The 57,671-nt window shown below is 35.6% G+C and carries 54 protein-coding genes, 1 tRNA gene and 1 pseudogene (1 of these 56 running past the window's edge); 31 read left to right on the plus strand and 25 right to left on the minus strand.

Going from position 1 to position 57,671, the window contains the following annotated elements; genetic code table 11:
- The 6 genes and pseudogenes from ACU1LP_RS01185 to ACU1LP_RS01210 form a co-directional block, all read right to left on the minus strand.
- Nucleotides 1-98 (minus strand): annotated as a pseudogene (locus ACU1LP_RS01185) (Asd/ArgC dimerization domain-containing protein); the annotation flags it as partial.
- A 471-nt stretch (nucleotides 99-569) separates the two neighbouring features.
- Entirely contained in the window at nucleotides 570-2,093 is a 1,524-nt protein-coding gene (locus ACU1LP_RS01190) for a sulfatase (protein ID WP_445735324.1), read from the minus strand.
- A 337-nt stretch (nucleotides 2,094-2,430) separates the two neighbouring features.
- Nucleotides 2,431-3,537: a glycoside hydrolase family 88/105 protein gene (locus ACU1LP_RS01195; protein WP_445735325.1), complete on the minus strand. Its 1,107-nt coding sequence runs from the start codon at nucleotides 3,535-3,537 to the stop codon at nucleotides 2,431-2,433.
- 126 nt (nucleotides 3,538-3,663) lie between these two features.
- Nucleotides 3,664-5,166: a RagB/SusD family nutrient uptake outer membrane protein gene (locus ACU1LP_RS01200; protein WP_445735326.1), complete on the minus strand. Its 1,503-nt coding sequence runs from the start codon at nucleotides 5,164-5,166 to the stop codon at nucleotides 3,664-3,666.
- A 24-nt stretch (nucleotides 5,167-5,190) separates the two neighbouring features.
- Nucleotides 5,191-8,511, minus strand: coding sequence for a SusC/RagA family TonB-linked outer membrane protein (locus ACU1LP_RS01205; protein ID WP_445735327.1), 3,321 nt, complete (start codon nucleotides 8,509-8,511; stop codon nucleotides 5,191-5,193).
- 150 nt (nucleotides 8,512-8,661) lie between these two features.
- On the minus strand, nucleotides 8,662-9,825 hold the full coding sequence (locus ACU1LP_RS01210) for a FecR family protein (protein ID WP_445732806.1): 1,164 nt from the start codon (nucleotides 9,823-9,825) through the stop codon (nucleotides 8,662-8,664).
- Between the two features lie 113 nt (nucleotides 9,826-9,938).
- On the opposite strand from ACU1LP_RS01210, the gene ACU1LP_RS01215 reads away from it, so the two are divergent.
- Nucleotides 9,939-10,550, plus strand: coding sequence for an RNA polymerase sigma factor (locus ACU1LP_RS01215; RefSeq protein WP_445732805.1), 612 nt, complete (start codon nucleotides 9,939-9,941; stop codon nucleotides 10,548-10,550).
- A 218-nt stretch (nucleotides 10,551-10,768) separates the two neighbouring features.
- Here the strand turns inward: ACU1LP_RS01215 and ACU1LP_RS01220 are convergent, their stop codons facing one another.
- The 4 genes from ACU1LP_RS01220 to ACU1LP_RS01235 form a co-directional block, all read right to left on the minus strand.
- Nucleotides 10,769-11,758 (minus strand): aspartate-semialdehyde dehydrogenase, encoded by a 990-nt coding sequence (locus tag ACU1LP_RS01220; protein WP_445734218.1) that lies wholly within the window; start codon nucleotides 11,756-11,758, stop codon nucleotides 10,769-10,771.
- 143 nt (nucleotides 11,759-11,901) lie between these two features.
- Entirely contained in the window at nucleotides 11,902-12,303 is a 402-nt protein-coding gene (gene mscL / locus ACU1LP_RS01225; RefSeq protein ID WP_445732803.1) for a large conductance mechanosensitive channel protein MscL, read from the minus strand.
- A gap of 73 nt (nucleotides 12,304-12,376) precedes the next feature.
- A complete protein-coding gene (gene alr / locus ACU1LP_RS01230) occupies nucleotides 12,377-13,501 on the minus strand; it encodes an alanine racemase (protein ID WP_445734217.1) in 1,125 nt (374 codons plus the stop codon).
- Nucleotides 13,494-14,141: a thymidine kinase gene (locus tag ACU1LP_RS01235; RefSeq protein ID WP_445734216.1), complete on the minus strand. Its 648-nt coding sequence runs from the start codon at nucleotides 14,139-14,141 to the stop codon at nucleotides 13,494-13,496. Before ACU1LP_RS01235 ends, alr begins: the two co-directional genes overlap by 8 nt.
- 280 nt (nucleotides 14,142-14,421) lie before the next feature.
- Here ACU1LP_RS01235 and ACU1LP_RS01240 point away from each other — a divergent pair, with 280 nt between their 5' ends.
- The 4 genes from ACU1LP_RS01240 (at nucleotide 14,422) to ACU1LP_RS01255 (ending at nucleotide 17,526) form a co-directional block, all read left to right on the plus strand.
- Nucleotides 14,422-15,168, plus strand: a complete 747-nt coding sequence (locus tag ACU1LP_RS01240) for a hypothetical protein (protein WP_445734215.1) — start codon at nucleotides 14,422-14,424, stop codon at nucleotides 15,166-15,168.
- Nucleotides 15,165-15,836, plus strand: a complete 672-nt coding sequence (gene rsmI, locus ACU1LP_RS01245) for a 16S rRNA (cytidine(1402)-2'-O)-methyltransferase (protein WP_445732202.1) — start codon at nucleotides 15,165-15,167, stop codon at nucleotides 15,834-15,836. Before ACU1LP_RS01240 ends, rsmI begins: the two co-directional genes overlap by 4 nt.
- Nucleotides 15,837-15,961: 125 nt before the next feature.
- Nucleotides 15,962-17,158 (plus strand): ATP-binding protein, encoded by a 1,197-nt coding sequence (locus ACU1LP_RS01250; protein ID WP_445735328.1) that lies wholly within the window; start codon nucleotides 15,962-15,964, stop codon nucleotides 17,156-17,158.
- Between the two features lie 23 nt (nucleotides 17,159-17,181).
- A complete protein-coding gene (locus ACU1LP_RS01255) occupies nucleotides 17,182-17,526 on the plus strand; it encodes a HopJ type III effector protein (RefSeq protein WP_445735329.1) in 345 nt (114 codons plus the stop codon).
- Between the two features lie 129 nt (nucleotides 17,527-17,655).
- On the opposite strand, the gene ACU1LP_RS01260 is transcribed toward ACU1LP_RS01255, so the two are convergent.
- Nucleotides 17,656-18,246: a carboxymuconolactone decarboxylase family protein gene (locus ACU1LP_RS01260; RefSeq protein ID WP_445735330.1), complete on the minus strand. Its 591-nt coding sequence runs from the start codon at nucleotides 18,244-18,246 to the stop codon at nucleotides 17,656-17,658.
- A gap of 68 nt (nucleotides 18,247-18,314) precedes the next feature.
- On the opposite strand from ACU1LP_RS01260, the gene ACU1LP_RS01265 reads away from it, so the two are divergent.
- From ACU1LP_RS01265 to ACU1LP_RS01285, 5 genes are all read left to right on the plus strand, one after another.
- On the plus strand, nucleotides 18,315-19,325 hold the full coding sequence (locus ACU1LP_RS01265) for a dipeptide epimerase (RefSeq protein ID WP_445735331.1): 1,011 nt from the start codon (nucleotides 18,315-18,317) through the stop codon (nucleotides 19,323-19,325).
- Nucleotides 19,326-19,331: 6 nt separating this feature from the next.
- Complete coding sequence (locus ACU1LP_RS01270; protein ID WP_445732197.1) at nucleotides 19,332-20,360, plus strand: aminotransferase class I/II-fold pyridoxal phosphate-dependent enzyme; 1,029 nt, start codon at nucleotides 19,332-19,334, stop codon at nucleotides 20,358-20,360.
- A gap of 72 nt (nucleotides 20,361-20,432) precedes the next feature.
- Entirely contained in the window at nucleotides 20,433-20,855 is a 423-nt protein-coding gene (locus ACU1LP_RS01275) for an OsmC family protein (RefSeq protein ID WP_445732196.1), read from the plus strand.
- Nucleotides 20,856-20,928: 73 nt separating this feature from the next.
- Nucleotides 20,929-22,617, plus strand: a complete 1,689-nt coding sequence (recJ, locus tag ACU1LP_RS01280) for a single-stranded-DNA-specific exonuclease RecJ (protein ID WP_445735332.1) — start codon at nucleotides 20,929-20,931, stop codon at nucleotides 22,615-22,617.
- Between the two features lie 547 nt (nucleotides 22,618-23,164).
- Nucleotides 23,165-24,430 (plus strand): MFS transporter, encoded by a 1,266-nt coding sequence (locus ACU1LP_RS01285; protein WP_445735333.1) that lies wholly within the window; start codon nucleotides 23,165-23,167, stop codon nucleotides 24,428-24,430.
- 267 nt (nucleotides 24,431-24,697) lie between these two features.
- Here ACU1LP_RS01285 and ACU1LP_RS01290 read toward each other — a convergent pair whose 3' ends face one another.
- Together ACU1LP_RS01290 and ACU1LP_RS01295 are read right to left on the minus strand one after the other, a co-directional pair.
- Entirely contained in the window at nucleotides 24,698-25,450 is a 753-nt protein-coding gene (locus ACU1LP_RS01290) for a UDP-2,3-diacylglucosamine diphosphatase (protein WP_445735334.1), read from the minus strand.
- A 145-nt stretch (nucleotides 25,451-25,595) separates the two neighbouring features.
- Nucleotides 25,596-26,048, minus strand: coding sequence for a 6-pyruvoyl trahydropterin synthase family protein (locus ACU1LP_RS01295; RefSeq protein ID WP_445735335.1), 453 nt, complete (start codon nucleotides 26,046-26,048; stop codon nucleotides 25,596-25,598).
- Nucleotides 26,049-26,164: 116 nt separating this feature from the next.
- Here ACU1LP_RS01295 and ACU1LP_RS01300 point away from each other — a divergent pair, with 116 nt between their 5' ends.
- On the plus strand, nucleotides 26,165-26,806 hold the full coding sequence (locus ACU1LP_RS01300) for a 2OG-Fe(II) oxygenase (protein ID WP_445732402.1): 642 nt from the start codon (nucleotides 26,165-26,167) through the stop codon (nucleotides 26,804-26,806).
- A 100-nt stretch (nucleotides 26,807-26,906) separates the two neighbouring features.
- On the opposite strand, the gene ACU1LP_RS01305 is transcribed toward ACU1LP_RS01300, so the two are convergent.
- A complete protein-coding gene (locus tag ACU1LP_RS01305; RefSeq protein ID WP_445732401.1) occupies nucleotides 26,907-27,080 on the minus strand; it encodes a hypothetical protein in 174 nt (57 codons plus the stop codon).
- Between the two features lie 207 nt (nucleotides 27,081-27,287).
- Nucleotides 27,288-27,788: a GNAT family N-acetyltransferase gene (locus tag ACU1LP_RS01310; RefSeq protein WP_445735336.1), complete on the minus strand. Its 501-nt coding sequence runs from the start codon at nucleotides 27,786-27,788 to the stop codon at nucleotides 27,288-27,290.
- A 159-nt stretch (nucleotides 27,789-27,947) separates the two neighbouring features.
- Between ACU1LP_RS01310 and ACU1LP_RS01315 the strand changes: the two genes are divergently transcribed.
- The 20 genes from ACU1LP_RS01315 (at nucleotide 27,948) to ACU1LP_RS01410 (ending at nucleotide 46,977) form a co-directional block, all read left to right on the plus strand.
- Complete coding sequence (locus tag ACU1LP_RS01315; protein WP_445732399.1) at nucleotides 27,948-28,742, plus strand: universal stress protein; 795 nt, start codon at nucleotides 27,948-27,950, stop codon at nucleotides 28,740-28,742.
- A gap of 6 nt (nucleotides 28,743-28,748) precedes the next feature.
- A tRNA-Ala gene (locus ACU1LP_RS01320) sits at nucleotides 28,749-28,822 on the plus strand.
- 793 nt (nucleotides 28,823-29,615) lie between these two features.
- Nucleotides 29,616-30,116, plus strand: coding sequence for a c-type cytochrome (locus tag ACU1LP_RS01325; protein ID WP_445735337.1), 501 nt, complete (start codon nucleotides 29,616-29,618; stop codon nucleotides 30,114-30,116).
- 7 nt (nucleotides 30,117-30,123) lie between these two features.
- Entirely contained in the window at nucleotides 30,124-30,693 is a 570-nt protein-coding gene (locus ACU1LP_RS01330; RefSeq protein ID WP_445735338.1) for a fasciclin domain-containing protein, read from the plus strand.
- 21 nt (nucleotides 30,694-30,714) lie between these two features.
- A complete protein-coding gene (nosZ, locus tag ACU1LP_RS01335; RefSeq protein ID WP_445735339.1) occupies nucleotides 30,715-32,682 on the plus strand; it encodes a Sec-dependent nitrous-oxide reductase in 1,968 nt (655 codons plus the stop codon).
- A 112-nt stretch (nucleotides 32,683-32,794) separates the two neighbouring features.
- The gene (locus ACU1LP_RS01340; protein WP_445735340.1) at nucleotides 32,795-33,403 is read left to right on the plus strand and encodes a hypothetical protein; all 609 of its coding nucleotides are present in this window, start codon (nucleotides 32,795-32,797) and stop codon (nucleotides 33,401-33,403) included.
- A gap of 40 nt (nucleotides 33,404-33,443) precedes the next feature.
- Nucleotides 33,444-33,890 carry a nitrous oxide reductase accessory protein NosL gene (locus ACU1LP_RS01345; protein ID WP_445735341.1) on the plus strand — a complete coding sequence of 149 codons (447 nt, stop codon included), beginning with the start codon at nucleotides 33,444-33,446 and terminating at the stop codon, nucleotides 33,888-33,890.
- 32 nt (nucleotides 33,891-33,922) lie between these two features.
- A complete protein-coding gene (locus ACU1LP_RS01350; protein ID WP_445735431.1) occupies nucleotides 33,923-35,128 on the plus strand; it encodes a nitrous oxide reductase family maturation protein NosD in 1,206 nt (401 codons plus the stop codon).
- Entirely contained in the window at nucleotides 35,122-35,829 is a 708-nt protein-coding gene (locus tag ACU1LP_RS01355) for an ABC transporter ATP-binding protein (protein WP_445735342.1), read from the plus strand. Before ACU1LP_RS01350 ends, ACU1LP_RS01355 begins: the two co-directional genes overlap by 7 nt.
- Nucleotides 35,822-36,604: an ABC transporter permease gene (locus tag ACU1LP_RS01360; RefSeq protein ID WP_445735343.1), complete on the plus strand. Its 783-nt coding sequence runs from the start codon at nucleotides 35,822-35,824 to the stop codon at nucleotides 36,602-36,604. Before ACU1LP_RS01355 ends, ACU1LP_RS01360 begins: the two co-directional genes overlap by 8 nt.
- Before the next feature lie 810 nt (nucleotides 36,605-37,414).
- Complete coding sequence (gene nirK, locus ACU1LP_RS01365; RefSeq protein WP_445735344.1) at nucleotides 37,415-38,887, plus strand: copper-containing nitrite reductase; 1,473 nt, start codon at nucleotides 37,415-37,417, stop codon at nucleotides 38,885-38,887.
- A gap of 20 nt (nucleotides 38,888-38,907) precedes the next feature.
- Nucleotides 38,908-39,678 carry a formylglycine-generating enzyme family protein gene (locus tag ACU1LP_RS01370; RefSeq protein WP_445735345.1) on the plus strand — a complete coding sequence of 257 codons (771 nt, stop codon included), beginning with the start codon at nucleotides 38,908-38,910 and terminating at the stop codon, nucleotides 39,676-39,678.
- Nucleotides 39,675-40,397 carry an SCO family protein gene (locus ACU1LP_RS01375; protein ID WP_445735346.1) on the plus strand — a complete coding sequence of 241 codons (723 nt, stop codon included), beginning with the start codon at nucleotides 39,675-39,677 and terminating at the stop codon, nucleotides 40,395-40,397. The genes ACU1LP_RS01370 and ACU1LP_RS01375 overlap by 4 nt, the downstream gene beginning before the upstream one ends.
- Nucleotides 40,398-40,421: 24 nt before the next feature.
- Nucleotides 40,422-40,856, plus strand: a complete 435-nt coding sequence (locus ACU1LP_RS01380; RefSeq protein WP_445735347.1) for a c-type cytochrome — start codon at nucleotides 40,422-40,424, stop codon at nucleotides 40,854-40,856.
- A gap of 108 nt (nucleotides 40,857-40,964) precedes the next feature.
- Nucleotides 40,965-42,308 (plus strand): cbb3-type cytochrome c oxidase subunit I, encoded by a 1,344-nt coding sequence (locus ACU1LP_RS01385; RefSeq protein ID WP_445735348.1) that lies wholly within the window; start codon nucleotides 40,965-40,967, stop codon nucleotides 42,306-42,308.
- Between the two features lie 215 nt (nucleotides 42,309-42,523).
- Nucleotides 42,524-43,297, plus strand: coding sequence for a CbbQ/NirQ/NorQ/GpvN family protein (locus ACU1LP_RS01390; protein WP_445735349.1), 774 nt, complete (start codon nucleotides 42,524-42,526; stop codon nucleotides 43,295-43,297).
- Between the two features lie 80 nt (nucleotides 43,298-43,377).
- Nucleotides 43,378-45,153: a nitric oxide reductase activation protein NorD gene (locus ACU1LP_RS01395; RefSeq protein ID WP_445735350.1), complete on the plus strand. Its 1,776-nt coding sequence runs from the start codon at nucleotides 43,378-43,380 to the stop codon at nucleotides 45,151-45,153.
- Nucleotides 45,154-45,181: 28 nt separating this feature from the next.
- Nucleotides 45,182-46,156, plus strand: coding sequence for a DUF438 domain-containing protein (locus ACU1LP_RS01400; protein ID WP_445732844.1), 975 nt, complete (start codon nucleotides 45,182-45,184; stop codon nucleotides 46,154-46,156).
- Nucleotides 46,128-46,739: a cytochrome c oxidase subunit 3 gene (locus ACU1LP_RS01405; protein ID WP_445735351.1), complete on the plus strand. Its 612-nt coding sequence runs from the start codon at nucleotides 46,128-46,130 to the stop codon at nucleotides 46,737-46,739. The genes ACU1LP_RS01400 and ACU1LP_RS01405 overlap by 29 nt, the downstream gene beginning before the upstream one ends.
- 1 nt (nucleotide 46,740) lies before the next feature.
- Nucleotides 46,741-46,977 (plus strand): cytochrome C oxidase subunit IV family protein, encoded by a 237-nt coding sequence (locus tag ACU1LP_RS01410; protein ID WP_445735352.1) that lies wholly within the window; start codon nucleotides 46,741-46,743, stop codon nucleotides 46,975-46,977.
- Nucleotides 46,978-47,208: 231 nt separating this feature from the next.
- Here the strand turns inward: ACU1LP_RS01410 and ACU1LP_RS01415 are convergent, their stop codons facing one another.
- The 10 genes from ACU1LP_RS01415 to porZ form a co-directional block, all read right to left on the minus strand.
- Nucleotides 47,209-47,670 carry a hemerythrin domain-containing protein gene (locus ACU1LP_RS01415; RefSeq protein WP_445735353.1) on the minus strand — a complete coding sequence of 154 codons (462 nt, stop codon included), beginning with the start codon at nucleotides 47,668-47,670 and terminating at the stop codon, nucleotides 47,209-47,211.
- 72 nt (nucleotides 47,671-47,742) lie between these two features.
- Nucleotides 47,743-48,960 (minus strand): hypothetical protein, encoded by a 1,218-nt coding sequence (locus tag ACU1LP_RS01420; RefSeq protein ID WP_445735354.1) that lies wholly within the window; start codon nucleotides 48,958-48,960, stop codon nucleotides 47,743-47,745.
- Between the two features lie 99 nt (nucleotides 48,961-49,059).
- The gene (gene ric / locus ACU1LP_RS01425; RefSeq protein ID WP_445735355.1) at nucleotides 49,060-49,791 is read right to left on the minus strand and encodes an iron-sulfur cluster repair di-iron protein; all 732 of its coding nucleotides are present in this window, start codon (nucleotides 49,789-49,791) and stop codon (nucleotides 49,060-49,062) included.
- A gap of 51 nt (nucleotides 49,792-49,842) precedes the next feature.
- Nucleotides 49,843-50,277, minus strand: a complete 435-nt coding sequence (locus ACU1LP_RS01430) for an RrF2 family transcriptional regulator (RefSeq protein ID WP_445735356.1) — start codon at nucleotides 50,275-50,277, stop codon at nucleotides 49,843-49,845.
- Nucleotides 50,278-50,423: 146 nt separating this feature from the next.
- Nucleotides 50,424-50,747, minus strand: coding sequence for an SUF system Fe-S cluster assembly protein (locus ACU1LP_RS01435; RefSeq protein WP_445735357.1), 324 nt, complete (start codon nucleotides 50,745-50,747; stop codon nucleotides 50,424-50,426).
- A gap of 82 nt (nucleotides 50,748-50,829) precedes the next feature.
- On the minus strand, nucleotides 50,830-51,252 hold the full coding sequence (locus ACU1LP_RS01440; RefSeq protein WP_445735432.1) for a SufE family protein: 423 nt from the start codon (nucleotides 51,250-51,252) through the stop codon (nucleotides 50,830-50,832).
- 40 nt (nucleotides 51,253-51,292) lie between these two features.
- The gene (locus tag ACU1LP_RS01445; protein WP_445735358.1) at nucleotides 51,293-52,066 is read right to left on the minus strand and encodes an META domain-containing protein; all 774 of its coding nucleotides are present in this window, start codon (nucleotides 52,064-52,066) and stop codon (nucleotides 51,293-51,295) included.
- Nucleotides 52,067-52,246: 180 nt separating this feature from the next.
- Nucleotides 52,247-54,658, minus strand: a complete 2,412-nt coding sequence (locus ACU1LP_RS01450; protein WP_445734315.1) for a TonB-dependent receptor — start codon at nucleotides 54,656-54,658, stop codon at nucleotides 52,247-52,249.
- Between the two features lie 3 nt (nucleotides 54,659-54,661).
- Complete coding sequence (recO, locus tag ACU1LP_RS01455; RefSeq protein ID WP_445734316.1) at nucleotides 54,662-55,381, minus strand: DNA repair protein RecO; 720 nt, start codon at nucleotides 55,379-55,381, stop codon at nucleotides 54,662-54,664.
- Nucleotides 55,381-57,671: the 3' portion of a type IX secretion system anionic LPS delivery protein PorZ gene (gene porZ / locus ACU1LP_RS01460; RefSeq protein ID WP_445734317.1), read on the minus strand. The gene runs 58 nt beyond the window's last position; the window shows 2,291 of its 2,349 coding nt (coding positions 59-2,349); the start codon falls outside the window, past its right edge — the gene reads right to left on this strand; its stop codon occupies nucleotides 55,381-55,383. Before porZ ends, recO begins: the two co-directional genes overlap by 1 nt.

Raw genomic sequence — 57,671 nt, forward strand, 5'->3', positions numbered from 1 at the left:
AAGTTATCGGCAACAATCCACATGTTTAACGTGTTTGGTTGCGATTCGTCCCTGCGTAATCTGCCCACAAAAACCTCGTCTTTATCGTGTGCATAAATATTTTTTTGTGAAATAACCCTCCTGAATTGTGTTATTTACAAACTATTTAAGAGTTTTCTTGACTTAATTTATTAAAATTCTTGTCACAAAGAATTTATATTAAGCCATAAATTTCCTAAAAACCAGTAAGCAGACTAACTGTTAATGCACCAAAATATATTATATTATTTTTAATTATTTGGAAGCGAACGGGTAATTACTTATATGACTTTAGGAAAAATCGAACTAAATTAACGTGAATAACGGATAAGAAAATTAAGATTGAATTTTTCTTTTTCCCCTCCCCTAAAGGGTGGAAAAATTCCTGAAATGTATAAAATGTATCACCCTTTAGGGTTGGGGAAGGGACATTTTCGGCTCAATAGGGTTATCCATTATTCACGTTAAATTATAAAATTTGAATAAAAAAAACACGGGCCAATTAACCCGTGTTAAAAAATCAACTTATTTTATAACTACTTATTATGTGATTAGTAACCAGTATTTTGAGTAATCTTTGGAGGGTTTTCATCTGAAGCACTTGTTCTCGCTTTTTGTTCTACAAAATACGGCTGAAAGGTATACGAAGAATTTGGATCCCATTTGGCGTTCGTTTTGGGTAAATATTTTTTTAAACGCTCTATTTCTTGCCTATATTCTGGATTTTCGGCTTGATTGGTAAACTCGTTCGGATCGTATTTGTGGTCATAAAACTCTTCGCCCCCATCCTCATATTGAATGTATCGGAAATAATCCGATTTTACTGAATGATTGTTCATTCCAAATGTTGTAATTGCGAAAGAAGGTTTTTTTTCCTTTCCTAGTATTGTTGGAACTAAACTTTTGCCCTCATTTCTTTCATAGGCAGGAAGCCCGCATAACTCTAAAAGGGTTGGATAAATGGAAAGCATTTCAACTGATTTGTCGATGACTTTCCCTTTAGGAAGCTGTGGTGCGACGAATAAGAGTGGTGCATTGGTCGCTGCATTCCATAATGCATGTTTGGCAAATGTGCCTTTTTCCCCTAGTCGATACCCATGATCGGACCATAATACAATAACGGTATTAGCTGCGTATTCACTTTCGTCAAGGGCATCTATCAATCGGCCTATTTCATAATCCACAAAACTGATACATGCCAAATATGCCTGAATGATTTTAGGCCATTCTCCACTTTCAATTGCCCATTCGGTAGAGGGCATCATGGGCAGATCATTTATTTGCAGCGCAATTGGAGGAACGTCATTCAGATCATCTGCTCTATAAGGAAACGTTTTTATGCTGTCCAAGGGATGCATGTCGAACCATTTTTGCGGTACATACCAAGGTACGTGAACCCGTAAAAAACCAACGCCCATAAAAAAGGGTTTGTCATATTTTCTTTCCAAACGATCCATGACCCAGTCTACGGATTCATGGTCGGGCATTAGCGAATCGGAATTGGGAAAAGCTCCCCAATCGGTACCTGTTCTACCATATTTTTTTCTATCCGCCTTGCCGTAACCATCCCAAACAAAACGTTCAGGGGGGTAAGGTCCAAAACCCTTTACCCTACCACCGGACTCATCGAAAACACCATCGGGTGCGTGTTCATGAAACAATTTACCAATGCCCATGGTATGGTATCCATTTTTCTTAAAGTATTCCGGTAGCATAACTATTTCTTTGGTAGCTGGGTTTTTCGAGCGAATTTTGTTGTCGTTAATCATACCATAAATCCCTGTTGTAGATGGGCGCAAACCAGTCATTAGGGATGCTCTTGAGGGACCGCACAATGGTGCCTGACAATGCGCATCTGAAAATATAACCCCTCTAGCGGCCAATCTATCGATATTAGGGGTCTTCGTATTTGAATATCTATCCAAAACCCCTAACATGTTGTTCAGGTCATCCACAGCAATAAACAACACATTGGGATGTTCTTTTTTTTCGGGTTCAACCAGTTTGTTTTTCTCTCGACAGTTGCAAAGTATAATTGAAACTAAAATGAGAACTAAATAATTATTTTTTTTCATTTTACTTTTATTTCAAATCTTATTATATGCCTTAAAATCAAAGAATTTGATTTAACAATTTTTTAAACTTTATAAAATTGTAACGGTTTAATGATGGGATGTTTTGGGTACAACCCACAATGTATAAAGTTTTGAAGGCAGTCTTTTCGCATCATTTAATTATAGCTTAATAAGGGGTTAAAGCTTCTCTTATTAATAGTTTAGTCAATTGGATCGTGTTATAAAATTTGTAAACAATTAAAAATCAACAATTTATTCGTTAACAAAGCCAACTTAATTGATGCTCTCATTAATAAGTGATTAATGATTTTGTTAATACTAACTTCCAAAGTCTCTTTTACTTGCCACCAAGCATTTTGTAAATTTCAGAACCTGCGCTCAAAAAAGCACCTGTGCCATAAACTTCAGTTTTATCGGCCCAAGCCTTGCCAGGTGCTGCACCGATGGGCTGGACATAACCCAACATGCCCTCTGTGGTAACATGACCAACCAAGGTATTCCACCCCTTTTGTACCGTGAGGGCATATGTTGCCTTGTCTAATATCCCTTGGTTTATTCCCCATGCTAAGCCGTAAACATAAAATGCGGTACCACTATTTTCGGGCGTAGGGTAAAAGTTTTGACCCAATAAACTCATGGCCCAGTGGCCTTCAGGAGTTTGGATTTTGTGCAGTTTACTGGCCATTTTTTTGTAGATGTTCAGGAAATATCTGTATTCCTTACTATTCTCATCCAACTCGTTCATTATATTAACGAGTCCGGCAAATACCCAACCATTACCTCTTGACCAAAATATTTTGGTACCGTTGTCTAGTTTACCTATATAGCTTTCATCCCTGTAATATAGGTTTTCTTTTTTATCAAACAAGAAATCAGTTGTTGCTTTAAATTCTGTCATCATAAAATCCAAGTATTTTTTTTCTCCTGTTATATTGTAAAGTTTTGCCCAAACTGGAGGTGACATGAAAAGGGCATCGCACCAATTCCAGCGGTCTTGGTGATAAGGAGTCTTCCAATTTAAGGTGGTTTGGGCAGGATGGAGTATAATAAAATTGAACTGCTCTTTTGTTGGTTCTATCATTTCCATGTCCAAATACTTTCGATACAGCTCAACATATAATTGGCCTACGGTATGGTCATCTGCATGATATTTTCTTCGATGTAATTGCCATTGGTGCTTTTCTCCAATTTCTTCCAACCATTCATAATATTTGTCATCATCTGCCACGGCAGCCCATTTTACCATGCCCACATACAAGGCTCCATTGGTCCAGTCCAGTGGGTGGTGTGGTTGGTCACGTTCGCTATAAATATCTTGGTAATGCTCTATTTGCCAGTCTGCAACTTGGTTCATAACGTTTTTTACCTCTTGTTTATGTATTTTTTGCCCTAGCAAAAGATGACTTGATAAAATTGAAATTAATAGTGATAGGAGTGCTTTCATAATTTTATTGAGTATTTTCAAATCTTATTAGATTGGTTCCTATTTTAACCCAGGATAATTTTAGAAACAAACATTCAGAAAATAATTCTCAAGTTTTTTGCTTCAAATAAATTCTTTAGGGTTTAATCAGTACCCTGTGTTTTGAGTAATTTTTGGAGGGTTTACATCTATTTGAGGAATTGGAAACAGATAATCTCTATTTACATCCACATTATAAGATTCCAAAGACTCTGGTCTGGTAAAAGCTTCGTTAAGAATCCCCCATCGCTTAATATCATACCATCTTTTAAACTCAAAGGCAAATTCCAGTCTACGTTCTTCTCTTAATAATTGTATAAAATCCGCATTACTAATGCCACTTAATACATCCACAGGAAAACTTGTGGTTTTCGCACCATTGAACCTAGCTCTTTGGCGAATTTGATTTACATAGCCTATGGCTTCAGGAGTTGCTCCATCTGTTTCTGCAATGGCCTCTGCTGCAATCAACAGTACATCGGCGTATCGATATAAATTGTAGTGGTGGTCGCTAGATCTATCATCGCCACCATCTTGGGGGCCTGGAAATCTAAAAAATTTTGCTATATGAGGTCTTGGAACACGGAAGGTAGAATTAACTAAAGCAATTTTATTACCTTTAAATACTACTGAATCTTCGAAACTTACCTTACGTCTGTAATCCCTGCTATCCCAAGTGGTATAAACTTTCAAAGATGGAACAGCCACAGAAAGACTTCTTGGTGCAAAATCCCTAATTCTTGTCAAGTTAACCATACCATCTTTTGGATTATATTCTCCATCGTTTAAATTATTCTTTAAATCGATTGTTAAGATGGATTCCTTTATATTTCCTGCTACATTAGCGTTAAATAAATTCTGATAATTATTTTCTAATGCATAATCAAAAACTGCTTTATTGGTAATAATGTATCTAGCTTCGTCCGCTGCATCGTCAAATCTTTTTAGAGTTAGGTAAACATCTGCAAGAACTGTGGATGCACTCCCTTTTGTACCTATATTTCTAACATTTGACACGTTTCGGTTGGGTAGGTTTTCTTTTGCGAATAACAAATCATTGATAATATTAGTATAAATTTCATTAACTGGAGTTCTTGTAGCATTATTTAGAGTATTAACACTTTCTACAGGACCACCTAGATAAGGCACATCTCCAAAACTACGCACTAAGTGGTAATATGCGTAAGCGCGAATAAATCTGGCTTCTGCTTCTAATCTATTTTTAATAAAACTTTCTGCATTTATAGAGCGAGCACCTGCAATAGCTGTATTAGCAGCAGAAATGGATTGATAGAGTTTTACCCAACTATCTTCAATAATACCATTGTTGGCATCCATTGTAAAATTGTTGGTTGTTACTCTGTCCGCTAATGTATTACCGTCTCCAATATCAACCATATCCCCACGCAGCATTAATGCAAGAAAAAATGATTTTTCCATATTAGTTGTTACAAATTCGGCATAAGCCCCATATACAGCTGCTTGTACATCTGAAGGGGTTTGAAAAAAACCTTCAGGGGATAATAGCCCTTTTGGCTCTTCTTCTAAGTCACAACCAACGGTGCTTCCAATTAATATGAGTAGCATGATTTTTAATATATATGTTTTCATTTTATGAGTATTTAAAATTTTTAATTAGAAACTTAAATTTAATCCTAGGGTATAAGAAATAGCACTTGGATAACTTCCGTAATCTAATCCTAAGTTTGTATTGCTTGAACGAAACGCAACTTCAGGATCTACACCGGAATAATTAGTAAAGGTTAACAAGTTCTGACCACTAATATAAATTTTGGTAGCTCCAATATGTAACTTTTCCAATAAACTTGAAGGAAGATCGTACCCTAGCGATACGTTTTTTAAACGAAAATAGGAACCATCTTCAACAAATCTTGTAGATGTTCTAGGAACACGACCTGTGGTAGCTTTTGGAATGTTGGTAACTGTATTGGTAGGTGTCCATCTATTCAAAGCATCAGTCGTAGCATTGTTGTTCCCAGTAAGTCTATCTAATTCTGCTCTTCCTAAATTTAACACATCACCGCCTAAAGCACCTTGAAAAAAAATATTAAGACTGATGCCTTTATATGAAAAATCATTGTTAAAACCAATATCGAATTTTGGATTTGGGTCACCAATTATTTCTCTATCCAATGTATTTAAAACGCCATCACCGTTTAAATCGGCATATTTTTCACCTCCAGGCGTTGTCTCGAAAGTACCACCTGGAATAAAAGTATCTCCTACCTGATAAACGCCTTCATAAACATATCCGTAAAAGGACCCTACAGGGTGACCTTCACTTAAAATAGAGTTATCTACTGATCCTGTTAAACTTGGGGCACTTGAAATTATAATGTCTTCACCATTTGGTAGTGATAGAATTTTATTTTTGTTGCTCGAAATATTAAATATAGTAGACCACTTAAAGTCATTAATTAAATTTTTGGATTGAATTTGAAATTCATAACCTTTATTTTCAATCTTGCCTAGATTTTCCAGTCTTGTTTGAAATCCTGAAAAGGAAGGAATAGGTACACTAAATAATAAATCGCTGGTTTGTTTGTTATAATAATCTGCGGATAAACTAATTCTACCTTTTAAAAGTTCTGCATCTATCCCAATGTTAAATTGTGCTGTTGTTTCCCAAGTTAAATCGCTGTTTGCAATAGCAGTTGGTCTTATAGAGCTAACAGAGGCATCATTTAAAACAAAGTAGGTAGGAGATATTCTCGAAAATGATTGATAAGGGCTAATGGCTTGGTTTCCGGTTAAACCATAACTCGATCTAAATTTCAAGTTGGATATTACACTGTTTTCCGGATAAAACTTTTCATTGCTTATATTCCATGAGAAAGCCCCAGATGGGAAAAAGGACCACTTGTTGCCTTCACTAAACTGGGAGGCGCCATCATATCTACCTGTGAATGTTAATAAATAGCGGTCATCGTGATTGTAATTTAATCGTGAATACCCTGATACTATTTCAGACGAAACTTTACCTGAGTCTGGAGCTAATAAGTTAGTGCCCGCTCCCAAATTCCAAAAGCCGAAAGCATCCGTTATAAACCCGGTGTTACCAGCTGAAAAAGTTTCAGTATCAAATTTTTGATAGGAATACCCATTAGTGAAATTAAAATTGTTTTTATCTCCTAAGTTAAATTTATAAGTAAGATATTGCTCTGTAAGGAAATTTGAATTTCTTCTATACGATAAATTTGCTTGACCATCAGTATTCTGACCTTGGTTAGAAATTTTGTTATAATATGCTGCAAAACGATTGTTTGTTAATATCACACCAAAAGTAGAAGTAAATAATAGGTTGTCAGTGATATCAAATTCGCTTTTCAAATTTAACTGAACGTTCTCATTTCTAGTGTTTTCATCTCTTCCATCTATAGAGGCTCTTGGGTTCTCAAAAGCAGCTATACCCACAGCGCTTATGGTATAATCGCCATTTTCATCAAGTATACCAACATTAGGTTCAAACCGTTGGGCACTAGTTATAACGCCTGAGTTAGTAGCTACACCGCTCGTTTGGGTAGGAACGCCATTTCTATTGGAGGATTGTATGATAGAATTTAAATTAACCCTTAAACGATCTGAAATTTTGGCATTTAAGTTTGACGTTAATGAAATGCGCTTATAACTGGATTTTTCAATAACTCCTGTTTGATCAAAATAAATTCCAGAAACATAAAATTTAACCTTTTCACTTCCACCGGATAATGAGAGTTGATGATTTTGGGTAAAGCCGAATCTAAAAATTAAATCTTGCCAATCTGTATCTGCTGTAATATTATTTAAATCATAAAAATCAGTACCTCTGGCTTCGTTGATATAAGCACTAAAATCTTGAGCGTTTAAAACATCTACTCGGCCTATTTCTTTTTGGAATGCGCCATAGGTATTGTAGCTTATTTTAACCTTGCCTTCTTTACCTGTTTTGGTAGTTACCAAAACAACACCGTTTGCCCCTCTAGAACCATAAATAGCAGTTGCAGAAGCGTCTTTTAAAACCTCTATGGACTGAATATCCTCAGCAGGGGGTAAAATACCACCAACTAAACCATCAACAACAAATAAAGGTGAACTACTTGCGTTAATAGAGTTTGAACCACGAATACTTATTTTAAAATCTCCACCTGGATCGCCATTGTTAGATTGCACTACAACGCCCGATGCCCTACCTTGTAAAGCTTGTACGCCATTAGTTGATGGATAGGCCACAAGTTGATCTTCTTTAACACTGGAAACGGCTCCTGTTAAATCACTTTTCTTTTGAGTACCGTATCCAACAACAATTACTTCGTCTAGTTTAGCAGAATCCTCTTGTAATGTTATTTTAATTGAGGTTTGACCATGTATAGATATTTCTTGATTTAAAAAACCTATATATGAAATAATTAAAATTGCATTTCCGTTATTTAAAGTCAAAGAAAAATTACCATCAAAATCAGATTGTGTACCGTTTGTAGTTCCCTTTTCTATAATATTTGCACCAGGCAAAGGTACGCCCGAAGCATCGGTAATGATTCCTGATATGGACGATTGAATTAATTCTTCTTTGACTAATTCCTTTCCATCCTTATCGCTAGCCTTCTTAAGTATTATTTGTTTATTAAACACTTCAAATTTTGTATCAGTATTTATAAAAAGGTTTGATAGAATATCTGAAATCCGCTTTTTATTAACTTTAATAGATATAACACGGTTTAAATCAATTTCATTCCGATTATATAAAAATTTGAATTCGGATAAAGATTCAATTTCACGAATAACATCATTCACTGTTACTTTATCCATATCTAAAGTTAATTTAGTAGCTTGAGAATAGGATGAACTAGCGCTTAGCTGAAATAAAGTACAGACAAAGAATAATAGCGTGAGTTTCATTTTAAGGTCTAATTTCAAAAAAGAAGTGTCAGCTTCCCATGAATTAATGATTTTTTTCATAATTTAGTTTTGTAATTGGTTTAATTTCATTTTAAATCACTTTTTTACTAAATCGGAAAATGTGTCCGCATTTTCCGGTTTTTTATTTAAAAAGCGAATAGTTTGCATTTTAATAAATTAGTTTTTCAATCATATAGGTTAGTTTATTGGTTAATAAATTAAGACTTCATTATTGATGATCTTATATTGTATGGCGTAACTTTTGCTAAAAGACTCGATTATTTCATTAATACTCTCTATATCAAAGGTGGCATCAAACAATTGATCATCTAATTCTTTATTACTATTTTTTATAATAACATTATATTGCCTTTCTAAAGTCTTTCTTATGTGTTTAAATGTGGCGTTTCTAAAAATTAATTTTCCTTCTATCCATGCAGTATAGATTCTAGTATCAACCTTATCTATTGATATTTCATTATTAGAAACATCCCATTCGGCTTTAAACCCAGATTTTAGTATTGTAGGATCCTTTTTACTTTTATTATTACCATAAATCTCTACTGAGCCCTCAACAAGAACTGTATTTATGCTAGCATTTTCTGAGTAAGACGAAACATTAAACTTTGTGCCAAGAACCTTTACATTCATGTAGTTTGCATTCACAACAAAAGGATGTTTTTCATCTTTGGTTACATCAAAATAAGCTTCTCCTGTTAAAAACACGTTTCTCGGTAAACCCGTAATAAATTTAATAGGGTATTTAATTGAAGTTCCTGCATTCAAATAAACATGTGTACCATCGGATAATACTAAATCAAACCTTTTCCCATAAGGTACATTTAACGTGTTGTAAACCAATTTATCTGGTGTCACTGCCTTTAAATAACTCAGTTCAGATTTTTTTTGGCTACCAATAATATTACCCTTTTTATCTTTTATTTGTTTTTCTTCGTTTAGGTTAATAACTTTTAAAGTTCCATCATCCATCTGTATAGTAATAGATTCTTCTTTTGAAGTTAATATCTCATTATTAGAAACTTTATCTTCACTTATATTTGTCTTCATTTGGTATAAATACCCAATGCCAAAAACTATAATCAATAATGCAGCATACTTAAATATTGACCGAACCTTATATTTATAAAATGGGTTTTTATCCTTTTTAATTTGTTGAGACAAATTCTTTTTTATCGCTTCTATATCTGGGTTATTCATCGCTAACCTTAATTTATAGTGGATTTTGATATATGACTCAAACAACCTTTCATTCTTCGAATTTAAAATCCATTTAGACAAGTAATCCAAGTCTTCTGAATTTGCCTCATTAGTGAGATATTTGACAATAAGAATTTCAATGTTTTTAGAATTCATTAATTTTATGTTATTTTATTGATAGACAAACCAAATTCACAATACCCTAATATTTTTATCATTTTTTTTTCATATTTGTATATATTAGTACTGATATTTATGACTTACTTAATATGAATACGAATTATTCAGACCAAAAAACATTAATTGAAACTTTAAAAAAAGGCGAAGAAAAGGCATTTGTTTATTTAGTAGATCATTATAGTCAGAGGTTATACGCTTATGCATTAACACTTACAAATGATCAAGTTATAGCACAGGATATTCTCCAAAACGTATTTTTGAAAACTTGGGAAAATAAACATAAAATAAATATTTCAACTTCTTTGACAAACTATTTATTCAGATCAATCTATAATGAGTTTATAAATCAATACAAGAAAAAAAGATCTACTATGATTCTTGAACAAAAGTATTTTAAAGTTTTAGACAAGGTTATAGAAATTCAAGATGACAATTCATTAGCAAAAATTATTGAAAGAGTAAATTCAGAGATTCATAAACTTCCTCCAAGATGTAAAGAAGTCTTTATTTTGAGCCGAAAAGAAGGTCTTACTAATATTGAGATTGCCGAATATAAAAAAATATCTATTAAATCTGTTGAGGCACATATTACTAAAGCCTTTTCTATATTACGAAAAACGCTTGGAAATAAAACAAACAGTATTTTGTTTTTATTGTTTGGTGTACAAAAAGATAAGTACATGGCAAAAATTGAAAAATAAATGTTATATAACTAATTGTCAGCAGTTTAATAATCTCATGTTCCAGACCTGTCAGCCCCGATAGCTATCGGGATTTAAAACCTGACAGATCTCAATTTCAGTGGGATTAGTACCATTTACAGAAGGTCAGTCTAATTTTTTGTCATGTAATGAAACAAAAAGTTAATTTTACTTCAGAATAAAAATAGCATTTATTTTTTTAATAAGAAAAAGCTGTCTTAAACTAAATTATTAGCAATTAAATATTCGCCAATTTGGATGGCATTCGTGGCTGCACCTTTGCGTAAGTTATCGGCAACAATCCACATGTTTAACGTGTTTGGTTGCGATTCGTCCCTGCGTAATCTGCCCACAAAAACCTCATCTTTATCGTGTGCGAACATGGGCATGGGGTAGCTGTTTGTAGCCGTGTTATCTTGTAAAACAACACCTGGGGTATCACTGATTATTTGTCTAACATCCGCCAAATCAAAATCGTTTTCAAACTGTACGTTTACCGCTTCGGAATGCCCTCCAGAAGTAGGAACACGCACAGCCGTAGCAGTTACCGAAAATGTTTTGTCGTTGAATATTTTTTGTGGCTCTCTAGCCAATTTCATCTCTTCTTTGGTGTAGCCGTTTTCTAAAAAAGTATCGCAATGTGGCAATACATTTCTACTGATAGGGTATGGGTATGCCATCTCGCCCTCAATACCTGCGATCTCGTTTTCCAATTGTTTAACCGCTTTTACACCTGTACCCGAAACCGATTGGTAAGTAGAAACCACCACACGCTTCATTTTATATTTTTTATGAAGTTGCGATAATGCCAACACCATTTGAATGGTGGAACAGTTTGGGTTGGCGATAATTTTATCGTCTTTGGTCAGTTCATGAGCATTGATTTCCGGAACAATTAATTTTTTAGTGGGATCCATTCTCCAAGCCGAAGAATTATCAACCACCGTAGTGCCAGCTTCAGCAAATTTAGGGGCCCATTGCAAAGAAGTATCTCCACCAGCAGAGAAAATGGCGATTTGTGGTTTTGCTGCCACAGCATCAGCTAAACCAATTACGGTATATTCCTTATTTTTAAAAGTCAGTTTTTTTCCAACGGAACGTTCAGATGCTACCAACAGCAATTCAGTTACAGGAAAATTACGTTCTGCAAGAACTTTTAGCATTACTTCGCCTACCATACCGGTGGCACCAACAACAGCTATCTTCATTTTAATTCAATTTAAGTTTCAATAAATTTTACGGGGCAAAACTAACCAATAATTCTATTTCAGAACCAAAAAAAAGCCCTCGTTTTACCAAAACGAGGGCTTTTTAACAACAAATAACACGTTGTTATATATTTAACACATTGTTATTTTTTAAGTAAATCCCTTATTTGAATAAGTAATTCTTCCTGGGTTGGACCCGCTGGTGCAGCAGGGGCTGCTTCTTCTTTTTTCTTAATTCTGTTGATTCCTTTAATAATCACGAACATGACGAAAGCTACAATTATAAAGTCAATCAAGCTCGTTAAAAAGCTTCCGTAAAGCACAGCGATTTCGCCGGTTACTTCGCCTGCATCATTAACAACGCCTGGTGTAATAACATATTTTAAATCGTTGAAATCGGATTTAAAAATCAACCCGATTAATGGCGATACAATTCCGGCAGTAAATGTAGTGACTACTTTGTTAAAAGCAGCGCCCATAACAAAAGCAACAGCAATATCCACAAGGTTGCCCTTCATTGCGAACTCCTTAAATTCTTTTAGCATAATTAATGGTTTTAATGGTTAAATAATTAAGACTACAATATAATAAAAAAGTCACATTTTAATTTTAAAATATTTAACCTTCAACAAAAATACGTTTTACCCGTTGTGAAATAGCTGTGATAAGCTCATAAGAAATGGTGCTGGCGGTTTCGGCTAAATTTTCGGCAGTGTTGGATGGCCCAAACACAATCACCTCGTCGCCTTCTTTACAATCAATGTTGGTAACATCTACCATAATCATATCCATGCACACATTTCCTAGAATATAAGCGCGTTGATTATTGATTATTACATACCCCTTCCCTTTGCCATACTGTCTTCCAATACCATCGGCATGACCAATGGGTAGGGTTGCCGATCTTAAAAAAGCATCTGCTGTAAACGCCCGATTATAACCTATGGATTCCCCTTTTTCAATAGAATGGATTTGGGAAATAATGGTTTTTAAAGTACCAATGGGTTTTAAATTTTTGTTGTCTTTTTCTGTCCCGATAGCTATCGGGATTCCAAAACCATACAGTCCAATTCCACTTCTAACCATATCAAAATGCGCTTCGGGGTAGTTTAAAATACCTGAGGTGTTGCAAAGATGAAGCAGTGGTTTATAGCCGATTTGCTGGGTAATATTTTTGGCAATGGCTTTGAATTTTTCAATTTGATTTAAAGTGAATGTTTTTTCGTTTAAATCTTCGCTGGCTGCTAAATGTGAAAAGACAGATTTTATTTTTACTGCTGAAGTTCCTTTTACTTTAGAAACAATAGCATCCACGTCATTTTCAGCAAAACCCAATCGGTTCAATCCTGTATTAAATTTAACGTGAATGGGGTATTCGCTTAGTTTTTCCGCGGAAGCGATCGCAATAAATTCATTTAAAATTTTAATATTGTACAAATTGGGCTCCAAACAATTTTGAATGAGCGCATTAAAATTTGCCGATTGTGGATGCAGTACTAAAATGGGTGTGGTTATGCCCGCTTTTCTAAGCTGTACCCCTTCGTGCACAAAAGCCACAGCAAAATAATCGGCTTGTAGATTTTGTAAATAATTGGCAATGGTGCAAGCATCACTTCCATAAGCAAAGGCTTTAACCACCGCCATAAACATGGTATCGTTATGTAGTCTCGATTTTAAATGTTCAAAATTATGTTTCAATGCATTTAAATCGATTTCAAGTACGGTTTCTTGGGCTTTAGGCATCTGGATTTTTTGGTTTTGGAATCACTTCTTCGGCATCGTTCACCTTCATATTTCTAACTTTATCGCGCGTCATGGCTTTGTAATAAGCGGCCCTACTTAAGGGTTCATATTCCTCAACTTCACCCAATAAAACCAAATTATCGCTTTTCCCTTTTCTATAACTATATTGTGCCAAATTGCCGGTTCTGGTACAAACCGCATGTACTTTGGTAACATATTCGGCAGTAGCCATTAAACTGGGCATGGGTCCAAAGGGGTTGCCTTTAAAATCCATATCCAAACCCGCCACAATAACCCGAACACCTTTGTTGGCCAAATCGTTGCAAACACGTACAATTTCATCATCAAAAAACTGTGCTTCATCAATACCGACCACATCACAACCATCGGCCAAAATAGGAATGTTGGCAGCGGCAGGTACGGGCGTAGAACGAATTTCGTTGGCATCGTGCGACACCACCATGTTGTCGTTATAGCGCACATCAATGGTCGGTTTAAAAATCTCTACTTTTTGCCGTGCAAACTGCGCACGTTTAAGCCTCCGGATCAATTCTTCGGTTTTTCCGGAAAACATAGAGCCACAGATAACTTCTATCCATCCAAATTGTTCTTTATGATTTACTGTATTTTCAAGAAACATTTTGTAATTTTAACATGGAACTTTTTTAGACTTTTATATTGAAGCGATCCCGATAGCTATCGGGAAGTTATTTTGTAGCTAGTTAAAGGCTTTTTTGAATTGCATAGCATTGCTACGAAATAAAAAAAAGACAAAAAATAGATGCAAAAGAGCAATTTTTAGCCAATAATAAAAGTTTAAAAAGAGTTCATTAAATAAAGCGATTGTTCGTTTGTATAAAGGTGGCGCAAATTTATTAAAAAACAAAAGCCTAAATAGCAATTATTTAAAATTTATAACAATGAAGAAGAAGTTAGAGTTGGAGTTGATGAGTATTGCACATAGAATTCTTAAATTAAAAGGGAAAGAAGATGTTGATAAAATGCATGCTGAAGTATCAGCGCTTTTTGAAAAATTGTCCGTTTTAAAATTTGCCCATGAAAATTTTGAAGGCGATGTGCCCATTATTGGTAGCGATGCATCGTTTTTTGGTATGTTGGACAATGCTTTTAACAATACCATTAGCGATACGATTGAAGTAGAAGATAAAATTTACATTAACCTGGATGCCATTGAAGACGATGGCATTATGGAACATGGCATTCAAACCATAAAGGATATGGTGGCACACATGCCCAATGGGCCTGAGGATATGGATGCGATAATGGAAGATGTTTTACCAAAACCGAAATACCAAAAAAATGACATGGACGATTTAATGGCCGGATTTAAAGATATGCCTGTTTTTGAGCCTGTTACCAAAGCATCGAACGGTATTTCCAACGAAAAAAAGTCGTTGAACGATAAACTGAATATTGGCGGATTGAATATTGGATTAAATGATAAAATAGCTTTTATCAAACATTTATTTGATGGTAAAAGTGAAGATTATGAACGCGTGATGTCGCAATTAAATACTTTCGATTCCTTCGCACACGCCCAAGGATTCCTTATGGATATTGTAAAACCAGACTATAACAATTGGGTGAACAAAGAGGAGTTTGAAGCACGCTTTCTTCTAATTTTAGAAAGAAGATTTAGTTTATGAGTAAACTTTACATGGTACCAACACCCATAGGAAATTTAAAAGACATAACTTTTAGGGCTGTTGAAGTTTTAAGGGAGGTCGATTTAATACTTGCCGAAGACACACGCACCTCGGGAAAACTGCTGAAACATTATGAAATTTCAACCCACATGCAGTCGCACCACATGCACAACGAGCATAAAACAGTTGAAAATTTAATACAAAAATTAAAAAGCGGCACCACCGTAGCATTGATTAGTGATGCGGGAACACCAGCTATTTCCGACCCCGGGTTTTTACTCACGCGTGCCTGTATTGAAAACAACATAGAAGTAGATTGCCTGCCCGGGGCCACCGCTTTTGTACCGGCTTTGGTAAACTCTGGTTTGCCTAACGATAAATTTGTTTTTGAAGGCTTTTTGCCCGTTAAAAAAGGACGGCAAACCCGTTTGCTGTCGCTTGCCGAAGAAACCCGGACCATCATTTTTTACGAAAGCCCCCATAAATTGTTGAAAACCCTCGCTCATTTTTGCGAGTATTTTGGAGAAAATAGAGAAGTTTCTGTATCTAGGGAATTGACTAAATTGTTTGAAGAAACCATACGTGGCACCGCCAAAGAAGTTTTGGAATACTACACGCATAAACCACCAAAAGGCGAAATAGTTGTTGTGGTTGGTGGGAAGAAATAAGCTTGTAACGTTTTCGTTTGTAAACAATAATTATAAATAACGTTTTTTGTTGTAAACAATTTTAAGTATTAATGTTTTTATTTATAAACAAAAATTTGTATTTTTGTTTTTGATAAATTACAATTATGGACGAATTATTTTCACTTCAAGAACAGTTATTAGAAACACTTTCTTCTAAAAAGCGTTATTTATTGAACGAAATAGATTGGTCTAATCGTTTAATAGGAATAAAAGGTGCAAGAGGTTCTGGTAAAACAACCCTTTTGTTGCAATACATAAAATTTAAACTGCCCAGGGAAAAAGAATCATTGTACGCAACGTTAGATGATTTGTATTTTTTAGAAAACAATTTGGTTTCTTTGGCCAAGGAATTTGTGTTGAGAGGTGGCACCAATTTGTTATTGGATGAAGTCCATAAATATCCTAATTGGTCTAGAGAGCTAAAGTTAGTTTACGATCAATTTCCCAATCTTCATATTATATTTACATCTTCTTCAATTTTAGAAATTTATAAAGGTGAATCCGATTTAAGCAGAAGAGCCGTTGTTTATAATTTAAAGGAATTATCTTTTAGGGAGTTTATTCAGTTTGAGCAAAACCACGATGCTATTCCAAAATATGAATTATTGGATTTGTTAAAGAACCATAAACAAATAGCAAAAGATTTAAAACCTTATGTTCAAAACCCAATAAAATATTTTGATGCGTATTTAAAATATGGTGCATATCCCTATTATTTGGAAAACAAGAACAGTTATGCTATAAAACTAAATCAGACCATAAACCTAATTTTAGAGGTCGATTTTAATGCTGTTGAAAACATAACTTTTGAAGATAGTAGAAAGATAAAGAAACTGTTAGTCGCTATTGCACAAAGTGCCCCTTTTATACCTAATGTAACCAAGTTGAGTGAGCGCTTGGGAATATCGAGGGTTTTTTTACTGAACGCTATTAAATTATTAAATAGAGCCGATCTAGTCATGGAATTGTATAAGCCAACAAAGGGTATTGGCGCGTTTACAAAACCACAAAAATTATATTTAAACAACCCCAATTTGGTTTATGCTTTAGGAAAACAGAATGCAGAGATTGGCACGTTAAGAGAAACGTTTTTTGCAAATCAAATGAAGCATCTTTATGAGATTCATTTGGCAGAACAAGGCGATTTTATTGTTGATAGAATCTACACTTTTGAAATAGGAGGCAAAGGAAAATCTTCAAAACAAATACAAGGGGTTGAAAATAGTTTTGTAGTAAGAGACGATATGGAAGTAGGAAGCCTTAATGTGATACCATTGTATTTGTTTGGTTTTTTATATTAAAAAGAATAAAAAAGCTAATGGTAATGGATATACAAACATTCATAAAAAAACTAAAAACCGAACCAAAAAGTATCGAGTTTTCAGAAACGATGGCTATTATAGAAGCTAACTACGAGTTTACACCAACCGCTTTTAAAAATGGTGATTTACAAAATAATGCAGGGGAGAATTCGGGGTCTTGTAAGTTATTTGCTTTCGCAAAATTACAAGGTTTTACAAAAGAAGAAACATTGGCGTGTTTTGGAAAATTCTATTTTGATGATGTACAAAAAGACCCAAATGGCAAAGGACATCAAAACATTAGAAATTTTATGAAAACGGGATTTGATGAGTTGGTTTTTGAAAAAGAACCGTTAAAACTTAAATAGATTCCATTAAACTGGCCCGAAAATTTTCAAACCAAATCTTAGTGGTTAATAAAAAAACGTTTAATTATTACGAGATTCCTGCCTTCTCAGGAATGACAAATCAAAAATCGTCTATCGTAATTCTTAAATCTAAAGGTGTTTCCCTTTCTCCCAACCATGTTTTCCTAAATACTGTTCGCCACTTTCAACCGCGCCATCTTCAATAGAGGTACCCATACTATCGTTCCAACGGTTTAAATATCCAAAAAGCGAAATAACTCCAAGCATTTCAACTATTTCACCTTCATCCCAATATTCATGTAAACGTTTTTTAATAGTTTCGTCCACACCATTTGGTATTTGAGAGGCGAGCAATGAAAAATCTAAAGCAGCGCGTTCAGCCTCACTAAATGCAGGATGTGTTTTGTATTCCCAAATATTATCCAATTTTTCTTGTTCAGCACCGTAGCGTTCGGCAGCACGTATGGCATGGGCTTGACAATATCTGCAACCCGTAGCGTTACTGCTTACCCAAGCAATCATGCGCTTTAAAGCCGACGTTACTCGACCTTCATTAGCCATCACCGCTTTGTTTAAATTAATAAAAGCTTTGGAAATAGCTGGTCTCCGTTGCATAGTTAAAACTGAATTTGGACAAAACCCCAGCGTTTCATTAAAGAATTCTGCTAGTTTTTTGGTTTCAGAATCATAGTCGGGAGATAATGGCGTAACTAAAGGCATAATTTTGATTTATCATTAAATTCAAAGATATAATTTTATTAACTTTCGTGAATTATTTAAAATAATTTATGGAGCTTAAACTCAGGTCGTTCAATTTAAAATTAAAACATACATTTTCAATTTCCAGAGAGTCCTACAACGTGCAACCCACATTGATTGTAGAACTAAAAGATGGCGATTTTTCAGGTTTTGGAGAAGCGACTTCCAACCCCTATTACAACATTACGGTTGAGAAAATGATGCAGGATTTAACAGTTTTGAAACCAATAATCGAAGCTACAAAAGATACTGCCCCAGAAGAATTTTGGAAACAAATGTACGCGCATTTAAAGCATAATATGTTCGCATTATGTGCTTTAGATTTGGCTTATAACGATTTGTTCGCCCGAAAACAAGGCAAAAAATTGTATGAACTTTGGAATTACGATATTTCAAGCAACCCGCTAACAAATTATACCATTGGCATTGATTCAATTGAAAAAATGGTGTCTAAAATGAATGAACTTCCTTGGCCAATTTATAAAATAAAATTAGGCACTAAGGAGGACATTAAAATAGTTGCCGAACTACGAAAGCATACCAATGCCATTTTTAGAATTGATGCCAATTGTGGATGGACGGTTGATGAAACAATAAAAAACTCCAAAATTTTAAGGGATTTAGGTGTTGAATTTTTAGAACAACCCTTAAAAGCTGATGATTGGGATGGGCATAAAGAAGTGTATCAAAAATCGGTATTGCCCGTTATAGCGGATGAAAGCTGTCAGGTAGAAGCCGATGTTGCCAAATGCTACAATCATTTTCATGGGGTTAATGTGAAGTTGGTAAAATGTGGCGGATTAACGGCAGCAAGACACATGTTGGTACACGCTAAAGAATTACGAATGAAAACCATGGTAGGTTGCATGACGGAATCGTCCGTTGGTATTTCGGCAATAGCCCATTTGTTACCGCTGTTGGATTATGTAGATATGGATGGTGCTTTATTATTATCTGAAGATATTGCAACAGGGGTTACTATTAAATACGGCATTACAACCTACAGCAGTTTAAACGGAACGGGCGTTGCTTTAATATAGTTTTCTATGATTATTGATGGGTTTCCAGACAGAGAAATTACAGTAAATGGTAAACCGTTTTTATACTTTGGCGGTACCTCGTATTTAGGATTGGCTACCAATCCTAATTTTCAAAACAATCTAATTTCAGGAATAAAAACATGGGGAACTGCTTACGGAAGCTCCAGAAATGCGAATGTTAAATTATCAATTTATAATAGAGCGGAACAACTATTTTCAGAATTGATTGGGGCGGAAGCATCTGTTACCTGTTCTTCCGGAACGCTAGCAGGTAAATTGGTTTTAGAATATTTGTATAAATCTGAAAACAGTTTTTACCACTACCCAAAAACGCATCCCGCCATTTTGCATTCCAATAGTTTGCCTGTTTTCATAGATGGAAGATTGCACCCAAACTTGCTAAACAATATTACTGAAAATATAGTCATTACTGCCGATGCTTTATTGGGTTTGGAAGTAGAACCAACAAGTTTCGAATTTTTAAACGGAATTTCATCAACAAAAAGAATCACCTTGGTGGTTGATGAATCGCATAGTTTAGGCATTGTTGGCAATTTTATGGAAGGTGTTTTCAGTTCCATTTCAAATGAAAATCTGTTCCAAAAAATCATGGTATCTTCGTTAGGGAAAGCGTTGGGAATATCGGGCGGCTTGGTGGCGGGTGATAACCATTTTATTGATGCACTAAAAAATGAACCAGATTTTATTTCTTCATCAAGCATCAGTCCAGCGTATTTGCAGGCGTTTATACTTTCTCAAGATGTGATTAAATTGCAACAAAAAAAACTTCAGGAGAATCTAAGGGTTTTGTTTGATGGTTTACAGTTGAATTCGGACTTTAAATTCAGTAAAAACTACCCAGTTATTTATTCTAAAAACGAAAAAACTTACAACTATTTACTTGAAAAAGAAATCGTTATAACAAATTTTAAATATCCAACCTATAAAACCGCCATGAATCGAATGGTCATTACGTCCAATCACACCAAAAACGATTTAGACACATTGAAGCAGGCATTGTTGGCATTTAACTAATCCCACTGAATGGTTTTTTTTGACAATTTAATACGTATTTTTGACGTTTCAAATAACACAAAAATTTAAAGAATGACGAATCTAATCACAACAACTTGGCTGGGCAACATGAAGTTTGAAAGCACCAACCCATCCGGGCATAATTTGTTTATGGATGCCGCCCCAGAGAATGATGGCAATGGAGAAGGCTACCGCCCAAAAGCGCTCATGTTGTCGGCTTTGGCAGGATGTTCGGGTTTGGATGTGGCATCGCTTATTAAAAAGATGAAATTGGAAGTAGCCGATTTTCAAATAGACATTGAAGCAAATCTTACCGAAGAGCATCCTAAAATTTATGACAAAGTCGCTATGCATTTTCATTTTTATGGCGATGCATTAAGCGAAAAGAAACTTCAGAAAGCAGTCGATTTATCCGTTGAAAAATATTGTGGTGTTATGGAAATGTTCCGTCAGTTTTCAGAGTTAGCCATTGAAACCCATTTTCATAAGAAATAAATATTTGCGATTTAGAGGAGGCACTTTGTACTTCTAACTTTGTACTTTTAACTTTGTACTTCTAGCTTTTTTTATGCGTTGGACCTTAAAACCAAAACCCGATTCTAAAAAACTGGAGGCTTTGCAAAAAGCGCTTCAAGTGGATGCTGTGGTGGCCACGTTATTGTTACAGCGTGGTGTGGAAACTTATGAAGATGCCAAGGCTTTTTTCAGGCCAAGTTTAGACGATTTGCACGATCCGTATTTAATGAAGGATATGGATAAAGCGGTTGCCCGAATTGAAACCGCCATGGAAAAACACGAAAATATTCTGGTGTATGGCGATTATGATGTGGACGGAACCACCGCAGTTGCATTAATGTCTTCGTATTTAAAAACAAAATATAACCTGGTCTATACTTATATTCCTAATAGGTATGATGAAGGTTATGGCATTTCGTATAAAGGCATCAATTTTGCCTTGGAGAATAATTTTACCCTCATTATTGCTTTGGATTGTGGCATAAAATCCGTTGACAAAGTAGCGTATGCTAAAGAATTGGGCATCGATTTTATAATATGCGACCACCATACACCAGCAGATGGAATTCCAGACGCGGTTGCTGTTTTAGATCCAAAAAGAAACGATTGCAACTATCCTTTTAAAGAACTTTGTGGTTGTGGGGTTGGTTTTAAATTGATCCAGGCATTAGCAGGAAAAGATGGAAAAAAAGCAGAAGATTTAACCGAATATTTAGACTTGGTTGCCACAGCCATTGGCGCCGATATTGTGCCCATTGATGGCGAAAATAGGATATTGGCCCATTTTGGCCTGCAAGTGATCAATACCAATCCACGCCCCGGAATTAAAGCCATATTGGACCAAGTTGAAAAAACGGAATTGACCATTACCGACGTGGTTTTTGTTGTGGCACCTCGCATCAATGCTGCGGGGCGCATGGAACATGGCAATTTTGCAGTGCGGTTATTGGCAGAGGAAGAAGCGGATTTGGCCGTTAAATATGCTTCGGAAATTAACAATTACAATCTTGACAGGCGCGAAACCGATAAACAGGTTACAGAAGAAGCCTTGAAGCAAATTGAAGAACAAAACGAACAGGGTCGTCTTACTACGGTGGTTTATCATGAGAATTGGCATAAAGGCGTTATTGGCATTGTGGCTTCCAGATTAACCGAAACCTATTACCGGCCCACATTGGTATTTACAAAAAGTGGCGATAAGTTGGCTGCTTCGGCACGTTCGGTTCGCGATTTTGATATTTATGAAGCTTTAGGAGCATGCAGTGCCCATATCGAACAATTTGGGGGTCATAAATATGCAGCAGGCTTAACGCTTTTAGAAGAAAATTATGAAGCTTTTAAACAGGCTTTTGAAGATGTGGTTACAAAAACCATTGATAGAAATTTATTGACCCCGGAAATTAAAATTGATGTTAAAATTGATTTACAGGACATCACGCCTAAATTTTACAGGATTCTAAAACAGTTTGCGCCTTTTGGCCCCAATAATATGACCCCCGTTTTTATGACGGATAATTTGTTGGATACCGGTTACGGCAAATGTGTGGGCGAAGACAAGACCCATTTGAGAATGACGGTAAAGCAACCACAATCCAATAGTGTGGTAGCTATTGGCTTTGGAATGGGCGATAAATTTGACATTATTTCCAATAGAAAACCTTTTAAAGCGGTGTATTCCATTGATGAGAATGAATGGCAGGGACATGTAAGTTTACAGTTGAAACTAAGGGATATTATGTGAATTTTAAGGACTCCGTCCGTTATTTTTTTGTAATTCATTTACGAAGAGGACAGGGCTAACGTCCCTTTTAATCCATAAATTTTTGTATCTACGAAGATTCCAGGCCTAAAACCCAGAATGCTGCCTGCTTAATACCGGTAGATTTTTATAGAATTTTGTTCTCCGTTTATATCGTTAATATTTTTGATGAACTTAGGGGCGTTAGCCCTAACATCATTGTAGAGAATAGGTGATGAAGATGGTTTAGGGGCGTTAGCCCTGACATCTGTTGTTTAATAAAATGGAGTGAAAGTGTTTGCCATATTTATGAGATTGTTTTCCAAAACTAAATTCGTTCTTATTTTAGAATTTAACAAAAAACTAAAATAGCCAGACTCCTTATTTTAGATTTTGAAGAAAAACTAAAATAGTAATGCGCTTTATTTTAAATTTGAAGCGAAATTTAAAAAAACGTTTAATCCACATCCTGCAAGTTCCGATGGCAATCGGGATCAAAAACCTTGTAGGACTTAATTAAAGAGATTCCTGCTTTCGCAGGAATATGAATATGGCAAAAACAGACCCCTACGCAGCTTTGCGCATTAAAGAATTCAATATTTTTTTATTGTTGCGTTTCGCCTTGGTATTTGGCTGGTCTATGCAGTTTATAATTATAGAGTGGGAGGTTTATAGAATTACAAAAGACCCCTGGGCCATTGGTTTAATTGGATTGATGGAAATCATTCCAGCGTTTACCATGGCATTGTTTGCAGGTCATATTGTGGACCAAAAGGAAAAAAGAAACCTGCTCGCCATTTGTATCGCTGCTTTTTCACTGATTAGTTTAGGATTATTTTTAATTACATGGCCTGCAATTACATCTGGTTGGCCAACCAAAACCATTTTATACAGCATTTATGCTTTGGTATTTTTTGGGGGTTTTTTACGCTCGTTTTTTGGACCTACCATTTTTTCTTTGGTAGCTTTAATTGTTCCGAAAAAGATATATCCAAATGCCGCCACGTGGAACAGTTCTACATGGCAAGTAGCATCGGTTTTAGGGCCTGCTTTTGCAGGGTTTTCCATAAAATGGATTGGGGTACATTGGTCATTAAGCATAGTGTTTGGCTTGGTTGTTTTTTCTTTGATTGTTTTAATGTTTATTAAGAAAAAACCCATATTAAACCCGAAAATTGGAGAACCTGTTATTGAAAGCTTAAAAGAAGGCGTACGGTTTGTGTTTAAAACAAAAGCTATTTTAGGAGCCATCACTTTAGATATGGTGGCCGTTTTATTTGGTGGTGCCGTTGCGTTACTTGCTGTTTTTGCACAAGATATTTTAAAAGTAGGTGCCGCAGGATTTGGGATTTTAAGGGCAGCTCCTGCCGTAGGAGCTTCCATAACCATGCTTTTTACAGCCTATTTGCCGATAAGTAAAAATGCAGGAAAGAAATTGTTGGCTGCTATTTTTGGTTTTGGAATTTGCATCATCATTTTCGGAATTTCCAATGTGTTTTGGATTTCAGTGATAGCGTTGTTTTTTAGCGGCGTTACCGATGGGGTTTCCATGGTAATCCGTCAAACCATTTTGCAATTAAAAACGCCGGACCACATGCGCGGACGGGTATCTGCCGTAAACTCTATGTTTGTTGGGTCTTCTAATGAATTGGGCGCTTTTGAAAGTGGATTGACCGCAAAACTGATGGGGACCGTAAATGCGGTCGTTTTTGGAGGCACCATGACTTTAATAACCGTTTTAACCATCGGGGCTAAAAATAAAACACTTCGGAATTTAGATTTAACCGAGGATTTGGAGGAGCATAATAAAGACTAATTTTTTAATAGACCTGTCAGGTCTGAAATGTGTTAAATTTTTTCAAATCCAAAAAACCACCTCGTCTTCATCCCGTATACTCGGGATGAAGCCACTCCTCCTTTTTTAAGGAGGAGAGTTGCCTTCTATTAATGTTTTGGTTTTTCAACATTAGTCAATTTATGATGCTTAAAAATCCCTTCCCTTAGCAAGGGAAGGTGGATTTCAATTCGGTAGAATTGAAAAACGGAAGGGATTTAAAACCTTAAAGACATAAAAATCATAGTTCTAATATGTTTTCAACTCAAAATTTTCGCCATCAAAAACGCCATACGTATAGTACGAAATCCAGTCGCCAAGATTGATGTATTTTGATGTGTTGTTGAGGTTAATTTCTAAAGGTAAATGGCGGTGGCCAAACACAAAATAATCGTAATGTTTTTCGTTTAGTTTTTCTTTGGAATATTGTACCAACCATTCCTTGTCCTCTCCTTGAAAAGTGGCGTCTTCATCACCCGAAATCAATTTATTTTTTACCGATAGATATTGGGCAATTTTGACGCCAATATCGGGATGTATCCACCGGAACAACCATTTAAACATAGGGTTTGTAAACACTTGTTTCATGCCTTTATAGCCTTTGTCCCCAGGCCCTAAACCATCGCCATGGCCAATAAAAAAGCTTTTGTTGTTAAAGGTAAATTCTTTTGGTTCATGATATACCGGAATGTTCAGTTCTTCCTTAAAATAACCGTTCATCCATAAATCGTGGTTGCCAACAAAAAAATAAATGGGGATTCCAGAATCTGATATTTCCGCAAGTTTGCCAAGCGTTCGTGTAAAACCTTTTGGGACTACGGTTTTATATTCAAACCAAAAGTCGAATAAATCACCCACCAAAAAAATAGCTGCAGCATCGTGTTTAATGCTGTCCAACCAAGCCACAAACTTCTTTTCGCGCGGGCGAGAAGCTTGGGCTGTTGGTGCTCCCAAATGATTATCGGATGCGAAATATATCTTTTTCCCTTTTGGAATATTCATGTGGTAAATATAAATAAATTAGCCACTAATGCACGAATATTTGTTTTAGAACTGCACATAGTTGATGGATGCGTTAGGGATTGAGCAATTGTTGGAGCACCTCGTAGAGTGCGACTTGCGAAAGCCCGACCCGAAGGGTAACGCCCTAAATATTATCGTAAGCAAACCATTCGGCAAAAGAAGTGTCGGTTTCTTGAAGTTTCAGCGAGTGCAGTTCGATATCTTCGGGCAAACGACGTTTTATTTTTTTAGCAAAATCTATTACCATCATTTCGCTGGTTGGCTGATAATCAACAAGTAACACGTTATGTCCACGATCTTCAAGTTCTTTGGCAAGTTCTACGTGGGGCGTGTTTTTATTGAAAACAGTGGCGTGGTCAAACACATTTACAATATCTTCCTTTACAATGTTTTTTAAATCACCAAAATCTATCACCATACCATATTTTACGTTTGTAGAATCGGCAATTGGCTTTCCGATAACGGTAACCGAGAGTTTGTAACTGTGCCCATGTACGTTTTTGCACTTGCCATCGTACCCATACAGGGCATGACCGGTTTCGAAAGAAAATTGTTTTGTGATACGAATAAAGCTCATTGGAGAAAATTTAGAACACAAAGATAGTTGTTTTGTAAAAGCAATTTGTTTTTAGATTACATTTGATTAATAATTGGAGCTGTTTTTTGATGTTAACCCATGTAAATGAATAAGTTATGAGTCATCTTTTTGAGGCTATTGGTTTTGTTGAGAATGCGCTTTACGAACAGATAATCTCTGATATCGGAACACAGCAATTTAGTATTGTTGAAGATTTTTTTTCTACCGAAGAAGTTTCGGTTTTAAGACAATCACTTTTAGAAAAGTATGAAGAGGACACTTTCAAAAAAGCAGCTATTGGCAATAGGTTGAATGAAACCATTGTAAAATCGATTAGAGGCGACGTTATTTTGTGGATGGACGAGGCCAAGGCCGATACCATTGAAACCTTGTTTTTTAATAGGATTAACGACTTGGTCAACTATTTGAACAAAACCTGTTTTTTAGGGATTTTACATAAAGAGTTCCACTACGCTATTTACCCTAAAAGTACGTATTACAAAAGGCATATTGATACGTTTCAAAATGATGACAGACGCAAATTATCTTTTGTTTGTTATTTGAATGAAGACGGATGGTTACCAGAAAATGGTGGCGAATTGGTTTTGTATTTGGATGAAAACGGTAAAGAGGTTGAAAAAGTTATCTATCCGTTTCCGGGGCGAGTTGTTATTTTTGAAAGTCAAGTTATTGAACACGAAGTGAAACCTGTAAATACTGAACGTTTAAGTATAACCGGGTGGTTAAAAACCCGTTAACTATCGTTTTTTTCTTTTGTTGTAAAAGTAAACCACGATAAGTACGATACCTAAAATTAAAAACAGGCCGTTTCCGCCAAAAAAGTTAAAAAAATCCATATCAATCCTTGTTTATTTTGTTTTTATTGTATCTGTAAATCAAATATGCCATTGCTACCAGTACCACAAAAGGCGCCATGCTACCTATAAAAACACCAATTTCATAACCGGGGTCTGGAGCGTTTTTAATTTTTTCTTCTATACCAACTTTTTGTAAAATCGCTATTAAAGTCATGTTGTTTTGTTGAGCGATAAAGTTAAATATTTTTTATAGAACTGGTTTAAACTTTTTTCAATTGGCTGCAAAATGATATTTTTCACTTACTTTTTGTCTTTTTTACTCTGTAGCTATGCTATGCAGTTCAAAAAAGCCTTCAATTGAGCAAAAAACCTCTTCCCGAGCTATCGGGAATTCGCTTCAATCAAAAACGTTTAAACCTGTTCATAATAAAAGCTCATAACAATAAAAAGGATGTTCACTTTGTTTGGGAAAATAAATACCTTCCAACCGCTGGTATCCTCTACGCTCATAAAAGTTTAAGTTTCTTAGGTTTTGGGAAAAAGTATCTAATCTAATGGAACTAAAATGATTTTCTTGGGCATAATTTTCGGCAAAAGCCATAAGTTGTTGTGCATAGCCTTTTCCTTGATGTTTGGGATGAATGGCCAACCGATGGATGTACAGATTGTTTTCATTGGGCGTAAGCCATTTTAAGGGCTTGTAAAAATCATCCATGAAAGTGGATATGGAAATACAGCCAACAAGTATGGAATCTATTTTAAGAATGTACAATTCGTTGCGCTTTACATCATCACTAAAAGCCTCTTTATTGGGATAGTGTTCATTCCATTGACGAATTTGATTATCAATTAAATATAGAGCACAAGATTTTGTGATTTCTAAAATTTTATCAATGTCGGAATATTTGCCTTTACAAATCATTTAATTGATTACTTTTGCATTAAAATTAGGTTTAAATTTTTTAAAAATGAAACATCCATCACTAAATGTTTGTCGCACAGAGGAATGATTATATGTATGTAACATCCCTGTGCCGGGCGCAGTCGAAGTATGACCACAAAAAATAAAAAACATAAACAGATGAAAAATATTTTAGTACCAGTTGGAGCTTCTGAAAATGCTTTGGGCCATTTACAATATGCAGTGGATTTTGCTGAAGCTTTTGGAGCTAAACTTTATGTGGTCCAAGTTTATAACGTTTATACCAAAGCGGGAACCATGATTAAAATAGATCATATTTTAGAGCAAGATACGCTTGAATATTTAAATGGAATGGTTTCTAAAGTTGACACAAAAAACGTTGCCATTATTGTAAAAGCCCTTAAAGGCAAATTAATTGACACTTTAGAATTAGCTTGTAAAGCTGCCGAAATCGACTTAATCTTAATAGAACCGAGAACTTATTCTGAAGATGAAAACTTGTTTTTAGGGCAAACTTCGGGTAAAATTGTTAAGCAAATGCATGTGCCTACCTTAATAATCCCTGAAGGTTATAACTATAAGCCTATTAAGAATGTTTTAATGGCGGTAAAATCGGCTATCATTAGAAAAGAAGGTGTGCTAACTTCGCTAAAAGCCATCAAAGACAGATTTAAATCGGTAGTCAACCTATTGTTAGTAAAAACGCCTTATTATAACGAAAGTGATTTTGATTTAAACGATGAATTGTCTAACATTGTAAGCGAAATTATTTATTCTGAAAACCCATCCACCTATTTAGGAGTTTTGGAACATTACAAACTGCACAACCCAGATATGCTTTGTGTTGTAAGGCGAAAAAGAGGTTTTTTTATGAAAATATGGGAAAACAGCACCATTTACAAAAAGGATTTTGATAGTAAATTGCCTGTTTTGGTATTAAGTGAATTAAAATAGAAATTTGGGGATGTAGCTCAGTTGGCTAGAGCGCTACGCTGGCAGCGTAGAGGCCGTGGGTTCGAGTCCCATCTTCTCCACAGTAGTGGCAAGGCTTTAGAAGGTTTCACTTCTAAAGCCTTTTTTAATTTGTACGCAATTTGCACGAAAAAATGAATTTATTTATTTTTTCATTTGATATGAATTGGCTTTTTTAATGGTAGAACTTATTAATTCCCGTTTGCAAAAGTTAATAAACTTCAATTTTCAAAACTTTAAGCTGTCTATTTATAACAAGCACAATTTCTAAAATCTGTTTTTCAAGCCCTAAAATTCACTAAAAACCTTGATTACCATTGTTAATGGCCCAAAACAAGTTCCACAACGTTCATTTACCGGCCATCAAGATTGTTATTTTAACGTGAATAACGGATAAGAAAATTAAGATTGAATTTTTCTTTTTCCCCTTCCTAATGGATGGAAAAATTCCTGAAATGTAGAAAATATATCACCATTTAGGGTTGGGGAAGGGACATTTTCGGCTCAATAGGGTTATCCGTTATTCACGTTATTTTATAAAAATCACCTTTAAGCACTTTTGTAGATAAAACAATGTGTTCCTTAAACAGAGGCACAAGTAATTTGGCAATATAGGCTTGTGGAATGTTAATGGACTGGAAAATATCCTTAACCATTATCTTATTTTCTTTTGCAGCATGTAACGCTATAAACAATACGGCTTTAATAGCGTGTTTAGAAGGCTTGAAATCATTCGCAAATAAAATATATCCTCTGAAACAATAAAAAAGATATTTTTATCTTAAATATGATTTTTATCATATTATAAGGGCTTCTAACCTCTTAAATTTGTTGGAATAAATTAATAATAAAATTATGAAACAAGCATTTAATATTTTAATAGCACTTTCTGTATCGCTACTAATAAGCTGTGGCGGTAAAGAAGACAAGAAAAAAGAGAATTTTTCTTATGAAAAAACAGCACCTACAGAACAGGCTGCTTCTACGGCTGAATCTGTACCTGCGTCAAAAAAAATTGATTTGAGTGATAAAGGCATTGGCCCGATAAAATCATTAGAACTAGCTGCTGAAATAGACCAAGCCATGGCAACTCAAGGTGAAGAAATCTATAAAAAAATGTGTACCGCTTGCCACAGGCCCGACAAAAAATTCATTGGGCCACCACCAGTGGGCATTTTAGACCGCAGAACTCCAGAATGGGTCATGAACATGATTTTAAACCCAGAAGAAATGATTCAAAAAAACCCTTTGGCCAAAGAGCTATTGGCAGAATTTAATGGCGCCCCTATGGCGAACCAAAATCTAACTGAAGCCGAAGCGAGAGCTGTATTGGAATACTTTAGAACATTAAAATAAATGCAAAATGCAAACCACCTTTAAAATTTTATTTTCCGCACTACTTGTTGCTTTCTTTTTTAATTGCAAAAACAATAAAGAAACTCCGGCCGAAACAACCACCACCACGGTTGAAACTCCGACTGACAAAAAACAAGGGCAAGCCTTTATTGCAGATGACGGCTCTACGCCAAACGTATTGCAAATAGCAATGGGATCCAAGGATCACACCACACTTGTAGCGGCTGTTCAGGCTGCCGAATTGGAAAACGCTTTGGTAAATGCAGGACCGTTAATGGTTTTTGCGCCTACAAACGAAGCGTTTGCTGCCCTACCGGCAGGAACGGTTGAAAATTTATTGAAACCAGAAAACAAGGATGCTTTGGCCAATATTTTGAAATATCATGTAACCCCCGGTAACTATACTAAAGACTTTCTTAAAAAATTCAAAAAATTAGGACAAGCCAATAACCAAGATGTTAAAGTCGAAGTTATTGGTGATGATGTATTTGTTGGGGGCGCCAAAATAATTGCGAGTGTACCTGCCGGAAATGGCATTGTACACGTAGTGGACAAAGTGATTTTACCCGAGAACTAAATATTTTAAAATAAACATAAAATGAAAAAAACAGCAAATATTTCTATCGCATTCTTAATTATTGCTTTTGCTTTTACAAGCTGCAATAAGGGGGAATCTTCAAAATCAAATGGGGCATTAAGTTCCAATGCAGCAGAACAGGTTTATGTGGCTCCTGGAAGCTACGACGAATTTTACGCCTTTTTATCAGGTGGATTTAGCGGCCAATTATCTGTTTATGGATTACCGTCTGGCCGTTTGTTCAAGGTTATTCCTGTCTTCTCCCAAGATGCTGAAAAAGCGTACGGATATAATGAAGAAACCAAACCCATGTTAATGACATCGTTTGGAGAAATCCCTTGGGGTGATGCCCACCATCCGGATATCTCCCAAACCAATGGGGTGTTAGATGGCCGTTGGGTATTTATAAACGAAAACAATACACCGCGTATCGCAAGAATTGACCTGACGACTTTTGAAACCGCTGAGATCATTGAAATTCCAAACTCTGCCGGGAACCACAGTTCTTCCTATGTTACAGATAATACGGAATATGTAATTGCTGGAACTCGGTTTAGTGTGCCAGTACCCCAGCAAGACATGGCAATTAAAGATTATAAAGGCAATTTTAAAGGCACTTTATCCTTTCTAAAAGTTGATAAAGATAGTGGCCAGATGGACTTATCTTTTCAAATATTGATGCCCGGATTCGATTATGACAAAGCGCATCCTGGCCGTGGAAAATCTGATGGATGGTTTTTTTACACCACTTATAATACAGAAGAAGCCAATACATTGTTGGAAGTTAATGCATCACAAAATGATAAAGATTATATTGCCGCTGTAAACTGGAAAAAAGCTGAGGAATATATTAAAGCAGGTAAATTTAAAACCATGCCTGCTAAATATGCCCACAATATCTATAATGATGAAACGCATTCGGCAACAACTACTTGGGGTACCACTGTAAAAGTATTGGATCCGGCAGAAAGCCCTGGTTTAGTATATTTTTTACCAACACCAAAATCACCTCATGGCTGCGATGTGGACCCAACAGGCGAATACATTGTGGGCAGTGGTAAATTGGCAGCAAGTTTAACCGTGCATTCATTTACAAAAATGCTTGATGCCATTGAAAACAAAAAATTTTCCGGTGAAGCTTACGGCATCCCTGTTTTAAACTTTGAAGATGTTTTGGCAGGAACCGTTGAGCAACCAGGATTAGGACCTTTGCATACTGAATTTGATGGCAAAGGAAATGCTTATACTACCTTCTTTATTTCTTCTGAAATTGTAAAATGGAAATTAGGAACTTGGGAAGTTTTGGACAGACAACCAGCATTTTACTCTCCCGGCCACTTAATGATTCCAGGTGGAAATTCACAAAAACCTTTTGGAAAATATTTGCTCTCAATGAATAAAATCACAAAAGACCGTTATTTGCCAACAGGGCCAGAATTAAGCCAATCGGCTCAATTATACGATATTTCCGGAGATAAGATGAAACTCCTTTTAGATTTTCCTACGGTAGGCGAGCCTCATTATGCCGCAGGTATTCCAGCCAATTTAGTGCAACCAAACTCTAAAAAAGTATTTAAGCTAGAAGACAACAAACATCCTTTTGCAACTACAAACGATGCAAATGCAAAAGTGGTACGTGATGGAAATAATGTACATATATACATGACCACTATTAGAAGCCACTTTAATCCAGATAATATTGAAGGTGTAAAAGTAGGAGACAAAGTATATTTCCATGTTACTAATCTAGAACAGGATTTTGATGTGCCGCATGGTTTTGGTATCATTGGTGCCAATACGTCTGAGCTATTGATAATGCCAGGGCAAACCGAAACTTCTGTTTGGGAACCTAAACAAGTAGGTGTTTGGCCTTTCTATTGTACCGATTTCTGTTCAGCACTGCACCAAGAAATGCAAGGGTATGTTCGGGTATCTGCCGCAAATGCCAACACGCCTTTAAAATGGTCATTAGGTGAAGATATAGAATAAATAAACTAGGGGAATTTTGTTTTAGTGTTTATTTCCCTATCAAGGCGAGAGTTGAATTTTTCGCTCTCGCCTTTCTTTTAAAACACTATAAATAAATTTTAATTTTTTTCAGATGAAAAAATCAAACATCATTATGCTAATTGCCGCTCTATTGCCATTAGGGTTATTCTTTTTTCCCCTTTGGAAAATAACATTGGAGGCACCGCAATACCCAACACCTTTGGGTATGTATATCTACATTAATGATTTTGCAGACGCCAATCCTTACGATATTAAAAACATCAATTTAATGAACCATTATGTAGGCATGAAATACATTCCTGATTCCATCCCTGAATTTAAAATCTTCCCTTTGGGAATAATTATTACCACTATTTTAGGATTAATAATTGCGTTTAAATTTAATTACAAATGGTTTTTAGGATGGTTTATTTTAATGGTTGTTTTGAGTCTTGCTGGAATGTTTGATTTTTATTTATGGGAATACGATTACGGAAACAATTTAGATCCAAAAGCTATTATAAAATTCACCAACCCCGATGGTAGTGTTATGGGTTTTCAGCCCCCTTTGTTTGGCAGTAAAGACATACTGAACTTTAAAGCACATTCGTACCCGCGTTTAGGCGCCTTATTTTTAGCTTTAGGAATTGCCGTATCTTTACTTGCCTATGTTATAGGTAAAAAGGAACGTAAAATCCCTTCCGATGGTTATCCGGACTAAACCTTGCGGAAAAGGCCAGGGATAGGAAAAACACTAAAAAATGCAAACACTAAAACACTGTTCAATAATAATATTATTGCTTATATGCTTGGGCTGTAACGTAAAGCCTCAACCTATAAACTATGGCAATGATGCTTGTCAATTTTGCCGAATGACCATTGTTGATAAAAAACATGCCGCTGAAATAGTTACAAAAAAAGGTAAGGTCTATAAATTTGATGCTTCAGAATGCATGGTTAATTTCTCAAAAGATTTTGACACTTCGAATGTCCGGTTTTACTTATCAACAAACTATGCCACTCCAGATACTTTTACAGATGCTACGCAAGCTACATTTTTAGTCAGTAAAAATATTCCAAGCCCCATGGGAGCTTTTTTATCAGCCTTTAAAATAAAGGAAGAGGCATTAAATGCGCAGGCCGATAATGGAGGTGATCTATATTCTTGGGATGAACTGTTACTACATTTAAAAACCATGAACAAGTGAAAAACCTAATTGTTTTTATAATTACTTTTTTTATGGGTCCTGCATATTCTTTATATGCCGAAACAATTTTGGTTTGTCAAAATTGTAAAATTTCATCTATAAAAAGTGCTGTCGCAATCTCCAAAGAAAACGACACTATAATCATCAAAAAAGGGATTTATAAAGAACATAATATTTTAATTGATAAACCTCTTACAATTATTGGTGAAGACTATCCTGTAATTGATGGTGAAGAACAAGGGGAACTAATTACAATTACTTCAGACCACGTTAGTATTGATGGTTTTTTTTTAAAAAACGTAGGCAATAGTGATACCAAAGATTTTGCAGCGGTAAGAGTGCGAAAAAGCAATTATTTTGAGATTAAAAATTTAATTATCGAAAAACTTTTTTTTGGCATTTATATTGAAAAATCCAATTTTGGCAAAATACTTAATAATAAAATTAAAGGCGACGCTGTAGAAGAGTATAACTCCGGAAACGGCATCCAATTATGGTACAGCCATGATTTGGTTATTGCAAACAACCATATTCAAAATATGAGGGATGGTATTTATTTTGAATTCGCCAATAACTGTACCATTAAAAATAATGTAAGCACCAATAATTTAAGGTATGGACTTCATTTTATGTTTTCGGACAACGATGTTTATGAAGGCAATACATTTAAAGATAATGGGGCAGGTGTTGCCGTAATGTTTTCCAAGAAAATTAAAATGATGAAAAATAATTTCATTCAAAATTGGGGAACGGCCTCTTACGGTTTATTGCTAAAGGAAATTAATGACGCCGAAATTAGTGGCAACACCTTTGAAGAAAACACCATAGGCATCAACATAGAAGGCTCGAACAGAATTGTTTATAAAAACAATAATTTTACTAATAACGGGTGGGCGATTAAGGTTCGAGGCGCTTGCTATGCCAACAGTTTTTTAGAAAACAATTTTTTGTACAATTCCTTCGATGTTTCATACAACAGCAATGTGAATGATAATGTTTTTGATAAAAATTATTGGAGCAATTACACGGGTTACGATTTAAACAAAGATGGTATTGGCGATGTACCTTACCGACCCGTAAAACTATTTTCCTATATCGTAAACCGTACGCCAGAAACCATCATTCTATTGCGTAGTTTATTTATTGATATTATAGATTTTTCTGAAAAAGTATCGCCCGTTTTTACACCAGACAATCTATTGGACAATAATCCCGTTACAAAAAAAATCTCATGGTAAGCATTCAAAATCTACATAAAAAGTTTGGGAAAAATGAAGTCTTAAGTGGCGTCGATCTATCCATTAAAGAAGGTGGTATTTTTGCGGTGCTCGGTCCCAATGGTTCGGGTAAAACCACCTTGATAAAATCTATTTTAGGCATGGTCATTCCCAACAAAGGCACCATAACGGTTCATGGCCAAAACATAAAAAACAACTCCGATTACCGCTATAACATTGATTACCTACCACAAATTGCCAACTTCCCAAGTAATTTAAAAGTGAAAGAGCTTATTAAAATGATCAAGGATCTACGCGGTAAAACCAATGATGATGAACGACTGATAGAATGGTTCAAACTGAATGCTTTTTTAGATAAGAAACTGGGAACGCTTTCTGGCGGCACCAAACAAAAAGTGAATTTGGTATTGACCTTTATGTTCAACAGCCCGATTATTATTTTAGATGAACCCACTTCTGGACTCGACCCTATTTCGCTTATCAGATTAAAAGATTTGATTCAAGAAGAAAAAACCAAGGGAAAAACCATCTTAATAACCTCGCACATTATGAGTTTTGTTGAAGAAGTATCCGATGAAATCGTGTTTCTTTTAGAAGGGAAAATTTACTTTAAGGGCAGTGTTTCAGAATTAAAAACAAAAACAAACCAACCCGATTTTGAACACGCCATTGCATCCATTTTAACCGAGAATCATGCTTAAAATATTAAAATATAGTTTTTACGATTTAATGCGAAGCCGCTGGAGCTATGTGTACTTCGCTTTTTATTTATTGCTTGGCGTTGTACTGTTGTTTTTAAACAACGATCTATCAAAAGCGGTCATCACTTTAATGAACATCATTATTGTTTTAGTACCATTAATTGGAACCATTTTCGGGGTCATGTATTATTACAATTCCAAGGAATTTACCGAGCTTCTTTTGGCACAGCCCATAAAACGCTCTTCCATATTTTTAGGCCAGTATTTAGGTGTTGCCTTGTCTTTGTCCATGAGTTTGATTTTAGGTTTAGGTCTTCCGTTTGTGCTTTATGGGCTGTTTAAAAGCAATGCCATTTGGGATTTTTCATTATTGCTGATCACTGGAACGTTTTTAACCTTAATATTTACAGCCTTGGCGTTTAACATCGCATTGTCTAACGAAAACAAAATTAAAGGTTTCGGTTATGCCATTTTGCTTTGGTTGTTCTTGGGCATTATTTACGACGGTATTTTTTTACTGTCTTTAATAGTCTTTGAAGATTATCCGTTGGATAAAGTCTCATTACTGGCAACAATGCTAAATCCCATTGATCTTTCAAGAACACTCATCCTTTTAAAATTGGATATCTCAGCATTATTAGGATATACAGGAGCTGTTTTTAAACAATTTTTTGGCACTGGTTTCGGGCTCATTGTTTCATTCATGGCCCTATCCATTTGGGTTGTTTTACCCGTTTTAAGAATAACCTTTAAAGCAAAGAGGAAAGATTTTTAATTATTATTGTTGTCTGGCAAAAGAATCAAGACCGCTGCGCTGATAGCATATAGAATCAAGACTTGATTTTAACTAACTGATCATCCATTCAAAATAGGTTTATGTTTTCCTGTTTTCCGCACTTTTCAGAAAGACCCTCTGAAGCCCCTGTAAATACTGATTTTTTTTTTGAAAAGGGTGTTGCACCAAATCTCAGTATTTGTTAAAATAATAATTGGGATTTCAAATATTGCATTATTGCATTCTCAGAGTGTTAAAAGTTAAATTTTTGTATTTTCTAAGACATTTTTCAGATTTTGCTCCTTTTCAATTTTTTTCCTGGGTGTTTCATAGCGGAAAACAGGATATTTTTTGTTAAAACAGACCAAAATGCCTTTTTCTCTGTGTAACATAAGTTATTAATCCTATAAAAACTCAATAGCTCTTATGGCCAAAACACTCATAGAAACTAACGTAACTGCAATGAATCCCGATAGCTATCGGGAGCAGGGTATTAACCTTTAACTTGACAATACAAGCACGCCAATTAATAAGATATCCAAATAATTGGAAGTGGCCCATGCGTGTTTTTGGCCATTGTTATAGCACATGAAACTTCCATAACGAACTTTCGATACCCAAGTGAATGATTATATGGAAGTCCCGATAGCTCTATCGGGATGACCGATAAAAAACAATAAAAACACACACATGAAACTTTATAATTAAATGATATAAATCATATTTTAAAAATAAGATTAAAAGTATTTTTGTCCAATTAAAAAAAGATATTTTTGTCTTTTTTATGAACAACCAATAAAAACACTAATTATGGCACTTAAACAAACACTTTTAAAAACGAAACCATTCAGTTTACCCCTGGGCCTATTGGCCTTAATTATGTTATTATACACCTCTTGTGTTGATAACAAATCCAAAGAATATGAAAATGCAGCAGATATTCCTGTAAGCCGGGAAATGGTTGCCGAATTAACATCGCCGCCAAATGTTCCAACACCTGTTGGAGCAAGAAAAGCCAAAAAGCTTATTGTGAAAATGGAAATTCTTGAAAAAGAAGGCACCATGACAGACGGAACAACCTATAATTATTGGACTTTTGGAGGTACGGTTCCCGGTAGTTTTATTCGTACCCGCGTGGGAGACGAGGTAGAGTTTACATTGGCAAATCACCCAGATAATAAACTGCCCCATACTATTGACTTACATGCAGTAACCGGTCCTGGTGGTGGGGCAACCTCTTCTTTTGTTGCTCCTGGACAAGAGAAAAAATTTAGCTTTAAAACAATAAATCCTGGCTTGTACGTGTATCATTGCGCTACTGCTCCCGTTGGTATGCACATTGCAAATGGCATGTACGGTTTAATTTTAGTTGAACCCGAAGGTGGTTTGCCCCAAGTCGATAAAGAATATTACATTATGCAAGGCGATTTTTATACCAGCGGAAAAACCGGAGACCCAGGCCTTCAGGCTTTCGATATGCAAAAAGCAATTGATGAAAAACCCGATTATGTAGTATTTAATGGAAAAGTTGGCTCGCTAACCGGCGACAACGCTATTACAGCTAATGTTGGGGAAACAGTCCGCTTGTTTGTAGGTAATGGTGGCCCTAATTTAGTGTCCTCTTTTCACGTAATTGGTGAAATTTTCGATAAAGTCCATGTTGAAGGTGGCTCTACAATTAACGAAAATGTACAAACCACATTAATTCCTGCCGGTGGTGCTGCCATTGTTGAGTTTAGGGTAGATGTTCCCGGAACTTTCATTTTGGTAGATCATTCCATATTTAGAGCTTTTAACAAAGGGGCTTTAGGAATGCTTAAAGTGGAAGGGGAAGAAAACAAAACCATTTATGCAGGGGTCGTTCAAGAAGGTATTTACCATCCAGAAGGAGGCACCATACAAACCATGCCAACTAAAGCCAAAGAGGAAGAACCAACCTCCGATAAGAGCTTAGCTGAGAAAATAGATTCTGGAAAGAAAATCTATATGCAAACATGTTTTGCTTGCCATCAAGCCGAAGGCCAAGGCATACCAAATGCCTTTCCTCCATTGGCTAAATCAGATTATTTAAATGCCGATGTAAATCGTGCCATCGGTATTGTAATTAAAGGAAAAACCGGTGAGATTACTGTAAACGGGCAAAAATACAATAGTGTTATGACGGGGCAAACTTTAAGCAATTCTGAAATTGCCGATGTGTTGACTTTCGTTTATAACTCCTGGGGAAATAATAAAACCAATGTAACCAAGAGTCAAGTAGACCAGGTTAAAAGCGGTCATTAATTATAATATATAAAAACACAATGAAAACTGTTTCAATACTGATAATTTATGTGCTATTTCTTTGGCCAACCAATGTAAATTGTCAGTCTAAAATGGTTTCAATTAAAGGCGGAACTTACACCCCTCTTTACGGAAGGGATTCATTAAAAGTTACCGTTTCAGATTTTGGCATCGATGTATATCCAGTTACAAATAGTGAGTATTTGGAATTTGTAAAAAAACATCCTAAATGGCAACGCTCTCAGGTAAAAAAAATATTTGCGGACGGTAATTATTTAATAGGTTGGGCTTCTGATACTGAATTAGGAAAAAATCAATCCTTAAATGCACCAATTACAAATATTTCTTGGTTCGCAGCTAGTAATTATTGTGAATGCCAAGGAAAAAGATTGCCAACCATAGACGAATGGGAATATGTGGCCATGGCAAATAAAACGCTTGCCGATGCACGAAAGTTGGAATCTTACAACAAGTTTATTTTAGGATGGTACGAAAAACCAAAAACCTTTAACGATTCCGTTGGATCGACCTTTAAGAATTATTGGGGCGTTTATGATTTACACGGTTTGGTATGGGAATGGACGTTGGATTTTAATTCGGTGTTAATTTCAGGTGAATCCAGGAAAGATGTTGATAATGACAGCAATCTATTCTGCGGCAGTGCTGCCATTGGTGCCACCGATTTAATGAACTATGCTGCCTTTATGCGGTACGCCACCAGAGGTAGTTTAAAAGCTAAATACTCTATGAAAAATCTTGGGTTTAGATGTGTTAAAGATTTAGGGAAATGAAAAACTTAAAACCAGTTTTGATTTTATTGTTATCGGTATTAATGGTTGTGGCATGTAATTCAAATGCGTCAAAAAAATCTACTGATGATTTAGCATTGTACCAATGCCCCATGAAATGTGAAGGCGATAAAACCTATAACGAATCGGGGAGTTGCCCTGTTTGTAACATGGATTTAAAACCAACTGAAAAACCAGCTTCAAAAGAAATTAATGATGGAGGGATTTCAGACGGGTCCATTTTCAATTTAACCTCCAAATGGAATACCGAAGAAGGCAAAACCATCCAGCTTTCAGACTTAAAAGGAAAAACCATTGCAATGGTCATGATCTATACAACCTGTAAAGCCGCTTGCCCAAGGTTGGTAGCAGACATGCGCAATATTGAATCTCAAATTCCTAAAGACAACCTTAAAGATTTAAGTTTTGTTTTAGTTAGTATGGACCCGGAAACCGATACGCCACAACGTTTAAAAGCCTTCGCTATCGAAAATAAAATGGATGGGGAGCAATGGACCTTTTTACAAGGCACAGCATCTGGCGTGCGTGAATTTGCCAATGTTTTGGCCGTAAAATACAAGCAAATTTCGCCCATGGATTTTTCGCATTCCAATATAATCAGTGTGTTTGACCCCAACGGCGAATTAATGCACCAACAAGAAGGTTTAGGGGTAGATAACAAAGAAACCATAAAAACCATTGTCGATTTAACAAGTAAATAGAATATTAATCAAATCTAAATAAATATGTTATCAAAAAAACAAGCACGTGCCTTTTTTCTTGGAGGAACTGTCGTTACTTTTTTAATATTTATTGGCCTTACCATTTACTCATTCAGTAAAGCCCAAGACCAAACAAATGATGAAGAAATAACGGAAGCCGTTGTACGAGGGAAAAAAATTTGGGAAGCCAATAATTGTATGGGATGCCATACCATTTTAGGCGAAGGAGCTTATTACGCTCCAGAATTGACAAAGGTAATCGACCGTAGAGGGAAAGGTTACATTAAAGCCGTATTAATGACTCCCATTTCGTGGGAGCCTAACGGACGGAAAATGGTGGCTTATGGCTTCTCAAAAGAAGAAGCAGAAGACTTAATTGCCTTTTTTGACTGGATTGGCGGTATTGATCTAAATGGCTTCGACAAAATTGTATCACCATTGGCCAAAGACGAAAACTAAACTAAAAAATTATGGAATGAGCATAACCAAAAACTTCCAAAGCATAGAAAAAGGCGGTTTATTATGCGAGTTACATTCGACGATTTTAAAACAAAAAAAATAAAACAAATGAAATATAAATCACAAAAAGTAGCGTATTGGTTTTTTGCGCTCTCCATGTTATTGTTTGGGCTACAAATAGTGTACGGTTTTATAATGGGTTTTGCACATGCAGGTTTTGATGGCCTTCACAGTGTTATCCCTTTTAACACCGCTAGAGCAGTACACACAAACCTATTGGTTGTTTGGTTGCTGTCTGGTTTTATGGGCGCTGCCTATTATATCATCCCAGAAGAGGCGCAACACGAATTGGTAAGCGTAAAACTTGCCTATGTTCAATTAATTACTTTAGCGCTTGTTGGCGTAACGGCCATTGTTGGCTATCATTTTAACTATTGGGAAGGCCGTAAGTTTTTAGAAATTCCCAGACCTTTGGATTATTTGGTAGTTGCCAATGTGCTCTTGTTTTTAGGGCTTATTTTAGTCACGCTGTTTAAAGGAAAACGCCGAACTACCACAGCTTTGGTGCTTTCCATGGGGCTTCTTTTTGCAGCACTATTATATTTACCAGGGATGCTTCCTTTTGATAGTCAAGTAAAGGATTCGTTCTTTAGATGGTGGGTGGTGCATTTATGGGTAGAAGGTGTTTGGGAATTAATTATGGGAGGTATTTTATCTTTCCTATTAATTAAACTTACAGGTGTAGATAGGGAAGTTATTGAAAAATGGCTCTATGTTATTGTTGGTTTAACATTCTTATCGGGCATTTTAGGAACAGGCCACCATTACTACTATATAGGCGTAAATAAAATTTGGTTAATTGTTGGTGGCATATTCTCTGCACTAGAGCCTTTGGCTTTTTTAGCGATGGCATTATTTGCGGTCAATATGTACAGAAAAGGAGAAAAGAAACACCCTAATACATTAGCCCTTAACTGGACTCTTGGTGCGGCCATTGTATCGTTTATGGGCGCCGGATTGTTAGGATTTGCACATACCTTACCGCAAACCAATATATATACCCATGGTACTTTGGTTACCGCAATGCATGCCCATTTAGCATTTTGGGGCGCCTATGCCATGATTGTGTTGGCCATTATCAGCTATAGCTTACCCAATTTAACGGGAAGAAAACTATACGAAAGCACCCGAGGCCGTATGGCTTTTTGGCTATCCAATATTGGTATTATTGGAATGACGGTCGCTTTTGGTGTTGCCGGGGTTGCGCAAGTTTACCTAGAACGCAAAATGAAAATGGAGTTTATGGCGGTCCAAAAAGAAATTGAAATCCATTTTATGGTACTAATAATCTGCGCCGCTTTATTTACCACAGGAATTATTTTGTATATGGTAGATTTTTATAAACACGGAAGACCTACCGATGAAGCATTGGAAACAGCTACAAACCAATAACTAAACTAACTTTACCAGAGTTAAAATTTGCAAAAAGGCTAACTCTGGTTTTTTGTAGCTATTTCCTGCTTTTTGCTATATCTTTTCTTGTGCCGAAGGGGCACAAAAAAAGGATGCCGCTTCAAATGCGAAGTATTCATTGAACTCCAATTAAAATAAGAGCGTAGTGAAGTAATCAGGGCTAAACACATTTGCAAACATATAGCAAGACTAAAATGAACACACCATATTACCAACCCATTCATAAAGAAATAGATGTTTTTGAGCATGCCTATACATGTAGAATCCCACTTTTGTTAAAAGGTCCTACGGGCACTGGAAAATCCAGGTTTATTGAGTTTATGGCGCACAAGCTTGAAACCAAACTAATTACCATTTCCTGTCATGAAGAAACATCTTCTACAGATTTAATAGGACGGTTTATTATTAAAGGTGCCGAAACCGTTTGGTTGGATGGTCCATTAACAACAGCTGTTAAAAATGGGTATATTTTGTATTTAGATGAAATTGCCGAAGCACGACCAGATGTTATAGTAGCCATACATTCATTAACAGACCATAGGCGCGAATTGTTTATTGACAAGTTAGGCGAAACTGTAAAAGCGCATGAAAATTTTATGCTTGTTGCATCATTCAACCCCGGATATCAACGCGGATTTAAGGAATTAAAACCCTCAACAAGACAACGGTTTGTGGCTATTTCCTTTGCATATCCGGAACCCAAAATAGAAGCCGAAATTTTAACCTCGGAAACTGAAATTGAATTGGATATTGCTAAAAAACTGGTAAACATTGCCACAAAAATCAGAAATCTAACAGAACTCGGGTTAACAGAAACTGTTTCCACCAGATTACTGGTAGATGCTGCTAAATTAATTCATACTGGGCTTCCTAAACGCCTTGCGGTTCATGTGGCAGTCATTGAACCTTTAACAGACGATTTGGAAGTTGTACAAGCGCTTAAGGATTTAAGTGATTTAATGATATGAAAAAAGTATTCAGTTTTCAGTCGCAGTACACAATGAGCACTGAAAACTGCGACTGAGACTGAAAACTGAGACTGAAAACTATGTTTGAATTCGAACCGGACGAATATATATTTACCAAGTTTGCCTTCTTTTTTAAGAAACGGAGAAAGAAAAAAGAGGAAGCATTTGAGCATGCCGTAAATTTAAGCGACGTAAAACCGCGACTCACTATTTTTGGACGTGCCATTACTGGTCAATCTATTGAAATTTTTGAAGCCGAACGCGAAGGTGGCTATAAAAACAACAACTTTTTTTTACCAACAAAATTTTACGATTTTGAAACTGAAGAAGAAAATCTGTCGTTTTATTTATTCAGGATCTTATACCTCTCCATTCAAAAAAATTTAGATTTTAACTGGAACGATACATTAGAACACGACACGCTGGAATCTCAACAAAAAGCACAAGAAACTTCACATCAAGTTTTAAAAGAATTGTTCATTCAATTTCCGATAACTGAAAAATACCATCAAAAATTCGTTTCATTTTATAAAAACAAAGCAACGGAAAAACAACCGGCAGACTTTTCTTTTATATACGGAAAATGGATGAAAAATTCATCAAATGACGATTCAGAAAACCAACTTAAAAACTTTACCGATAAGGTAAAAACGGCCAATCAAGAACAACCAAAAACCATAATAAAATCGAAGGCAGTTGAAGAAATTATTTCGGTTCAAATAGACCAAAAACAAATGGAAGATGCCGTGTTACAGCATCAATTTGAAAAGGTGGAAACTGCCGAAGCCTTTGGTGGCAATTTTAGGGATATGGATGGCGATGACGATTTAGACGACCATTCCAATGCACTCGATGAGGTTCAAATGAAGCACACCGTTCGGGTTGATGATACAGCGCATTCTGTTTATCAAGCCGAATTTACCGAAAATACAACCATATCAGAAAGTGCAGAAAGCGAAAGTAACGGGCCTTTTATTCACTATGATGAATGGGATTGTTCAAAACGCATTTACAAAGAAGATTTTTGCAAAGTGTATCCAAAAACCCAATTAAAATCGGATACATCCTATTATAAAAAAACACTTAACGAAAATCGCTCCACATTGGTTGGTTTGCGTAAAATGCTCACGACTGTAAACAATAAATATCAGCAACAACGCCGGCAAACACAAGGTGAAGAATTTGATATAGATGCGATAACCGACTTGTTTATCGATGTAAAATCCGGTCATACACCTTCAGAAAAAATATATCTATCAAAAAGAAAAAAAGAAAAAGATTTATCCATTTTATTGTTATTGGATATTAGTCTTTCCAGCGATGGTTACGCAGCTGGAAATCGAGTGATTGATGTAGAAAAGCAAGTTTCTATATTGTTTGGGGAAATTTTGAATGAATTTAACATCGATTTCTCCATTGATTGTTTTTATTCTAAAACACGAAATCATTCCTCTTATTTAAGTCTAAAGGATTTTGATGATAATTGGGACACCGCCAAATACAGAATTGGTGCTATAGAACCCAGTGGTTATACCCGTATTGGAGCCGCATTGCGACACTCAGGGGCTTTATTGGATAAGAGAGATACTAAGAACAAGTGGGTGATTTTAATATCGGATGGTAAACCAAATGATTACGATAAGTACGAAGGCAAATACGGTATTAACGATGTAAAACAAGCATTGCGCGAACTTAACGAACGCCAAATAAACAGTTACGCATTGGCCATTGAAGCCCAAGCCAAATATTATTTGCCCCAAATGTTTGGGCAAAACCATTATCAAATACTTACAACGCCAGTTGAGTTATTACAATCGTTGGTAAAGTTGTACGAAAAAATTAAGCATCAGTCATAAATAAAAAAAAGTTTAAAATTATATTATAATGAATTCATTTTTACCTACCGTAGAAAACTTACCAAAAGGACATCCCGTAAAAGTTTATTACGAGGAAAGCGCCTTAATACAAGACCTGATTTTAGAATTAAACGATTCAAATCCTGCTGAAGATTTTCAAAAATATTTCAACATTTTTAATCAGTTGACTACTATAGAGAAACGGTTTAAAAGAAAAGAAAATCAATTGTTCCCTTATTTAGAAAAACATAATTGGCACGGGCCATCGCAGGGAATGTGGTCGTTTCACGATAATTTACGCGAACAAATCCGTTTGTTAAACAGTTACAATTCAGAAAAAAACTTGCCGAAAATCAGTGAAGATATCCCATATTTAGTCGATGGAATAACACGATTGTTAAGTATTGAAGATACACGTTTATTCCCAAACGCCATGGAATTGCTTACGGACGATGAATGGAAGGAATTTTATGTTGGCGATGAAGAAATAGGCTGGATGTTAACTGATAAACCTAGTCCGTATCCAACTATTGAAGAAACGTATGTACACCCAAGTCAGGATTTTTCAAACCGTGATTTATCGTTTTCGTTAGAAAATACCTTTCATTATGACGAGGGCTATATGACACCTGAACAAGTAAATCTGTTACTGCGTTTCTTACCTATCGATATTACCTATGTTGATGAAAACGACAAAGTCATATTTTATAATAGAGGTGACGATCGCGTTTTTGCACGTAGCAAAGGTATTATTGGTCGTGAAGTGCGTTTTTGCCATCCACCAAAAAGCGTCGATATGGTATTGCGCATTGTGGAGGAATTTAGAGCAGGAACAAAAGATGTTGCCGAATTTTGGTTCAATTTTAAAGGCCGAATTATCCATATTAGATACTTTGCCATTCGTGACAACCAAAAGCAATATAAAGGGGTTATTGAAATGTCTCAAGATATCACAGACATTCAAAAATTAGAAGGTGAAAAACGATTATTGGATTGGGATTAGAAGTATGCAAACACAAGAAATAAATTATAAAAACATCTATTATCCTCCGGGAGGTATTCTTATCTGGATTATCATTTTTTTAGAGCTATTCACTTTTGGAGCGGCACTAATCGCCATGGTTTTTTACGGCAAACAAGAAGCTGAAATATTCCATAGTTCCCGACTTCAATTAAATGCCACTTTTGGCATGATAAATACCCTGTTTTTATTAACCAGCGGTTATTTTATGGCTATTTCCGTAGCTGAATTAAAAAGAAAAAACGTCTCGACATTTAAAAAACTGTTACTGCTTACCATGCTTTTTGGTCTGTTTTTTTTAGCTTTAAAAAGCTTTGAATATTACCAAAAACTTGATGAAGGACTAGACGTTGGTTACAACACGTTCTTTACATTTTATTGGATGCTAACCCTATTTCATGTGATACATGTATTGGTTGGGTTGGTTATTTTAACCTCGGTTTACTTTGGAATAAAAAAAGAAAATACCACCACTATGGAAGATGTTGAGGCAAGTGCCGCCTTTTGGCACATGTGCGATTTAATTTGGCTTTTACTTTTCCCAATCATTTATTTACTTTTTTAATATGCATAAAACAAGCACCATAACATATATTATTTTAATAGTACTTACCATCACTTCGGCAGTATTATCAAAATTTAGCACATCATATATTGCAATACTGATTTTATTGCTCGCAGTATTAAAATTTATTGGGATTTCTTTTCAGTTTATGGAACTAAAAAAAGCAAACCCCTTTTGGAAAGGTATGGTTCTTGGGTTTTTGCTACTATTTACCGCTATAGTACTTGCAGTAAAATAACTGAATAAAAATTATTTAATGGTTTTTTTTACTTTGTGCATCCTCGGTGTTTGCTTTGTGTAACTCTGTGAAATAACTATAACACAAAGACACACAAAGTATTACACGTCCCGATGTATCGGGATCACAAAGATTATTAAGTTCCTAAAAACGTTTACCCCACAAGTGAAATAAGAATCGGAAAAAAATTCTTCAGAAGCAAGCTTCAGCTATCAAACCCATTAGTAAGGCTTATTTCCAAAATTCATCAACTAAGTTGTCCTCAAACGCTGTGTCATCATGTATTTTCTCCATATAATTTAATTCTTCATCCGTAGCTGATTTTTGTATTTCAGGAAAAAGGATACGTTCCTCAAAACGAATATGTTTATCTAATTCTTCCTCAATTTTACTTAAAACCAAAGTATCAACTTCGTCTTTTTTAAACAATCGAATCAATCGTCTGTGATCTGCCAATGCCTTTTTTACAAGTTCATTATTAGACCCCAAAATAGTAAAAACATGCTTTTCCTCCATTTCAAAATGAGGGATCAAATGGTTCTCAAAAAACCAATCTGCATAATTTTTTATTCGACGTGCTTCAATGTTTTTACTGATTCCCGCTCTAATTTTCCAAGACAATAACAACCCATGGTGGTGATCTCTGCTCAATGGCTGTAACGCCTTATGTCGTTTTATTGGTTTTTTATTCATGTGTTTATATATTATTTGTTTTTTATTGGTCATCCCGATAGCTATCGGGACTGTTCGCTATTAATCATTTCGTTAGGTTGATAATGCTTTTAACATGCTCGTTTCATGATTTTTATATTTTAAAATATTTATAATAATAAGAACAATTCCTAATGGTAACAATACGCTGAACAGAAATAACAAGAAGTAATAGTTTGGCATAAATCCGCTTTCAAAATAAAACATGCTACCTTGGACCATCAATAGAATTTCTGTCAATACAAATCCTAAAACAAATGCGTAAATACCACCATGAAGCCATTTATCGTTTAAAACCAACTTACTTTGTAAAATAAATGAAAACAAGAATCCGGAAATAACCCCCAGCATGGTTAAATGAATAAAACCAATTACAAAATTTCTGTGCTGGTATGCTGCCAGAGAAACTTCGGGCACTAATGATGCCAATTGCAATACCGTTTTTAAAACAAAGCTAAATATAGCAAAACTGTACATATAAACAGTGAGTTTTGAGTGTTCATTTAGAAACGAAATCCGGTAGGGTTTAATAAGTACTAAAAACATGATTAAGGCAACAAACTGAATTAATACCCCTGCCCCATTAATCCAATACAATACTATATGGGGCGCAAACCAATTTATAGGTAATGCTAAAGTTAGTATGGTTGAAACAATTAAAAGCTTAAAAAATAACCGGAATTGTTTACAATCCTTAAGTTTAATATGATGAAAAAACAAGGCGATTACGGCAATTAAAAACCACCCGTTAAATTGAAAATGCAAAAAAAACTGTATCGCTATTTGATAAAATGCAGACGCTTGCCCAAGCATTGAAACCGCCGGTCCCAAACACCAAACGCCGATAGTAGAAATTACCATAAACACAAGGGAGGTTTTCAAAAGATAACGAGCCGGTAAATTCATGATTTTATGGTGTTTCCAAATAAGATATGCAAAATAGTAACTAAAAAAAATATGTAAGGTTGAAAATGTGATGGAAACTGCTGCATATCCTTGAAAAGGAAAACTAAGCATCATACCCACCACCGCTACTTCAGTTATCCAAAACAGCTTATTAAAAACAGGTTTTTTTTCCTCAACAAAATAATGGACTATAAGTGTAAACAACATCAAATATACCCAGCCCAACATAGCTACATGCGAATGTGCATGGGTAAGAAATCGATAATTAAAACCAATTGGGTTAATAGATGCATATCGTAATGCCAAGCCCATTAAGGCAGCTATTAAAAAATTAATTAAACATATTACAACTAACTTTCTTTGCACTTTTTAATTTATCTAGGTGTTAATTTAAATTAAAAATTCCAGAATAGCCTTTAGAGGATTCTGGAATTTAAAATTTGAAGCTATTATTGAAAATTGCTATTAACTAAATTGTTGTTCTAATTTAACAGCTCCAGGGAATAATATATTATTTTCTAAATGTATGTGCAAATGTAAATCCTGTTCAAATTCCTTAAGCATAGCGAAAGTTACCTGGTAGGTATTGCATCCGTCTGCAGGCGGGTTGTAATTATTGGTTAATTCTGCTATTTCCCTAAATCGTTCACCTTCATTATCGTGCTCTTGCATCATCATTGCAATTGGGTTTTCCACTGTACCAAATTGTGGCGATTGTACGGTGGTATTTTCTAATTTTGCATTTACCATTCTTTTTATAAAAGGAAAAAGAATCAATTCTTCTTTTTTCATGTGCGAAGCAAGTTCGCCTGCCGAAGCTGAAAAAAGTTCGTTTATTTTGAATAATTCCGGATGGTTTCCACCATGCACAGAACATAGTTTATCTAAAAACTGGCGTATTACAGGTGTTTTATCTGCTACGTATCTGTGATGTTTTTTCTCAATATATTCAGCCAATAAATCCAAGGGCCATGTTTTATAATCAATGGATTGATCTGTTTCAGAGTTTAAAACAGCGTGCAGTTCATCTAAAAGGGTATTCACTTCCATGTCTTTTTTATTGCAAACTTCTTCCACGGTTCTATTACCTTTACAGCAAAAATCAATGCCATATTTACTAAAAACTGCTGCAGTTCTAAAATCGTCGGCAACAAATTGCCCGATTTGTTTTTGGGATTCTTTATTTATTGTTTCCATAATGTTGTTTATTTCGGATAATTTTATCCTGTTTATATTCAATTTTTTTTTTTAAGCTTTTAAAAATGATGCACCCGATTTTATATTAAGTGCCAATTCTTCAAGATTGGTGTTTTCTAACATGTGTTTCAGTTCGTCCCTTACAATTTTGAATTTATCGTGTACGGGGCAGGGGTGGTTTTCATCGCAAATTTCCAAACCCAATCCGCAGCCGTTATAAATCTTATCCCCATCAATTGCCTTAACTATTTGCGATAATTTAATGGAGCCTATCGTGTTTTTATCCAGTTCAAAACCGCCGTGAGCGCCCTTAATGGAATAAACGATGTTATGCCGTACTAAATCCTGTAATATTTTCGCTGTGAACGCTTCGGGCGAATTAATTTCCTTAGCTATGGCTTTCGGACTTACACGCTTATTTTCGTAAGAGTTAATGGCAATAAAAATAGCCGCTTTAATACCGTACTCGCATGCTTTTGAAAACATATTACTAGTTAATTTGATACAAATATATGAAGTTTTTTTTAATTAAGATAGTTTTATCCTAATTAATTAAGCTAAACCATTAAATTTCTCTGGCAGGTCTTGATAGCTCTCGGTACTGCCACTTAACACTGCAACGGCAAGCTATTTTAAAGCATTCCCAATTCCAATTTCGCTTCCTCGCTCATTAAATCCTGAGTCCAAGGTGGGTCGAAAGTAATTTCTACTTCAGCAGATTTTACGTCGTTCAATGATTTAACTTTTTCTTCAACTTCCAATGGTAACGTTTCAGCCACCGGGCAGTTGGGCGTTGTTAAGGTCATTAATATTTTAACATCGTAATCTTCATTGACAAACACGTCATATATTAAACCTAATTCGTAAATGTCAACAGGAATTTCTGGGTCGTAAATCGTTTTTAGTACGTTCACTATTTTTTCACCTAATTCGGCGGTGTCTATGGCTTCGCTCATTTTCTTATTGTTTGTTGTTAAGTTGTTTGTTGTTGAGTTGTTTGTTGTTTAGAGCTTAACAGCTAAACGACAAACAACTAAACTATTTAAGTTGCGTTTGGTATGCAATGGCATACATTTTTAGTTGTTTTATCATACTTACCAAACCGTTGGCCCTGGTAGGCGATAAATGTTCTTTTAAACCAATTTTGTCAATAAAATCGGTGTCGGCATCAATAATATCTTTTGGGTGCTGATTTGAAAATACCCGGATCAAAATAGCAATAATACCTTTGGTGATGATGGCGTCACTATCGGCTGTAAATTCTATTTTATCGTCTTTCATTTCGGCATGTACCCAAACTTTACTTTGGCAACCTTTTATAATGTTACTGTCGGTTTTATATTGGTCGTCAATAAGGGGCAAATCTTTACCCAAATCTATCATATATTGGTAGCGTTCTTCCCAATCTTCAAACATGGAGAATTCGTCTATGATGTCGTTTTGTATGTCTTCAATGGTCACAATCATATAATTTTATGTAAAAATACAATAACATAAGTTGCTATTCAATATTTTCTGAAATTGATAGGATTTCTTTAACAAGTTCTGCTATTTCCTGGGGTGGATTCCCATGATCGAAACTTGGGGTTTCATAGGTTTTGCCATTATAAGTGATTTTTAATTTCGCAATGGCGGCACCGTCAAAAAAACGTTTTTCTGAAGGTGCTTTTAAATTAGGGATATTTTCAACATTCACAGGTTCAAATGCTTTTAAAAGTCTATTCCAGCTAGATTTAGGGCACTTTTTAATAATTGGCGTTGTGTCTCTTTTGTTTTTTACCGACATGCTTTTTTTGTCAATTATAATGTGACTGAATTTTCCTCTGGAATGTGCTGAATATTCAAAGCTCACATTCACATTTTGTTTTTCAGCTTTAATGGCTCGAATTAAAACTTTTTTATTTGAAAGAAAGCTTGTAGTGCCATTTTCGTTTTTAAATGAATCCATTTTTGAAAGCGACTCTAATAGGGATGTTTCTATTTTGTTAGCGGAATCGTCGCAAAACATTTTTGTTGAAGCCAATGGGCCCATTTTTAAGGAATTTTCATTTAAAGAAAAGGTTCCGAAAAACCGATTACAACCTGAAAAACCGGAAACTTGTTTTGTTTCGGCATCAAATTCAATGGTTAATTGAGGGTCGGTTATTGTTGTGTCTGGTATGGAATAAATATGGTAAACGCCACCAAGCGTATTGTTTTGTCCGCTCTTAATTTTTTGTGTATTATCGCAGGTTTTTAAAGCGAAAATGCTAAAAAAGACAAGTATTAATTTCATGTGTTTATATCTATTGTTTTTTATCCCGATATATATCGGGAGTCACATGGTTCTTCCATATAATACTTTGGGTATCAAAAACTCGTTATGGAAGTTTCATGTGTTTATTTTTATTGTTTTTTTAGGTCAAACCTACTGGCAGGTTTTAGGAAATAGAAAAAGCCAAGATGAGTTCTAGAGCTACAAACCATACTTTAAAGCCAAAATAAAATTTCTTCCTGCAGCAGCAATGCCAGATGAATAGGTTTTATAACGTTGGTCTGTGATGTTCTCCAAACCTGCCGTAAGGGTTATAGCATTGCTTATTTGATATTGGGCTCTAAAATTAAGCGTGTACCAAGAAGGGCTGTATGGTTTTCCGTTGGCATCTTTAGCATAGATATAGTCTTTTTCAATTTCAGAAGGGGCCAGTTGATTAAAGGACAATTCGTTATTGTAATTGGCAAACAGATCCAACTTAAAATCATGGGCGGTATAAACCAAATGGGTATTTCCAAAGTTTGGAGTCGCATGCCTTACCGGAACCTCAACAGCACCTTCTACTTCGGTGCCGCCTACCACACTATACTGTGAGGTTAATTTAAACTGTTTGGTAAATGCTAGTTTCATGCCGACTTCAAAACCGTAAATCCATGCTTTTGAGGCATTTTGTATGGCTTGTACTTTGCTTAATTCGCCATCGTACATAATTTCGGTTTCACCATTCAAGGTAAAATCCCGTCGTACCAAGGCATTATCCAAATACGTGTAATACGTGCTCATATCCAATACAAAGGTATCGTTAAAATCCAATTTCAATCCCAGTTCGCCACCATAGGCATATTCTGGCGTGAGGGTTTCGTTGGGCACCACCACATTGCCAGGTGCAGAATCGAACACTTTACCAATATCATCAATATTAGGGGCCCTAAATGCAGAGGATGCATTTAATTTCCATTGTAAAATGGCATTTGGCGACCAACGTATGCCCGCAGTTCCTGTAAGCGCACTGGCTTCGTTTTCGGAAAATTCAAAAGGCAAATTCAAAAACACATTGTTTTCGGTAAAATCGGCTTTGGAAATAATATGGTTAAAGCGCAACCCCGATTGAAATACAAATTTGGGATTTGGCTTGTATTTAATACTTGTGTACGCCGCTGCCGATTGCCAACTAGACCCATTTGGGTATCGTGAAACCGCTGGAATCACTGCATTGGTAAGCACATTTTCTTCTTCGCCATGCGACATCACGGTGTTGTAAATATATTCCAATCCGTAAAAAAGTTCGGTTTTTAAACCCAAGGTTTTTTCAAAATCCAAATTAAAGGAATAGGCATCTACCGCTTCATCACGTAAATTCCTGATGGCAGCGTTAAAATCCCTGTCCTTCCTACTTTCCTGAAAATTTTGATACGCTAAGGTTGCCTTAATCTTATCGTATAAATTGGAGTTACTGCTCAATTTGGTTATTTGCAGGTTGGACATAAACCATTTTTGTGGACCATAATTCCATTCCGCCGAACGCAAAATTCCTTTTCGGTAGCGAATAAGTCGATCGTACCTAGAATAATCGGAGGTAGCGGTATAGAATAATCCCAGATCGAAACTTAGGTTTTTATAAGGTTCATAACGTACTTTTTGCATGACATTCATTTGCTGATACCCCGTAGTTTTTTGTACAAGCGGGTTGCTGTTTTGTATAATAACATCGCCATTGCTGGTTGCCAAAGCAAATTCTGGACGTAAATAGTCATCAGGTCCGTGTTTCCCCATGCGTAAATCGCCAAAATCGGTATAGCTCGCATTGGTAACAAACGCCCATTTTTTATAGCCCAAGTTAAAATCAAAATGCCCTGTTTTTTCATCATTTGCTGTCGCATATCGTGTGATGGCATTGGCCTTAAAAAACAACGAATCGGTTGATGATAAACGCGGTGTCTGTGTATAAAAACCCATAACACCACCCATAGCATCACTTCCATAAATAACCGAACCGGAACCTAAAATAACTTCGGTATTTTGTATGGAAAAAGGGTCGATGGAAATAACATTTTGTAAATTTCCGCCCCTAAAAATGGCATTGTTCATTCTAACGCCATCAACGGTAATCAACAATCTATTGGTGGAAAAACCCCTAATCATGGGGCTTCCACCTCCCAACTGACTTTTCTGTATGTACACTTGCCCCGAGCTTTCCAATAAATCGGCACTGGTTTGCGGGTTTGTAAATTGAATGTTTTTTGCACTGATGCTTACTATTTTTTGGGGAATATCCTTTTTGTTTTGTTTAAACTTTGAAGCAGATACCACAATTTCATCCAAACCTTGGGTATTGGATTCTAAGTACACGCGATTGGAACCTGCCAATTGAATTTTGGTGATTTCTTTAAGTACGTGCGACAGATGCTTGAAATAAATGGTTTCGGTATTTGAAAATGCACTCAAGGAAGCTTCACCCAAAAAATTGGTAACCACCGATTTAGATTTATCTACATTATAAATGGCAACTCCAAAAATGGGTTCTTTGGTAATGCTGTTAAGCACTTTTATGTTTTGGGCGTGGAGTATTAAGGGAGCCAATAAAAACAGGAAAAAGCAATAAAAAAGTTTCATGGTTCAATTAAAAACTTGATTGAATATTTGCAGGGATTTTGGGGGTTTAAAACTTCCCAAATGTAATTCAAAATAAAGCAAAACCATATTTAAAAAGGATTGCCTTTGTTTTGAATTGATTTTTACTGTTGATAAGGCATCAAATGTTGTGCCTAACAACTGTTTTAAAAGTAATAAATTTTTACCTGAAATGGAATAGTTCCCATGCAGATTGGTTTCAAACTTGCCTTCATTCAAATTAAAATAAGGGTAATCACTATGTGTGGTATCCGGATAAAATCCTAAATATTTGGTAAGGTTAAGCAGAAACAAAAGGTGGAAATTGGAATATTCGGTATGTGCATCCAGCCACAACAAAGTGGTTTCAATATAACTGTAAAGTGTTTCGTTAGGTTCTTCTTCCTTTAAAGTACTTGATAAAACCTCCGATAAAAACATGACGATGGCACTTTTTAAAACGTTGCTATGCAAACTGGAATAATGGTGGTTGAGCTTGGTTTCTTTTATAATCTGTAACGATCGGTTGTTTTTATAAAGAATAATTAATTGTAATTGCGATAACAGTTGAAAATATGCCACTTTAGAAGATGATTTTTTGTTTTTTAAAATGCCCCGTAACAAAAAACTAACATTGCCCAATTGCTGGGTGTAGCATCTAACAATAAGGTCGTTGTCGTTATATTTTATTTTTGAAATAACAATGGCATTGGTTGTGATGAGCATTATCTGATAACCATTATTTTTAAAACCTTGGTTTCGAAGGTGTCCAGATCGGATAACATGACCAAATAAACACCCGATGCCACCACCCTGTTAGCAAGGTTTTTCCCGTTCCAATAAGCGGTACCTCCATCAACTTCCAAATTATAGCCGCTGTAACGTTTGTTGGTTCTTGATTGGGCTTCGGCAACTAAATTGCCTTCAATATCGGTTATTTTAATGTTAACATTTTCTGGGATGTCTTTAATTTTTACCTTCTGGTCCACTATATTGAAGTTGGGCCTTACCGGATTTGGGTATGCATACGCACTTGCAAGACTATCAAACGGATTTGAGGAGCCAGAGCGAAAAGACACGAGCCCTTTACTGGTGGCAATGTAAATAATTCCATTGGCATCATCAATAGCTACCTCACGTATACTATTTGAGGGCAAAGGTGAGTTGTCTGTAGTAAAATGGAAGATGGTTTTTTGCCCATCTGAAGATAAATAAAACAGTCCGGAATCGGCAGTTCCTATCCACTTATTATTGGAACCGTCCACTTTAATATCTGTTATATATTGCTGAAACAATAATTCTTTGGCAATGCCATCTTCTAAGATAATAATTTCATCCACGCTAACATCTTCATTTTCAAAAAAATTAGAGGTGTTATATAAAACCCGCAAGCCTCTATAAGTACCTATCCAAAGCTGGTTGCGTTTGTCTAAAGCCAATGCCGTAACAAAGGCTGAAGGCATGTTTTCTTCTTCTTTATAAATGCCTTTAATTAGTGGTTTACCATTATTTTCATTAAAGCCTATTACTCCATAGCTGTAACCCGCTGCCATCCATTTTGTTTGATCGTTACCAATTACAATATCGGCAAAACCATTATTGTCAAAAGCCTTTGGTATAACGGCGTTTAAAGAATAGGATTTCCATTGTTTATTTGAAGGATTATAAGATTTTAATTGGTTCTCAATCAATCCAGATGTAATCCATAAAAGTCCATTCGTGTCAAAAGAAGACATACCCACTCTAACATCAATATAATTAGGGTCGTTAGGCAGAATAAGGGACTCCAACCCACTATTTTTCTCGTTATATAATATGGTGGGGATTTCATCATTTACCTCAAGCAATCCACTAAAAAAAGAGCTTATAAACACTTGGTTGCTCTTTGCAGGATTTATGGAAATTGTGTTCAAGCTTTTTGCTTCAAAAACAGCGCTATAAGGCGTATTTATCCACTTATCGTTTTTTAAATGGCTAAAACCTCTACTTTTAAGTGGGTATGGGTTATAAAATATACCATAATCTCCAAAAGTGACCCACAATCCATTGGGTTCTACCTGAAGGGAAAACGGCGTATTTAATAATGGGCCATCTGGGTGAATTTCCTCAAAAACTGTTGGCGAAGTAATGGAGGTTTTTAAAATACCAAAATCGGTTGTTCCTATATATGCAAAATCAGTATCAGCCGTAGCCGAAGTATAGGTTGTGCTAAATTCTGAATTTATGGCAACTTGGTAAATTAGTGCAAAACTACTGTTGTAAATAAATACATTATCCAAAGTGGTAACTATCAAATTACTTTCAACACTTTTAACCTTTACAGGCGTTGTATTGTATTGAAATAATGCGTTTAAGACATCGTTTGCTACCTGAAATATTTGGCGGTTTGTATTGACGGCAAACAAACTGTTTCCAACAGATTCAATGGCGGTAAAATCGCCCGTAGCAATGGTTTGCCAATTTTGGTAATCGATTAAATTGGGGCTTGTAACCAACGCTTTTCTGATGCCGTTTCCACCCGTACAAGCAGCATAGATATAATCTCCAAAAACCGTAGTTTGGCTAATTGGTATTTGACTGCCCCCGTTCCCAATAAAATAAGTATCGCCAAATTCCAACCGTTCTAAATTAAAAACCGAAATGCCATAGTTTGTTGATATATACAGTAAATTCCCATACCCATTGAAATGATTGATTCTTTTATTGGTAGGGGGAATGGTAGGCTTGTCAATAATATCAACAACCGTTAGAATTTTATCATCATTATCAAAAGCAATTTCTACAAGGCCGTTTTCATAACCAATAACCAATAATTGATAGGGTTCACTATAATAAATGGAGGAAATGGCTTCACCAGATAAACCATTGACCGTATTAAGCTCGTTAAGTTGGTTTGTTTGAATATCATAACTAAAAACAGCATTTCCAGAGGCGGCAAAAATTTTATTATTGCCTTGGACCACTTCTTGTATGTTGTTGTATGAAAAATACCCTTTCCAAAGTGAGGAAAAATCTT

It is taken from the genome of Mariniflexile sp. (assembly GCF_052728615.1).

Coding starts and splice junctions, on each gene's coding strand:
- ACU1LP_RS01190 (WP_445735324.1), bottom strand. CDS start 2,093: ATGAAAAAAAATAATTATTTAGTTCTCATTTTAGTTTCAATTATACTT.
- ACU1LP_RS01195 (WP_445735325.1), bottom strand. CDS start 3,537: ATGAAAGCACTCCTATCACTATTAATTTCAATTTTATCAAGTCATCTT.
- ACU1LP_RS01200 (WP_445735326.1), bottom strand. CDS start 5,166: ATGAAAACATATATATTAAAAATCATGCTACTCATATTAATTGGAAGC.
- ACU1LP_RS01205 (WP_445735327.1), bottom strand. CDS start 8,511: ATGAAAAAAATCATTAATTCATGGGAAGCTGACACTTCTTTTTTGAAA.
- ACU1LP_RS01210 (WP_445732806.1), bottom strand. CDS start 9,825: ATGAATTCTAAAAACATTGAAATTCTTATTGTCAAATATCTCACTAAT.
- ACU1LP_RS01215 (WP_445732805.1), top strand. CDS start 9,939: ATGAATACGAATTATTCAGACCAAAAAACATTAATTGAAACTTTAAAA.
- ACU1LP_RS01220 (WP_445734218.1), bottom strand. CDS start 11,758: ATGAAGATAGCTGTTGTTGGTGCCACCGGTATGGTAGGCGAAGTAATG.
- mscL (WP_445732803.1), bottom strand. CDS start 12,303: ATGCTAAAAGAATTTAAGGAGTTCGCAATGAAGGGCAACCTTGTGGAT.
- alr (WP_445734217.1), bottom strand. CDS start 13,501: ATGCCTAAAGCCCAAGAAACCGTACTTGAAATCGATTTAAATGCATTG.
- ACU1LP_RS01235 (WP_445734216.1), bottom strand. CDS start 14,141: ATGTTTCTTGAAAATACAGTAAATCATAAAGAACAATTTGGATGGATA.
- ACU1LP_RS01240 (WP_445734215.1), top strand. CDS start 14,422: ATGAAGAAGAAGTTAGAGTTGGAGTTGATGAGTATTGCACATAGAATT.
- rsmI (WP_445732202.1), top strand. CDS start 15,165: ATGAGTAAACTTTACATGGTACCAACACCCATAGGAAATTTAAAAGAC.
- ACU1LP_RS01250 (WP_445735328.1), top strand. CDS start 15,962: ATGGACGAATTATTTTCACTTCAAGAACAGTTATTAGAAACACTTTCT.
- ACU1LP_RS01255 (WP_445735329.1), top strand. CDS start 17,182: ATGGATATACAAACATTCATAAAAAAACTAAAAACCGAACCAAAAAGT.
- ACU1LP_RS01260 (WP_445735330.1), bottom strand. CDS start 18,246: ATGCCTTTAGTTACGCCATTATCTCCCGACTATGATTCTGAAACCAAA.
- ACU1LP_RS01265 (WP_445735331.1), top strand. CDS start 18,315: ATGGAGCTTAAACTCAGGTCGTTCAATTTAAAATTAAAACATACATTT.
- ACU1LP_RS01270 (WP_445732197.1), top strand. CDS start 19,332: ATGATTATTGATGGGTTTCCAGACAGAGAAATTACAGTAAATGGTAAA.
- ACU1LP_RS01275 (WP_445732196.1), top strand. CDS start 20,433: ATGACGAATCTAATCACAACAACTTGGCTGGGCAACATGAAGTTTGAA.
- recJ (WP_445735332.1), top strand. CDS start 20,929: ATGCGTTGGACCTTAAAACCAAAACCCGATTCTAAAAAACTGGAGGCT.
- ACU1LP_RS01285 (WP_445735333.1), top strand. CDS start 23,165: ATGGCAAAAACAGACCCCTACGCAGCTTTGCGCATTAAAGAATTCAAT.
- ACU1LP_RS01290 (WP_445735334.1), bottom strand. CDS start 25,450: ATGAATATTCCAAAAGGGAAAAAGATATATTTCGCATCCGATAATCAT.
- ACU1LP_RS01295 (WP_445735335.1), bottom strand. CDS start 26,048: ATGAGCTTTATTCGTATCACAAAACAATTTTCTTTCGAAACCGGTCAT.
- ACU1LP_RS01300 (WP_445732402.1), top strand. CDS start 26,165: ATGAGTCATCTTTTTGAGGCTATTGGTTTTGTTGAGAATGCGCTTTAC.
- ACU1LP_RS01305 (WP_445732401.1), bottom strand. CDS start 27,080: ATGACTTTAATAGCGATTTTACAAAAAGTTGGTATAGAAGAAAAAATT.
- ACU1LP_RS01310 (WP_445735336.1), bottom strand. CDS start 27,788: ATGATTTGTAAAGGCAAATATTCCGACATTGATAAAATTTTAGAAATC.
- ACU1LP_RS01315 (WP_445732399.1), top strand. CDS start 27,948: ATGAAAAATATTTTAGTACCAGTTGGAGCTTCTGAAAATGCTTTGGGC.
- ACU1LP_RS01325 (WP_445735337.1), top strand. CDS start 29,616: ATGAAACAAGCATTTAATATTTTAATAGCACTTTCTGTATCGCTACTA.
- ACU1LP_RS01330 (WP_445735338.1), top strand. CDS start 30,124: ATGCAAACCACCTTTAAAATTTTATTTTCCGCACTACTTGTTGCTTTC.
- nosZ (WP_445735339.1), top strand. CDS start 30,715: ATGAAAAAAACAGCAAATATTTCTATCGCATTCTTAATTATTGCTTTT.
- ACU1LP_RS01340 (WP_445735340.1), top strand. CDS start 32,795: ATGAAAAAATCAAACATCATTATGCTAATTGCCGCTCTATTGCCATTA.
- ACU1LP_RS01345 (WP_445735341.1), top strand. CDS start 33,444: ATGCAAACACTAAAACACTGTTCAATAATAATATTATTGCTTATATGC.
- ACU1LP_RS01350 (WP_445735431.1), top strand. CDS start 33,923: ATGGGTCCTGCATATTCTTTATATGCCGAAACAATTTTGGTTTGTCAA.
- ACU1LP_RS01355 (WP_445735342.1), top strand. CDS start 35,122: ATGGTAAGCATTCAAAATCTACATAAAAAGTTTGGGAAAAATGAAGTC.
- ACU1LP_RS01360 (WP_445735343.1), top strand. CDS start 35,822: ATGCTTAAAATATTAAAATATAGTTTTTACGATTTAATGCGAAGCCGC.
- nirK (WP_445735344.1), top strand. CDS start 37,415: ATGGCACTTAAACAAACACTTTTAAAAACGAAACCATTCAGTTTACCC.
- ACU1LP_RS01370 (WP_445735345.1), top strand. CDS start 38,908: ATGAAAACTGTTTCAATACTGATAATTTATGTGCTATTTCTTTGGCCA.
- ACU1LP_RS01375 (WP_445735346.1), top strand. CDS start 39,675: ATGAAAAACTTAAAACCAGTTTTGATTTTATTGTTATCGGTATTAATG.
- ACU1LP_RS01380 (WP_445735347.1), top strand. CDS start 40,422: ATGTTATCAAAAAAACAAGCACGTGCCTTTTTTCTTGGAGGAACTGTC.
- ACU1LP_RS01385 (WP_445735348.1), top strand. CDS start 40,965: ATGAAATATAAATCACAAAAAGTAGCGTATTGGTTTTTTGCGCTCTCC.
- ACU1LP_RS01390 (WP_445735349.1), top strand. CDS start 42,524: ATGAACACACCATATTACCAACCCATTCATAAAGAAATAGATGTTTTT.
- ACU1LP_RS01395 (WP_445735350.1), top strand. CDS start 43,378: ATGTTTGAATTCGAACCGGACGAATATATATTTACCAAGTTTGCCTTC.
- ACU1LP_RS01400 (WP_445732844.1), top strand. CDS start 45,182: ATGAATTCATTTTTACCTACCGTAGAAAACTTACCAAAAGGACATCCC.
- ACU1LP_RS01410 (WP_445735352.1), top strand. CDS start 46,741: ATGCATAAAACAAGCACCATAACATATATTATTTTAATAGTACTTACC.
- ACU1LP_RS01415 (WP_445735353.1), bottom strand. CDS start 47,670: ATGAATAAAAAACCAATAAAACGACATAAGGCGTTACAGCCATTGAGC.
- ric (WP_445735355.1), bottom strand. CDS start 49,791: ATGGAAACAATAAATAAAGAATCCCAAAAACAAATCGGGCAATTTGTT.
- ACU1LP_RS01430 (WP_445735356.1), bottom strand. CDS start 50,277: ATGTTTTCAAAAGCATGCGAGTACGGTATTAAAGCGGCTATTTTTATT.
- ACU1LP_RS01435 (WP_445735357.1), bottom strand. CDS start 50,747: ATGAGCGAAGCCATAGACACCGCCGAATTAGGTGAAAAAATAGTGAAC.
- ACU1LP_RS01445 (WP_445735358.1), bottom strand. CDS start 52,066: ATGAAATTAATACTTGTCTTTTTTAGCATTTTCGCTTTAAAAACCTGC.
- ACU1LP_RS01450 (WP_445734315.1), bottom strand. CDS start 54,658: ATGAAACTTTTTTATTGCTTTTTCCTGTTTTTATTGGCTCCCTTAATA.
- recO (WP_445734316.1), bottom strand. CDS start 55,381: ATGCTCATCACAACCAATGCCATTGTTATTTCAAAAATAAAATATAAC.